This is a genomic window from Variovorax sp. ZS18.2.2 (assembly GCF_024701975.1).
GTDB lineage: Bacteria > Pseudomonadota > Gammaproteobacteria > Burkholderiales > Burkholderiaceae_C > Variovorax.
The window spans coordinates 1,405,782-1,463,452 of sequence record NZ_JANLNM010000001.1 but is presented as its reverse complement, the minus strand read 5'-3'; the positions used below and the strand labels follow the sequence as shown (position 1 = coordinate 1,463,452).

The window sequence follows — 57,671 nt, the reverse complement described above, 5'->3', positions numbered from 1 at the left end:
AGGTGGTGCTGCAGGTCGAGGGGCTGAGTTCGCCCAACGGCGTGCGCAACGCGAGCCTTGTGGTGCGGCGCGGTGAAGTGGTCGGGCTCGCGGGCCTGGTCGGCTGCGGCAAGTCCGAGTTGTTCCGTGCGATCTACGGGCTCGATGCTGTGAGCGAAGGCCGCGTGCTCTTCAAGGGCCAGTTGCGCACCGGCGCGAAGGTGCGCCGGTTGCTCGACGATGGCCTCTTCTATCTGCCACCGGACCGCAAAGGCGAAGGATTGGTGCTGGGCTTCACGTCGCGCGCCAACATCACCCTGCCCCTGGTGCACGGGCCACTGCGCGGTCGCGGCGGATGGCTGCGCCAGCGCCTCGGACGCCGGCTTTCCACGGCCGCCGCCGAGCGCGTGGAGCTCGCGCCGCGCAACCTGGAGCGCCCGGTCGCACTGCTCTCGGGCGGCAACCAGCAGAAGGTGTTGTTCGGAAAAGGCATGACGCGCGACGCCGCGCTCTATGTGTTCGACGAACCCACGGTCGGCGTGGACGTCGGCACCCGCAGCGCGCTCTACCAGGTGATCAAGAAGCTCTGCGAAGGCGGCGCGGCGGTGGTCGTGATCTCGTCCGACCTGCCCGAGGTGCTGCACCTGAGCCACCGTGTCTATGTGATGTGCCGCGGCGAGATCGCCGGCGAACTGCACGGCGACGCGATCAGCGAGACCCGCGTACTCAACCTGTTTTTCGGTTCCAGCGAAAGAAAGCCATGACTCCGTCTTCCACCGTCGCCGCCACCGCGGCGCCCGCGCCCGGCCCCGGCGCCCGCTTGCTCGGCCTGCTGCGCGCGCTGTTCCTGCGGCTGGGCGTGCTGCCCTTCATGCTGGTGATCGCCTTCGTGGTGTTCAGCACGCTGTCGGACCAGTTCCTCACCGTGCAGAACCTGGTGAACCTGCTGCGCCAGTCGGTCTACCTCATCCTGGTGTCGATGGGGCAGATGCTCGCGCTGGTGACCGGTGGCTTCGATCTCTCGGTGGGCACCGTGATGGCCATCACCTCGGTGGTCTCCGCACTCGCGATGCAGTTCTTCGGCGCCGCGCTGCCCGACGCGACCTGGGTGGTCGTGATCGCCGGCTGCGCCTGCGGGCTGCTCGCGGGGTTGACGGTGGGATTGATCAACGGCATCGGCGTGGCCTTCATCGGCGTCTCGCCCTTCATCGTGACGCTGGGCGTGCAATCCATCGGCTTCGGCTTCGCGCTGTTCCTCACGGGCGGCGTGCCGGTGTCGGGCATGCCCGGCGAGTTCAGCGAGCTGTTCGGCTTCGGCACGCTGCTCGGGGTGCCGATACCGATCCTGGTCACGGCCGTGTGCGTGGCCGGCATGGGCGTGCTCATGGGCCGCATGCCGACCGGCACGCACCTGCTCGCGGTGGGCGGCAACGCCAAGGCCGCGGCGCTCTCGGGCATCGACACCCGCCGCGTGCTGCTGATGGCCTACCTGCTGTGCGCGGGCCTTGCGGCCGTGAGCGGCCTGCTGCTGACGGCGCGCGTGGAAACCGGCGAGGCCAACCTGGGCGGCACCGTGGCGCTCGAATCCATCGCCGCCTGCGTGATCGCGGGCGTGAGCCTGCGCGGCGGCATCGGACGGGTGCCCAACGTGGTGATGGGCGCCATCTTCATCGGCCTGGTGCAGAACGGCATGAACCTGGCGAGCGTCGGCTCATACCTGCAGATGGTGGTGCTGGGCGCGCTGCTGATCGTGGCCGTGGTGGCCGACCAGATCCGCCATCGCATGGTGGCGCCGGGCAGCCACTGAGCGCTGGAAGACAAGACACAAAACAAGGAACTCGCATGACTCTCAAGACCAACGCCGCCATCGACGCGCGCCGCATCGCTGCCACGCCGCGCGGCATCGGCATCGGCTTTCCGATCTATGCGGAACGCGCGCTCAATGCCGAGCTGTGGGACGTGGAAGGCCGGCGCTACATCGACTTCGGCTCGGGCATCGCGGTGCTCAACACCGGCCACCGGCATCCGCGCGTGGTCGAGGCGATCCGCGCGCAACTCGACCGTTTCACCCACACCGCCTACCAGGTGGTGCCGTATGAAAGCGTGGTCTCTCTGGCCGAGCGCCTCAACCGGCTGACGCCCGGCACGCATGCCAAGAAAACCGCCTTCTTCACGACGGGTGCCGAAGCGGTGGAGAACGCCATCAAGATCGCCCGCGCCGCAACGCGCCGCCCCGGCGTGATCGCGCTGGGCGGCGGCTTCCACGGCCGCACCTTCATGGGCATGGCGCTCACCGGCAAGGTGGTGCCGTACAAGACCGGCTTCGGCCCCTTCCCCGGCAGCATCTTCCATGTGCCCGCGCCGATCGCGCTGCACGGCGTGTCAGTGGACGATTCGCTGCGCGCCATCGAGCAGCTGTTCAAGGCCGACATCGAGCCCGAGCAGGTGGCCGCGATCATCCTGGAGCCGGTGCAGGGCGAAGGCGGCTTCTACGCCGCGCCGCCCGAGTTCATGCGTGCGCTGCGCAAGATCTGCGACCGCCACGGCATCCTGCTGATCGCCGACGAGATCCAGACCGGCTTCGCGCGCACCGGCAAGTGGTTCGCCATGGAGCACTACGACGTCGTGCCCGACCTCATGACCATGGCCAAGAGCCTGGCGGGCGGCACGCCGCTGTCGGCCGTTTGCGGCCGCGCCGATCTCATGGATGCGCCGGCACCGGGCGGGCTCGGCGGCACCTACGCCGCCAATGCGCTGGCCATTGCATCGGCGCATGCGGTGCTCGACGTGATCGAGGAAGAAAAGCTCTGCGAACGCGCGCAGGTGCTGGGCGACCGGCTCAAGGTGCGCCTCGAGGCACTGCGCGCGAAGGTGCCGCAGATCTGCGACGTGCGCGGCCTCGGCGCCATGGTGGCGGTCGAGTTCGCCGGGGCCGACGGCGCCCCCGACCCCGCCTTCACGAAGCAGGTGCAAACCCGGGCGCGCGACGCGGGTTTGCTGCTGCTGACTTGCGGCGTGCATGCCAATGTGGTCCGCTTCCTCTTCCCGCTGACCATCGAGGATGCGGTGCTCGAGGAAGGCCTGGACATCCTCGCCGCCGCCCTTCAATCCTGAGACACCCCATGCCGTTGAAGCTCAAAGATCCGGCCCTGCTACGCGCCGCGACGACACCGAGTTCGGCCTGGCCGCGTACTTCCATGCGCGCGACATCGGCCGCATCATGCGGGTGGCCGGGGCGCTGGAGTCGGGCATCGTGGGCGTGAACACCGGGCTGGTCTCCACGGCCGAGGCACCCTTCGGCGGCGTGAAGCAATCGGGCCTCAGGCGCGAAGGCTCCAAGTACGGGCTCGACGACTTCCTCGAAGTGAAGTACGTGTGCCTCGCGGGGCTGGACAAGTGATTCGCTAGAACAGCGACGCCATTCCGTTCGGCCGCGCGTCCTCGATGCCGAGCATGCGCAGCTTGGTCAGCGCGCCGCCGCCAGCCGAAAACCCGCCGGGCTTGTTGCCCGCCGCGAGCACGCGGTGGCAGGGCACCACGGGTGCGAAGGGGTTGTGGCCCATGGCCTGCCCCACGGCGCGCGACAGCCCCTTGTCGCCAAGCTCCTCGGCAATCTCGCCGTAGGTGCGCGTCTGCCCCGGCGGAATGCTGCGCGCGATGGCGTAGATGCGCTGGTGAAACTCCGAGACGCCGCGCATGTCGAGCAAGATGTGCGTCAGGTCGTCGTGCACGCCGTGCAGCAGGCCCTGGATGGCAACGATGGCGCGTTGCGCCATGTCGTTCGGCAGAGCTTCGTGCAGGTCTGGAAAGCGGTGCCGCATGCGCGCCCGCGTGGCCGGCTCGCCATCGTCGGCGGGCAGTTGTATGCCGACCAGTCCATGCGGCCCCCAGGCCAGCGCGCACATGCCGATGGTGGTTTCGAACAGTGCGAAGCCGGTGTCGTCTTGTTCCGTCATCCGATCTCCTTCAACGCATGCTGGCGCGATGCCAGCACCGCACCGAGCCACAGCGCGATCGCCGAAGCCACCAGCCCGCGAGCGAGGCCGCCCGGGCCGTCCGATATCCAGCCCGTCACCGTCGGCCCGACGATCTGCCCGAGCGCGAAGACGATGGTGAACAGGCTGATGCCCTGCGCCCAGCGTGCCGGTGGCAGGTTGTGGCGCACCAGTGCGGTGGTCGACGCCACCACCGACAGGAACACCCCACCGAACAGCACGCCCGAGGCGAGCGCCACCGGCGCCGAGGGGCTGAGCACCGGCAGCAGCGTGGCCACGCCGAGCAGCCCGTTCAGCAGCGCCTGCGGCTGGCCGCCGCGGTAGCGGTCGAGCAGCCCGGCCCACAGCCGCGACGAGGCCACGCAGGCGATACCCAGCAAGGCGTAGAACAAGGTGACGAAGCCGGCGCTGGCGCCCTGCTCCCGCAGCAGCGCGATCACGAAGGTCATGTAGCCGATGTAGCCCATGCCGAAGAGCGCGTAGCCCGCGAGGGCCCAGCCGAAGTGGCGCAATGCGACGGGAGCTGCCTCAGTCGCGATCGCGGCCGACGGCGTTGCCGAGACCTGAGGGTCCGGCATTGCGCGCCCCGCCCAGGCCAGCAAACAAGTCGCGGCTGCGCTTGCGAGCGCCAATGCCCACCATGCCCAGGTCCAGCCGTGCGGCACATCGGACGCCGCGCGCAGCACCTGCGGCACGAGCAGCGCCGACAGCAGGATGCCGAAGCCGGTGCCGCCGTAGTAGATGCCCAGCAGCAGCCCACTGCGTGAGGCCCCGGTCCGCGCATCCGCTTCACCGAGCCGCGCGGCCAGCAGCCCGCCCGCCACGAACACCCAGGCACTGGCCACGCCAGCCAGCAGGCGCTGCAGCAGCAAGGCCGGCGCATCGGTCACGAAGCCGCTGCCCGCCATGAACACACTGGCCAGCACCGCGCCGACGATCAGGAGCCGCGTCACCCCGAAGCGCCGCATCAGCGCCGGCGTGACCAGCGCACCGGCGAGGTAGCCGACCGCGTTGGCGGTGTTCATGCCGCCGGCCAGCGCGTAGCTCCAGCCGAGGTCGGCGCGCATCGGCGGCAGCAGCAATGCGTAGGCGAAACGGGTGATGCCGAGCGACACGGCCGCGCCCATCGACAGCGCGAACGCCAGGCGCAGCGTGGGCTGCGCGCGAAGGGAGGGAGAAGTGAAGGTGGTCGACATCGGATCGGGCGGCGCAGCCATTTTGCGGCAGCCCGCGCGATCCTGCCCACGGGCCAGCCGGTTACCGCACCACGAGGTCCGACTTCAGCAGATGGCGCGCCAGCAGCACCGCCACATGCACTGCCTCGCGCTGCGCGCCGTCGCCGATCTGGTGGCGGCAGCTGGTGCCATCGGCCACCACCACCGCATCGGGCTTGGCGCGGATGGCCGGCAGCAGGCTCGCCTCGGCCATCTGCATCGAGACGTCGAAATGGCTTGCCTCGTAGCCGAAGCTGCCGGCCATGCCGCAGCAGGAGCTTTCGATCAGCTCGGGCTCGGCGCCGGGAATGAGCTTGAGCACCTCCATGATCGGGCTCACCGCGCCGAAGGCTTTCTGATGGCAATGGCCGTGCAGGAGGATCGGCGCCGTGGACGGCTTCAGCGCCAGCGCGAAGCGGCCGGCCTTGATTTCGCGTGCGATGAATTCCTCGAACAGCAGCGCCTGCTTCGCCACGGTCAGCGCCTTGTCGCCGAAGCCCATCACCAGCGTCTCGTCGCGCAGCGTGAGCAGGCACGAAGGCTCCAGGCCGACAATGGGAATGCCCGCTTGCGCGAGCGGCAGCAGCGCATCGATCAGCGCCCCGGCGCGCACCTTGGCCTCTTCCACCATGCCGCTCGCTAGGAAAGTCCGGCCGCAGCAATGGTGGCCGCCGCTTTTCTCGACCGTGTGCAGCACATAGCCCGCGGCTTCGAGCACGCGCGCCGCCGCAAAGGCGTTCTCGCTCTCGAAGGTGCCGTTGAAGGTGTCGACGAAAAGCACCGCCGCCTTGCCACCCCGCGCTGCCACCGACAGCACCGAGGCTTGGTCGGCGAACAGGCCGGGCTCATTGCCCTTCGCGCGCCAGAAGGTGTCGCTGCGCCATTCGGGCAACGAGCGCTTCGCCGAAAAGCCCAGCAGCTTTTCGCCAAGCCACGCCGCGCCGGGCACGTTGTTGCGCAGGTTCAGCAGCCACGGCATGCGGCTCGCCCTGTGCGCGTAGTCGGGCATGTAGGCAACCAGCTTGTCTTTCAGCGTGTGGCCGTGGCGCTTCTTGTAGTGATCGAGAAACTCGATCTTCATCTTCGCCACGTCCACGCCCGTCGGGCAATCGCGCTTGCAGCCCTTGCAGCCGACGCACAGGTCCATGGTCTCGTGCATGGCCTCGCTGGTGAACGCATCGGCGCCGAGCTGGCCCGAGAGCGCGAGGCGCAGCGTGTTGGCGCGACCACGCGTGAGATGCTGTTCGTCGCGCGTCACGCGGTAGCTCGGGCACATGGTGCCGGCATCGAACTTGCGGCAGTGGCCGTTGTTGTTGCACATCTCCACGGCCTTGGCGAGGCCGCCGGTGCTGTCGCCGCCGGTGCCGGGCGCGGTGGTCACCTCGGTCACCGGGTCGGCGTTGACGTTCCAGGCCGACCAGTCGAGCACCGGCTTGAGCTCGATGCGGCGGTACGGCTTCGGGGCCGTGGGCGGCGCAAAGCGAAACAGCGAGCCGTCGTCCATGCGCGGCGGGTCGATGATCTTGCCGGGGTTGAACAGGTCGATCGGGTCCAGCTTCTTCTTGATCGCGCGAAAGGCCTCGTTGATGGCCGGGCCGAACTGCCATTCGATCCACTCGCCGCGGCAGAGGCCATCGCCGTGCTCGCCGCTGAACGCGCCCTTGTACTTGCGCACCAGCGCGCTGGCCTCTTCGGCAATGGCGCGCATCTTCGTGGCACCGTCGGCCCGCATGTCGAGGATCGGCCGCACATGCAGCGTGCCGACCGACGCATGCGCGTACCAGGTGCCACGGCTGCCGTGCTTCGCAAACACCTCGGTCAGCGCATCGGTGTATTCGGCCAGGTGTTCGAGCGGCACCGCGCAGTCTTCGATGAAGCTCACCGGCTTGCCGTCGCCCTTGAGGCTCATCATGATGTTGAGGCCCGCCTTGCGCACTTCCCACAGGTTCTTTTGACGCGCGTCATCGGGCATTTCGACCACGCTGCCGGGCAGGCCCAGGTCGCCCATCAGTTCGATGAGTTGCTTCAGCTGCGGCAGCAATGCGGTTTTGTCGGCGCCGGAGAACTCGACCAGCAGGATGGCTGCGGGCTTGCCGATCAGCGCGGTTTCCACCGTCGGCTTGAAAGCGGGGTTCGCCAGGCTCAGCTCGATCATCGTGCGGTCGACCAGCTCCACCGCCGTCGGCCCGAGCTTCACGATGTGTTGCGCCGCATCCATGGCCGCATGGAAGGTCGGGAAATTCACGATGCCCAGCACCTTCGCGCGCGGCAGCGGCGCGAGCTTGAGCTTCAGGCTCTTGGTGTACGCGAGCGTGCCTTCGGAACCGATCAGCAGGTGCGCAAGGTTCACGCTGCCATCGGCGGTGTACGGCTTCTCGCTCTGGTTGTCGAAGATGTCGAGGTTGTAGCCGGCCACGCGGCGCATCACCTTGGGCCAGTGTTCGGCCATCGCATCGTGGTGCTGCCGCGCGAGGCCGCGCACGAACTGCGCGATGCCGGCCGCGCGCACGCCGAGCGTTCCCACCGGTCCGAACTCGACCAGCTCGCCGTTCGACAGCCACGCGCTCGCGCCCAGCACGTTGTGCACCATGTTCCCGTAGGCGATGGAGCGGGAACCACAGGAGTTGTTGCCCGCCATGCCGCCCAGCGTGGCCTGCGCGCTGGTCGAGACATCGACCGGATACCAGAGCCCGAGCGGCTTGAGCTTTGCGTTCAGGTGATCGAGCACGAGGCCGGGCTCGACAGTCGCCGTGCCCTCTTCCACGTTCACGTCGAGCACGCGCCGGAAATGCTTGCTGTTGTCGATGACCAGCGCCGCGCCCGTGGTCTGGCCGCACTGGCTGGTGCCGCCGCCGCGCGCCAACACCGGCACCTTGAGGTCGCGTGCGATATCGATGGCGGTCGCGATGTCTTTGTCGTTCGTCGGCACGAAGGCGCCGACCGGCGTGATCTGGTAAATCGACGCGTCGGTGGCATAGCGCCCGCGCGAGCCGTCGTCGAACAGCACCTCGCCTTGCGTCTCGGCGCGCAGCCGGCGCGAGAGCAGCTCGCAGGTGTCGTTGGGCGGAAGAACGGTTCCGGCTGGCTGCATGTGGCTGGCGGGATCGATGCGCATGATGTGGGCGTCAGTTCGCTTTGTTGATTTGGGGATAGATCTCGCCCGCGCGCAGCAGCTCCAGCACCGTGTCGCGCTTGCGCAGCACATGCGCGATGAGCACCTTGCGCATCGCCTGCGCATCGCGCGCGGCCAGCGCCTGGATCATCTGTTCGTGCTCGTCGACCGCGTGCTTCCACTTGGTCTCGTTCTGGTTGGTGCGAAAGCGCAGCGACTGCACCCGCGCATTGATCGAGCGGTAGGTGCCCGCGAGCACCGGGTTGCCGGCGGCCTCGTTGATGGCCGTGTGGATGCGCGCATTCAGCCGGTAGTAGCCCGAGAGATCGCGCCGCGAAAAGCAGGCCAGCATCTCGTAGTGCAGCGCGCGCACCTCGGCCAGCTCTTCGTCGGTGATGCGCTTGGCGGCCAGCTCGCCCGACATGCCCTCGAGCATCGCCAGCACCTCGAAGGTGTCGAGCACGTCGGCCTCGGTGAGCTTCACCGCCACCGCGCCGCGATTGGGCAACAGGTCGACCAACCCCTCGGCCGCGAGCAGCTTGATGGCTTCGCGCAGCGGGGTGCGCGAGACGCGCAATTGCTGGCAAAGCTCGCGCTCGTTGAGCTTGGCGCCCGGTGCGATGTGCCCTTCGACCAGCATGGTGCGAAGGCGCGCCGCGACCTGGTCGTGCAGCGCGAGCCTGGAGATTTCGATGATTTCAGCAGTCATGGGCTTTCCCTTTGAATGCATTTTGAATGCAAAAAATAGGCACCACAACCCCATCAATTAAGGGTAAACCATCAAACAAAAAAGCATTTTGAATGCAAAACTGAAAGCGAAAGGACAGTCCATGCTGCAACTCGACATCCATCCCACCGGCCGCCATTTCCTCCAGATTCCCGGTCCGAGCCCAGTGCCCGATCGCATCCTGCGGGCCATGAGCCTCCCCACCATCGACCACCGCGGGCCCGAGTTCGGCACGCTGGGCCTGAAGGTGCTCGGCGGCATCAAGCAGATCTTCAAGACGAAGCATCCGGTCGTGATCTACCCCGCTTCGGGCACCGGTGCCTGGGAGGCCGCGCTCGCCAACACGCTGAGCCCGGGCGACCACGTGCTCATGTACGAGACCGGACACTTCGCCTCGCTCTGGCAGAAGATGGCCACGCGCCTCGGCCTCTCGACCGAGTTCCTCGCGCTCGCCGGCACCGACGAGCACCTGCCGAATGCGCCGGGCTGGCGCCGCGGCGTGCAGGCCGAAGTCATCGAGGCGCGCCTTCGCAAGGACACCGAGAAGAAGATCAAGGCCGTGTGCGTGGTCCACAACGAGACCTCCACCGGCGTCACCTCCGACATCGCTTCGGTGCGCAAGGCCATCGATGCGGCCGGCCACCCTGCGCTCTTGATGGTCGACAGCATCTCGGGCCTCGCGAGCGCCGATTTCCGGCATGACGAATGGGGTGTGGACGTCACCATCAGCGGCTCGCAGAAGGGCCTGATGCTGCCGCCTGGCATCAGCTTCAACGCGCTCTCGCCGCGCGCGCTCGAAGTCTCCAAGACCGCGAAGCTTCCGCGCGCCTTCTGGGCCTGGGACGAGATCGTCGAGATGAACAAGGACGGCTACTGGCCCTACACGCCCAACACCAACCTGCTCTACGGCCTGTCGGAATCGCTCGACATGATCCTCGGCGAAGGCCTGGACAACGTGTTCGCACGCCACCAGCGCTGGGGTGCGGGCGTGCGCGCCGCAGTCAATGCGTGGGGCCTGCCGATCCAGTGCGCCGACCCGGCTGTGTACTCGCCCGTGCTCACCGGGGTGATCACGCCCGAAGGCGTCGATGCCGATGCGCTGCGCCGCCTGATCCATCAGCGCTTCGACCTCTCGCTCGGCACCGGCCTTGGCAAGCTCAAGGGCCGCATGTTCCGCATGGGCCATCTGGGCGACAGCAACGACCTGACGCTCGTGGCCATGGTCGCGGGCGTCGAGATGGGCATGAAGCTCACCGGCATCAAACTTGCAGGCAGCGGCGTGCAGGCGGCGATGGACCATTTCGCGAACCACGCGGCAGCGCCCGTCGGCTTGCAGAAAGCCGCGTAGGCCTGCGACACACCGGCCGCAACGCATCGCTCGAACGAGGCGGCGGCCTCCACCTTGCCGGACCTGTCAGCAGGCCGGCACGCATCGGACCCCCAACACCACGGAGACAAAGATGATGCAAAGACGTTCCCTCATTCAAGCCGCGGGCGCCGCGGCCGCCACGCTGGGCGTGCCCCGGCTCTTCGCGCAGGAGTGGCCTTCGGGGCCCGTGCGCATCGTGGTGGGCTTTCCACCGGGCGGCGGCACCGATGCGCTCGCGCGCGTGGTCGCGCAGAAGCTCACGATCATGTGGGGCCAGCAGGTCATCGTCGACAACAAGGGCGGCGTCGCGGGCGTGCTTGCGGCCGACTACGTGGCGCAGCAGCCCAGCGACGGCAGCACGCTGCTGATGGCCCACATCAACAGCCACGCGCTCGCGCCGAGCCTGCAGCCCAAGCTGCGCTACAACGTGGAGCGCGACTTTGTGCCGATCGTGCTCGTGGGCGTTACGCCCAACCTGCTGATCGCGAACCCGGGACAGAAAGCGCTGACGGTGAAAGACATCGTCACCGCCTGCAAGGCCGCCCCCGGCACGGTGAGCTTCGGCTCGGCCGGCGCGGGTTCGGCGCAGCATCTGGCGCTGGAAATGTTCAAGCTGCAAGGCGGCGTCGATGCGCTGCACGTGCCCTATAAGGGCAGCGGCCCGTTGCTGGCCGACCTGATGGGCGGTCAGATCCAGTACAGCTTCGAGACGATGACGGCCGCCACGCCGCACGTGAAGAACGGCCGCGTGATCGCTGTCGCCCAGACGCGCACCAAGCGCGCCAAGGGTCACCCCAATGTGCCGACGATGCAGGAGCAAGGCTTTGCCGGCTTCGAGGCCACCACCTGGTACGGCCTGGTCGGCCCGGGCAAGCTGCCGCCCGCGATTGCGCAGAAGGTGAATCGCGATGTGAACACGGTGCTTGCGATGCCCGATGTGCAGGAGCGCATGGACACCTACGGTGCGGAAGACGGCGGCGGTTCGCAGGACAAGTTCAAGCAGTTCATCAGCACTGAAATTGCCAAGTGGGCGAAGGTGGTGAAGGACGGCAACGTGCACGTGGAAACCTGATGTGCCGTCCTGCAACTGACAGAATCGCAGGATGAACTCATCCATGACCGCCCTCGCGGACGCGCTGATCGCCGCACGCCGCAGCAACCGCACCCTCGATGCCGCCCCCTGGACCGATGCGCTGCAAGACGCCAGCCAGGCCTACGAAGTGCAGGACGCCGTGGCCGCAGCCCTCGACTGGTTCGGTGACGACGGCGTCGTCACCGGCCATTGGAAATCAGGCGGCGGCTCGCGCAGCGTGACGCTCACGCATGCGCCGCTGCCGCCGTCCGGCGTGCGCCAGAGCCCGGCGAATTTCGACGACCTCGTGTTCCACACGCCCGGCATCGAATCCGAAATCGCGTTGCGCCTCGGCCAGGACGTGACACCCGAACAAGCCGCGAAGATCGATCACAACAACGCCGCCTCGCTCATCGACGCGATGGCCGTCTCCATCGAAATCGTCGATTCGCGCTGGCAAGACCTCGCTTCCACGCCCGCCCTGCTGCGCCTGGCCGACTCGCAAGTCCACGGCGCACTCGTGCTCGGTGAATGGCAACCCTACGCCGCCATCGACTGGGCCTCTCAACGCTGCGAAACGCGCATCGGCGACGGCGAAGTCGTCGTGCGCGAAGGCACGCATCCGCTGGCCGATCCGGCGTGGCTGCTGCCGATCTGGCTGCGCCACATCACACGGCACGGCCAGACCGCGCGCGCCGGCACCGTCGTCACAACAGGCTCGTGGGTCGGCGTGCTGCCCTGCCGCCGCGGCGATCAGGTGACGGCCGAGTTCCCCGGCATCGGCGCGGTCCGCTTGCGCGTGTAGCGCCCGTCTCCCACACCCGAACACGCCACCAGGAAGTCGAGCACCGCACGCACCCGCGCGGGCAGCGTGCCGGCTTTGCCGATGTACACCGCGTGGATCGGCTCGGCCTCGCCCGGGTTGAATTCCTCCAGCAGCGGCACCAGCCGCCCGGCATCGATGTCGTGCTGGATGTGATACAGCGACAGCCGCGCCACGCCCGCGCCTGCAATAGCGAGCTGCCGCAGCGTCTCGCCGTCGCCCGCACGCACCGGACCCGCCACGGGAATCGCGATCGTCCGGCCGTCGACGCGCAGCGGCCAGTCGGGCGTATTGCGGCGGTAGGTCCAGCCGAGCCGGTTGTGCGCTTCCAGCTCCTGCGGCGTGCGTGGCGTGCCGTACTTCGCGAGGTAACCAGGCGAGGCCACGATGGCCTGGTCGGTTTCGCCCAGGCGCCGCGCCACCAGATCGGACGCCGGCAACTGGCCCCAGCGGATCGCGATGTCCGCGCGCTCGTCCATCAGGTCGACGATGCGGTCGGTGAGCGCGATGTCGAGCGTGATCTCCGGATGCATCTCGAGCAGGCGTGGCACCAGCGGCACCAATTTGTGATGGCCGAACGAGACGCTGGCATTGATGCTCACCCGCCCGCGCGGCGCCGCACCCGCGGCCGCGCAACGCTCGGCCTCGTCCATGTCGGCCAGCACGCGCGTGCTGCGCTCGTAGAAATGCAGCCCCTCGGGCGTGAGTTGCAGCTTGCGGGTGGAGCGGTGCACAAGCTGGATGCCCAGCCGCAGCTCCAGCCGCGCCACCAGCTTGCTGATGGCCGAGGGCGTCATGTCCAGGAGGCGCGCCGCCGCGGAGAAACCGCCGGACTCGACCACCTGCACGAAGGCCTCCATTTCACCGGAGCGGTTGACGTCGATGCGCGGCATGGGCTTCCTTGTCTGTGACTTCAAATCACAAGTGCATGTACCGGCGGCATTCTAGTCACAGCCCCCGAATGTCCTCACAGTACAGGGCATCATGCCAATCGCCCTACTTGCCCTCACCGCCGGTGCCTTCGGGATCGGCACCACCGAGTTCGTCATCATGGGCCTGCTGATGCAGGTGTCGACGGACCTTCATGTCTCCATCACGATGGCCGGCCTGCTGATCTCGGGCTATGCACTCGGCGTCGCGGTCGGCGCGCCCGTGCTCACCATCGCCACCCGCAAGCTGCCGCGCAAGACCGTGCTGCTCGCGCTGATGGCGATCTTCACGCTCGGCAACCTGGCCTGTGCGCTCGCGCCCAACTACGAAATGCTGATGGCTGCGCGTGTCGTCACCTCGCTCGCGCACGGCACCTTCTTCGGCGTCGGCTCGGTGGTGGCCACCGGGCTCGTCGCGCCCGAGCGCCGCGCCTCGGCCATCGCGATCATGTTCACCGGCCTCACCGCGGCCACGCTGCTCGGCGTGCCGGCGGGCGCATGGCTGGGCCTGCAGTTCGGCTGGCGCTCGGCCTTCTGGGCAGTGACGCTCATCGGCGTGCTGGCGTTCACCGTGCTCGCCGTGTTCGTGCCGCGCGTGAAGGGCGAGACCAAGCCCGCGCCGCTGCGCGAAGAACTGGCCGTGCTGGCCCGCCCGCAGGTATTGCTGGGCCTGGCGATGACGGTGCTCGGCTTTGCCGGCGTGTTCGTGGTGTTCACCTACATCCAGCCGCTGCTGACGCAGATAACCGGGCTGTCGGAATCGGCCGTGTCGCCGATCCTGCTGGTGTTCGGCGGCGGCCTCGCGGTCGGCAACATCCTCGGCGGCAAGCTGGCCGACCGCGCGCCGATGGCCGCCGTGCTCGGCACGCTGGTGGCGCTGGCCGTGGTACTCGGCGCGATGCAGTTCACCATCGGCACGCCGTTCACCGCGGTGGTCTTCGTCGGGTTGCTGGGCGTGGCCTCGTTCGCGACCGTGGCGCCGATGCAGTTGCGGGTGCTGGAGAAGGCCTCGGGCGCGGGGCAGAACCTCGCGTCGAGCCTCAACATCGCGGCCTTCAACCTCGGCAATGCGCTCGGCGCGTGGGTCGGCGGCGTGGTGATCGACCATGGCCCAGGGCTGCGCGCGCTGGGCTGGGTGGCGGCGCTGCTCACGCTCGTGGGGCTGGCCATCGCGCTCTGGAGCCGTTCGCTCGACCGGCGCGAAACCGGCCGCCCCGTGGCCGATTGCGCTTCGGCGCAGGCCTGATTCCTTCGGCTACTTCGAAGCCAACCGGCGCACGAAGAACGCAAGGATCTCGTCGCGCGCCGCGATCGTCGGCTGGCCCGCTTCATCGATGAGGTGGGCCGTCACCACGCTGTGCGGGCTCGCCACCACCTGCTCGAAGAACGAAGGCAACGACTCCTGGTTAGCGGCGCTGTCGGGCAGCACCCGTGCGACGAAGCGGGTGCCGAGTGCTTCGGAATAAGCGGCGAAGCGCTGCGCGGTGCAGAACCTGTCTCCTTCGAAGCGATAGGCCATGACGGTCAGGTCTTCGCGGTCGAGGCGCTGCCTCACCGCCGAGATTTCCTCTGGCGAGATCTCGATGCCCGCCGGGTTGTCCAGCGGCAGGGCCGGCTGCGACAGCACCGGCGCGAGCACCGAAGGCTCCAGCATCATCGTGAGCGCAAAGTTGCCGGTGAAGCACATGCCGATGGCACCGACGCCCGGCCCGCCGCACTCCTTGTGCGCCAGCCGCGCGAGCGAACGCAGCCACTGCGTCACCGGGCTCGACTTGTTGCCCGCGAAGGCGCGGAACTCCGCGCTCACGCAGGCATGCTGGAACACGGCCTTGCCCTCCTCCGCGGCCGCCACTGCGCCGTCGCGGCCGAACAGCGATGGCATGTACACGGTGAACCCCGCATCGCGCACCCAGCGGGCGAAACGCGCGACGTGCGGGCTGATGCCGGGCATCTCGGTCATGACGATCACGGCCGGCCCGGTGCCTGCGACGTAGACCTTCTTCATGGCGTCGTCCAGGGTGATCTCGCGGCGCTCGAAGTCTTCGAGCGGGTCGGTTTCGTTCAGGTTGCGTGTCGTCGGCATCGTGGGTCCTGCAGTCTTCATGTGGATCGGAGCGCCTATTACACGTGTCGGGACGCTAGACTGACAGTGTCCAATTCGACGTTTATCAGGCGTTTCAAGCCATGCACGATTTCACTGTCCTGGTGTTGCCCAGAGCCTTTGCCACCAGTGTTTCCATCACGCTCGACGTGCTCGATGCCGCTGCGGGTTTGGCGCCCGGCCTCCAGATGCCGCGGCCGACCTGGCGCGTCGTGTCGCCGGACGGCGGCATGGTCCCGCTGAGCAGCGGCGTGCAGGTGGCGACCTCGGCGATTCCCACACGCGCCCGCGCCGACACATCGACATGGATCGTTCCCGGCCTCGGCGTCGACCGCCCCGCCGACCTGGCCGAACGGCTGGCCGACGATTGCGCCACCCGCGCCATCGCGGCCGTTCGCCGCCACGCCGCGAGAGGCGGCGCAGTGGCCGCATCGTGTTCCGCCGTATTCCTGCTGCAGGCCGCGGGCGTGCTGCAGGACCGGCGCGCCACCACCACCTGGTGGCTCGCGCCGGAGCTGCGGCGCATCGAACCTCGCTGCAACGTCGATGCGGACCGCATGGTCTGCGCCGACGGGCCGGTCAGCACGGCCGGTGCCGCATTCGCCCAGTCGGACCTCATGCTCCATCTGCTGCGCACGCGCTTCGGCCCGTCGCTGGCCGATGCCGTCGGCAAGGTGCTGCTGATCGACGGCCGCGAGGCGCAGGCGCCCTTCGTCGTGCCCTCGATGATGTCCAACGGCAGCGAGCTGATCCGCCGGCTGACGCAGCGCATCGAATCGTCGCTGCCGCGTCCACCGAGCGTCGCGCACCTGGCCGGCGAGTTCGCGATGTCGCAGCGCACGCTCGCCCGCCATGTGCGCGCCGCCACGGGCCTGGGCCCGCTCGCACTCGTGCAGAGCGTGCGGCTGTCGCGGGCACGCATGCTGATCGAGACGAGCCGGATGACGATCGACCAGGTGGCCGCGCAGGTCGGCTACGAAGACGCCACGGCGCTCCGACGCCTCATGCGCAAGGCGGCGGGAGCCACGCCGAGCAAATTCCGCACGAACCTGCTGTCAGCCTAGCGACAGGGCAGCGGCCGCGCGTCATATCTGCGTCACAGCGGCGTCACGCCCCCTGCATTCAATCCGTGCACCCACAACATTGATGAATGCCATGACGCCTGACCATCCGCCGCGCCCACCCGAAGATGACATCGACCCCCGCGAAGCCGCCAATCGGCGTCGGCGCGACTTTCTCGAGTTCCTCGTCAAGTCCTCTTCCAGCGCGGTCGCCCTGGCGGCCGTAGGTTCGCTGGCCGCTTGCGGCGGCGGTGGCGGCGGAGGCGGCCCGGGCTTCCTGCCTGTGCTTCCGCCCGCGCCGGCTCCCGCGCCTGCACAGGCGTCTACACCCGCCGTCTTCGCATTCGGTGTCGCCAGCGGCGATCCGCTGACCGATCGCGTCATCCTCTGGACCCACGCCAAGGTGCCAGCCAGCGAGGCCGATGTCCCCCTGACCTGGGACGTGGCCACCGACGCAGCCTTCACGCAGATCGTGAGCAAGGGCAGCGTGACCGCGGCCGCTTCGGCATCCTTCACCGCCAAGGTCGATGCCACCGGCCTGGCAGCGGGCAACACCTACTTCTATCGTTTTCGCGACGCGACCGGCGCAACCTCGACCATCGGCTCGACCCGCACGCTGCCGGCCGGCGGCGTGGCTTCGGTGAAGCTCGCCGTGTTCTCCTGCACGCTGTACTCCGAGGGCTACTTCCACGCGTACGACGCGGCGACGAAGACCGATGCCCAGTACGCCCTGCACCTGGGCGACTACATCTACGAATACGGCTCCGACCCGAAGAAGTTCGGCAACAGCAGCATCCCGGGCAACCGTATCGCCAGCCCTGCGAACGACATCGTGACGATGAACGACTACCGGACGCGCCACGCGCTCTACAAGTCCGACCTCAACCTGCAGGCGGCCCACGCCAAGATGCCCTGGATCACGGTGTGGGACGACCATGAGTTCGCCAACAACAGCTACGTGAACGGCGCCGAGAACCACGACCCGGCCACGCAGGGCGATTGGGTCACGCGCAAGAACATCGCGGCCAAGGTCTATCACGAGTGGATGCCGATCCGCACGCCCGACGCCACCAACCCGCTGAAGATCTACCGCCGCTTCGACTTCGGCAGCATCTTCACCCTGCACATGCTGGACACGCGCATCGAAGGGCGCGACCGCCAGTACGACAACTTCGGCGATGCGGACGGCGGCATCGCCCGCTATCTTGCGGGCCTTGCGCCCTCTTCGGGCGGCGTGCGTCCCGACGCATCGCGCCAGATGATGAGCGTCGAACAGCAGAACTGGCTCACCAACGGCATGAACGCATCGACCGCGGCATGGCAGGTGCTGGGCAATCAAACCATCATGGCGCGCATGTGGTTCCCGGCCACGGTGCTGACGGCCTTCAACAGCAACCCGTCCGGCGCGCCCGCGGCCATCACCGCATTCCTCACCGCAAAGGCCACGCTGGCAGCCGCAGGCCCGGGCGCGTTGACACCGACCCAGGCCGACCTGCTCAGCACGACCAAGAACCCGCGGCTGCCCTACAACCTCGATTCGTGGGACGGCTATCCGGCCCAGCGCGAAGCGATCCTGCAGGCCGCGAAGACGCAGGGCAAGCGGCTGGTCACGCTGTCGGGCGATTCGCATGACGGCTGGTTCAACAAACTCACCACGCTCGCCAGCGAGCAGGTCGGCATCGAATTCGCGGGCACCTCGGTCTCGTCCCCGGGCTTCGAATCGGCGGGGCTGGGCACCGCCGGCCCTTCGATCGACGGCAGCGCCCTGGTGCCGCAACTGGGCAATGCCGCGATCGGCGCCGGGCTGGGCCTGATCGACGACGTGAGCTACTGCGACACCTCGCGCCGCGGCTACATGCTCGTGACGATGACGGCTGCACAGGTCAAGGCCGAGTACGTGTTCGTCTCGACCGTGAAGGAACCGACGTACACGGCCTCGGTCGGCAAGACCATCACGGTTGCCGCGACGGGTTCGGGCATGGCGGCGCCGGTGATTGCCTGAGGAGTGAATCGGGCGCCGTCGCGATCAGTGAAGACAGGCCGAAACGCGCACGGCACTCGCTCGTGCGCGTAACGCCAAAACAGCGTTCATGAACCACGTCCTTGCTCACTCAGGCACTCACACTCACCAGAGGACGCGCGCCCCCACGCTGCCCTGCACCGAGGACTTCACGCGCGTGTCGCCGCCCGCGCTCCAGAGCTTGCCGAGTTCGCCGTACAGCGCGAAGCTCGGCGTCAGCGCCAGCGTTGCACCTGCGGCCAGTTCGGCCGATGTACCGCCGGTCGAAGAGCTGATCGCCGCGCGCCCACCCGGCGCCATGAAGCTGGTCACGTCGTTGCCGCCAGAAGCGCGGTACAGGTTGAACCGCGCATAGGGCTGCAGGCGCGCAACGCCGACGCCGACCTCGCCCTTGACGCGCACACCCAGGCGCGCAAGCCATGCGCTGTCGGGGCGCTGCCGCACCACCGTGTTCCCCGCGATGGCCGCGTCGTCCAGGCTCAGGCGCTGATGGATCAACTGGAGTTGCGGTTCGATCTTCCAGTCGCCCCCGGTGCCCGCACCGCCCAACCCAAACGACTGTCCCACTTCGACGGACGCCAACAGGCTGCGGCCCTTGCCGCTGCCGGCCTGCGCCATCGGGCTGACGATGTCGTAGCGATGACGCCCGGCCTGCAACACCGCATCGGCGTAGAAGCCGTTGTCGGCGCTGTAGGTGCCGTAGGCGCCCAGGTACTGGTTGCGCAGATCGTTGCGGCCCACGCGCAGGCTCTGGATGCCACGCGCGAAACCACTCACGCCCATGTCGCCATCGACTTGGCCCACATAGACGCCCGCACGCCAGTTCTGGAGGCTCAGCAGATCGGTGCCGGCCTGGAAGCCGTCGAGCCGGCCGTGGCTCTGGGGACTGACCGTGCCGCTCTGACGGATGTCCAGGTTGGTCGAGATGAGCCGGCCCCACGCGCGACGCTGGCTGCCATTGCCGAGGTTGTTGCTGCCGGTGCCGTCGGTACCCGCCGGACTGCCGCTCGCGGCCTTCACGTCATCGTCACCCGTGCGCTGGTGCATGTTGCCCAGCATCGCCAGGCTGGCTTGGCGCAGTTGGGCGGGCAGCGCGGCGTACAGAGGCACCTCGCTGCGGTAAAAGACCTGCCCTTGCGGCGAGGATGAGCTCAGGTAGCCGCCGCCGCTGATGTTGTTCAAACGGTACTCGTAGGCGCCTCCCACAAGTTGCCCACCAGCGAGCACGAAGGCGTCGCCCTGGACGCTCGCGCCGCCGGTCGTGCCGATCAGTTCGATGCCGTTGCCGGTGGTCGCTGCGCCCAGCCCCACGACGTTGCCGATCTGCACTGTCGTGGTGCCGCTGGCGACCGCGGTGGTGCCGCTCAGCAGGACGCGGTCCGAGACCGTGGGGCTCACGGTGCCAAGCTTGAGCAGGCCGCCATTGCCCGTCCAGGGGCCTGTCACGGTCAGCGTGGTGCCCGGCGCGGCGCCTGCCACGGAGACCGTGCCTGCGAGGTTCATGCCTGCAACGCGCTGGCTGTAGCCCGCGAGGTTCAGCGTCGCACCCGTGTTCACCGTCATGGCGCTGGCGGGGCTGAAGGTGTTGGCAGCCCCCGCCTGCAGCGTGCCGGCCGCAACCGTGGTGGCGCCGCTGTAGGTGTTGGCACCCGTGGTGATGAGGACGCCGCTGCCGTTCTTGGTGAGCAAACCCGTGCCGCTGATGACGCCGCCCAGTGTCTCGGTGAAGGCGCCGGTGTCGATGACGGGGTCCTGCGTGCCGGTGAGCACCACGTTGTTGGCGAGGTTCAATCTGTCGGCGGTGAAGCCCAGCGTGGTGCCATCGTCCATCGACAGGGCACCAGTGCCCAGTGCGTTACTGTGGCCGACGTTCAGTTGACCGGCCTTCAGCGCGGTGCCACCGGCGTAGGTGTTGGCCGCCGTCAGCACGGTCGTACCCGAACCGAGCTGGCTGACTGCACCGCTGCCCGAGATCGTTCCTGCAAAGGTCACTGCATCGGAGCGGTTGAAGGCCAGAACGCCGTCATTGGCCACATGGCCTTGGATGGAGCCGGTCGTGCCGCCGTTGCCCAGCTGCAGGGTGCCCGCTTTGATCGCGGTGTTGCCGGTGTAGGTGTTGGCCGCCGTCAGCACCGTCGTACCCGAACCGAGCTGGCTGACTGCGCCACTGCCCGAGATCGTTCCTGCAAAGGTCGTCGCGCCGGAGCGGTTGAAGGCCAGAACGCCATCATTGGCCACATCGCCCTGGATGGAGCCGGTCGCACCGCCATTGCCCAATTGCAGAGTGCCCGCATTGATCGCGGTGCCGCCGGTGTAGGTATTGGTGCCAGTCAGCACCGTCGTGCCCGAACCGAGTTGGTTGACCGCGCCGCTGCCCGAGATCGTTCCTGCCAGGGTCATCGCATCGGAGCGGTTGAAGGCCAGGACGCCGCCATTGGCCACATTGCCCTGGATGGAGCCGGTCGTGCCCCCGTTGCCCAGTTGCAGGGTGCCTGCCTTGATCGCGGTGTCGCCGGTGTAGGTGTTGGTGCCGGTCAGAACGAGCGTGCCGGCGCCCGCCTTGGTCAGGGTCTTGCCGTTCCAGCTGGTCGCGGCATTGGCCGCCTTGTCGCCCAGGTTTGAGCCGATCACCATGTTGTTGGTGGCGTCGATCAATGTGAAGGTGCCATGGGCCAGGCTGTTGCCCGCCGACCAGCTCAGGCCGTAGGAGGCGAGGTATTTGAGGTTGTCGTCGGACTTGCGGGTCGAGACAGTCAGGTAGTCCACCTCGCCGTGAAAGCCGCCGATGCTGACCGACGCAAAATCGCCGCTGATGCCCGAGCGCGTATCGATCAGCACCCGATTGGCTTGCGTCTTGTCGTCGATGCCGCTGAGGTTGAAATCCACGCCCTTGCCCAACGAGAGATTCCGGGCCGTGAGCGATGGGCCAGTGGGCGTGGTGTCGATGGACAGCGCCGTATTGTCGGCAAAGCTCACGGCGCCGCCAACGTCCAATGTCGCCGGCGTCTGGATTCCCAGGGCGCCACCCGTGACGTTGACATCGCCGCCCAGGGCATTGGCCCCGCCTGTCAGGCTCAGCATGCCCGAACCGGTCTTGGTCAGGCCGCCCGCCCCGGCGATCAGGCCCGAGAACGCGGTGGAGCTGTTGTCGCCGCCGGTGGTCAGCGTGGCCGTTCCGAGCGTGACATTGCCTGCGCCGGAGAGCGAGCCGATGGTCTGGTTGAAGTTGTTGAGGTCCAGCTGTCCGTTGGCGGCCACGACGAAAGCGCTGCGCGGCGAGAAGCCGGTCGTGGAGCCCGCACGCAAGGCACCGGCCATCACGCTGGTGGACCCCGAGTAGGTATTGGCGCCCGACAAGGTCAGCGTGCCCGTGCCCAGCTTGGCCAAGCCGCCGGACGTTGCGCCGTCGGAGATGGCGCCCGACAAAGTCATGCCGTAGGCCTGGGTGTCGATGCTGCCGATGCCGCTGAGGGTGATGGCATTGGCCAGCTTCAGGCCATCGGCTGCCGCCTGCAATGTGGTCGCGTCGGACATCGCAAGCGTGCCGGTGCCCAGAGCCGTTGACGAGCCGACCCCGAGCGTGCCGGCCTGCAACTGCGTGCCTCCCGAGTAGCTGTTGTCGCCAGTAAGCGTCAGCGTGCCTGCACCGGTCTTGATCAGGCTGCCCACATAGTCGGCGTCGGTCTTGCTTTGTAGATAAGTGACGCGAGTCTCAGTGGCTTCGATCTGACCTTGGATCGCCGCGTTGCTCGCGAGAACGGCAATACGCGCAAGATTGGCCAAATCCTGTGCCAGCGCTTGATCGCTGCGCCCGGCGATGAAATTGTCGTAGTCGCTCGGTACGCTGTAGCCGTTCTGCCAGCCGGGGTGCGTCGCTTCATAGGCTGCCAGCAATTGCTTGCCGGCCGGATCGGCGTTGAGGGCGGCGATCTGCGCATCGAACGTCTTCGCGGTGTAAGTGGTGGTGGTATTCCCGTTGATAGCCGCCTGGAGCAGCGTCTTCGCATTCGGTATCTGCGCGACCAAAGCGGGTGGTGGGGCCTGCAGCTCCGGAACCGGCTTCAACTGCGCGACCAGAGCACTCTTGCCCGTCGTCAGCCAGGCCGAGATCTCGGTGCGCTCCTCCGTCTTGCGCTGGATCAGCGCGGCTTCGGAGATGTTGTTGCTCCAGGTGTCTGAGATCCCCGTTGGGAGGCTGGCCTTGAACACGCCCAGGAACTGACCGGGGCCGCTCATGGCCTTGTCGAGGTCTGGCTTGCCCCAGCCAAAAGTGACATTGGGCACATCGGCAGGGCCGTCGCCCAGATGCTTTGCCGTTGTAAAAAGAACATCGCGCGCCGCATCGCCCTCGAGATAGGAGAACCGCTGCATCACCAGGGCAAGCGATGCCGTGACATTGGGCGCTGCGGCAGAGGTTCCGTTGTAGGTGTCCGTATAGTCTGGTTGGGGAGGGTTCTTGGCCACGCTCTCAGGTGTGCGTCGTCCCCCACCCCCACGGTCGTAGTTGGTGAGACCTGTTATCCCGACGGTTGTGGTGGTGATATCCACGGTTGGACCCGCCATGCACCAGTACTTGGTAATGCCGCAGCGGTCGTATTCCGTCTTGTCGTCCTTGGTGACGCCCGTGACGGCAATCCAGTATTTCTCTATCTCCGGACGGAAGTAAGGCAGGCTCGACACCGCACGGGGATTGTTCCTTCTTTCGTTTCCGTTGGCCCAGGACTGGATGGTTCCATATTCCTGGGAAACCTCCGCGGCGGCATCGAGAAAGGTTTTCTTTCCGGCGAATGTGCCGTAGAGCCTGGTGATGCCTTGCAGCGTGCCGTAGTCGCCCGCAGTAGGAGACTCCTGCCCCCAACTGGAATTGACGACGCGCGCCCCATTGCGCGCAAGAACGCCATAGGCTTCCTTGAAATACGCATAGTCGACATCCGGACCAAAAACCGTGCTGTCGGTACCACCGCTGTTTGCGGAGTAGAGATGCGCATCGAAGGCAATGCCATGCATCCGATCCGTGGCCGCATCGCCCGTCGCGTTTCGTTTGGCCACCATCTCGCCGGCTGCCGCAGTACCGTGGCTGTCGTTGATAAAAGGGTCGTAATTGCCGAACACACTGAATGCATCGCCCTTTTTCCAGGTCTTTCCAGATCCGTCGAGTTGCGCACCGTCCGCACCATAAATGCCCGTCACGGTCAATGGCGTGAACTGGCCCTGCAACTGGGGATGATTGGCAAGAGCCCCTGAATCCACCATGCCGATCTTGACGCCCGTGCCAGTGAATCCGCGAGCGTAGGCGTACTCCGCCTTCACACCCCCCAGCGCATGGTCCTGGAGAAACTCCGGGGTTCGCCATGTTTTCGCAGCCGCCTCGAGATCGTTCGTCCTCGATCCATCGGCATTGAAGTATTTACCTTGCGTGCTTTGTCCATATGCGACCGAGCAGATCGACAAGAAAAGAGTGGCAGCAAGAAAAACTTTCGATCGGGCCTGGCTGCGATCAACCGAAAGAGAATTTGGACGCTGATAAATAGTCATTTTTTACTCCCTGAAAAGATGCCGATCAATGAAGGGCATCGTTGAACCCGAGGACGTGACAACAGCCATTCCACGGGAAGGTCACGGGACGATCGTCCTTGGACAGGACGTCCCGTATAGAGGAGGTATGGAAGATCGCCGCTTCCGCCTTCTTGGCGTCCGTGCCGTTGAGACAGGCCACGAGACGACCGGCGCGCGCTACATAGGACAGGATGTCAACTATGTCTTGCGGCGTAGTGGAAACGGGGGGGCAAATTCGGAAGCTTCGCCTTCACGGCAGCCCGACAAATCAAGACACGGCAGCAGAGCGCATTCAGCTTTCCCAGAAAACGCCCTGCCCCGAGAACGAAACCAGATTTCATTTTTTCTCCCTGTTTTACGCAATAAATATTTAGCAACCATCGTGCCAATATCTGGCGAGCGTTCGATCACGACTTCACGTGAAAGGCGGGGCGCAACTGCACTTCTGTTCCGTTGCCCCTGCCCTCCATAACGCGCTTTCCTCGGCCGGATTTTTTCGCTGAAAACAGGCTGGCCGAAGTCAGGTTTTCGAGATCGAAAAATTACATTTCAGACAAAAATCAGCTCTATTGAGAAAAGCACCCGACATCAGGAAAGCGTCATGAAATTCAACTGGCACAGCGATCCCCTCACGCGGGCCACCGTGGTCGACAAGGGCTACAGGAACACGCAGAACGTGCGGCGCTTCATGGTCTCGAAATGCGGCGACGAATTCAAATTCGACCGGGCCTTCATGGCCTGGATTCGCGACGGGGCGCCCAAGCGCATGGGCGACGTGGCGGACGAATGGTTGAGGCGACGCGAGGAGCTGTCGAAATGACGTCAGTCACCCGCCCCGATATTTCTGTTCGCGCCGCCGTCACGGCCGACGCGCACACCCTCGCCGCCTTGTCGATCCAGGTCTGGCTCGCCACCTACACCGAGGGCGTGAGCGACCTGTGCGCGCGCTATGTGCTGTCGGAGTTCACGCCCGAGAAATTCCTCGCGCTGTTGGAAGCGCCCAATGTCTCGCTGCACGTTGCCGAGGTCGACGACCGCCTCGTCGGCTATTCACTGGTGCGCTCCGGCGTGCCGCAACCCTTGGTGCCCGAAGCCGATTCCGAACTCTGCAAGCTGTATGTGCAGGAGCCGTTCACGCGACACGGCGTGGGCTCCGCGTTGCTGCAGGCGGCACGCGCGGGCAACGAAGGGCTGTGGCTCATGGTCAACGTGCAGAACCTGCGCGCATGCCGCTTCTACGAAAAGCACGGCTTCGTGGTTCGCGGCAGCACCGAGTTCGTTCTTGGCGAAGGCAGGCACAGGAACCATGTTCTGGCGATGCCCACATGAGACTGCAGTGTTCGGCTTTGACGAAGGGCTGAACTTTCCGATCAACCGACGGTAGTGCGAACCTCTGCTTTGTTTCCCACACGGCAGATTCGGACACGGACTCTTCGGGCAGCAGCCCAGTGCGGCTCCTGAGGCTGCAGTTCAATTTCACAGGCGCCATTGACTTCATGTGTGATGGAAGCTGAGCCGACAACGACTCCCTGATTGTTCGCAACATCCATTGCGAAGCGCCCATGCGCCGGAAACCGAACGACGAAACCCGATTCCGTTGCGTCGCGACCCAGTCTCTCCACCTTCAAAAGCCGAAGGTGCTGCCCATGAATCTCCGCCCAAATGCGTTCTGCACGAGACCCAGACTTGCTCTCGATGACGATCTGCCCCGACAAATTCATGTCGGTGACCACGTATCGCATTTCTTGCCCATTGGCCCCCGCATAGATCCAGGAACTCCCCTTGCTGATCTGCGAAGGTTCGTGCATCACGTCAAAGGCGCGGGTGCTTGCGCGGACAGCGCCCATCTGGTGCATCTCGGTGTAGAAGCCGTTGAGCCCCACGAATCCCTGCGGCGACCGGATTCGTTCGCCGACTTCGTAGGCCTTCTCATCGATCAGCACTGTTGTGCCCGGCCCCGCGAGACAGCTCTTTCCGCGCCACATGAGAGGCAGGCTGCTGTTGGGCGAGTGCCCGCCAGGATCGGTCAATCCTCCGCGAGCGGCGTCGGGTGGCGAGGCTGCGGCCACACGAAGCTGAATGACTTCGTTCGCGAAAGACAAGAAGCGAACCGTTGTGCACGGCCGTTCAGGCCTGCCCTCTTGATCCACCTCTATTTCTCGGTAGACAGTCTGCCGGCCCTCGAAAGCCTGGGCTTCGATGTGAGCCGTTCTGTCATTGACGTGGTCGATCTGCGTCTGGTCATGGCGCGTCAGAATCGCCCGCACCAGTGTCTGCGCCGACCCCTTTCGATGAATCATCGCTTCCACGGCTTCGTATTCCGGATGACCTTGAAAGTAGGCGATGACGTGAAGCTCGTCGGAAGCAAAGCGCAAGTCGAACGGTTGAACAATGCCCGCCGGAAGGAACAGTCCATGTGCGCTGACGACGCTGACATCGTCAGGGCCCGCATCAGAAGATTCGAATGATGTTTTCATGCGCGGATCTTGGATCGCACAATTGGCTTCGACAAGTGCAATGATTGAAGCGAATACATGCACCATATGAAGCGATCTGACCTGAACCTGCTCTACGCGCTCGACGCATTCTCGAGAACCGGCAGCGTCAAGGCTGCCGCCGAAATGCTGAACCTCAGCGCTCCCGCCATGAGCCATATGCTCGCCCGGCTTCGTGAGGCGACCGGAGATCCATTGCTTGTGAGGGCGGGACGCAAGCTGGTTCCAACGCCGCACGCGCTCGCGATGATCGAAGAAGCAAGCGAAGTGGTTGCCAGAGCGCAGGCGGTTCTGGCGCCTGCCGTTCACGATGAGCGATGGTCGCTGGCCAATCGAGAGTTTGCTGTCGTCGCTCCGGATGAACTCACGATCGCATACGGGGTTCGCTTGCTCAGCGCAATCAGGGCGAAGATGCCCAACGCGACACTCACCTTGTTGCCGGCCACCAGCACGAATTTCGATCGGTTGAGGCTGGGGACGATCGATGTCGAAGTACGCGCGGCGGGAAAACTACCGCCCGAGATGAAGGTAGAGGTTCTTCGCAAACAGCGAACGGTCGTGGTCATGCATCACTCGCACGAACTCGCCCGACAGAAGATGACCTTGACGCGCTACATCAAGGCCAAGCATGTCTGCCAATCAACGAGCGACGAACTGGACCAGTTGGTGGAACGGGCACTGGCCGACGCCCGCGTGTCTCGACGGTCGGTGCTCCGCGTTGCCACGCCTTACGCCGCCTTGGCGGCGGCCTCGCGATCCGACCTGATCGCAACTGCCCCCGATGCCCTTGTTCAATCGGTGGCAAAGGATCTTGGTCTTGTTTCCATGGCCTTCCCGCTCAAGGTCGAGCCACTCCTCGTCGGTCAGGTCTGGCACCCCAGGGCGGACATGGACCCGCAACACAACTGGCTGCGAACGTGCATCAGAGAGGTTCTAGGTACAGACAAGGTAGGCGACCTGTCCGCGGCAAGCTCTCGGGACTCCATCTGACACTTCGCAGGTCAGATTTTTTCCTGGCTCCGCGATCATGCAAGGGCGTGCTCTATCGAACGCTCACGGATCATCCGCGCACTAGCCGTCGAGCGCGCCACCATCCGCCCCGCTGCATCGCTCAGATGCGCCTCCAGGAACGAGATGGTCTTGCCGAGTTGCACGACCCTGCCCTCCCCGTACAGAAGCCCGGGCGAAGCCGCCGCCAGGAACGACACGTTGAGATCGATCGTGGCCGAGAACGCGCCGGCGCCATTCTTCAACCACAACGCAGGCCCCATCGTGTCGTCGAGCATCGCGCCCAGGATGCCGCCCTGCACCGCGCCCGCGGGGTTCAAAAAGTCCTCGGTCGCGACGAAGCTCATGCGGACCCAGCCCTTCGCCGTATCGAACTCGATGATGTGCTGGCCGAACAACCGCGCGGTCGCGGAACTGGGAAAACGTTGCATCAACGGGTCGGGCGTCATCGCGATCCTTCGCTCTGCAAGGCAGGCAGAAAAATCGTAGCCGGCCGCTCCTGACAGCGTGGTGTCAGGAGGTGCTCCCTCGTGCGTCGATGCGCGTTGCCTACATCTCGCTCAGCACACCGAAATCGCTGTCGCCCTGCTGCACCGCATTCACCAACTGCACCCGGTTGCGTGCGGCAAAACGGCGGCGCAGCTGGCGCATGTGGTAGTCCACCGTATGCGCCGACAGGTCGAGCCGGTTCGCGATTTCCTTGTCGCTGCGGCCCTGCAACAGGTGCTGCAGGATGTATTGCTGCGTCGTCGATATCTCGATGCGCGCACCGCCGGTCTCGCTCGCCATGCGCGAGTGGCGCGACAGGTATTCATGCAGGCTCAGGCCCAGCGTGAGCGCCTGCCCGACGACCTCATCGGTGATCCAGCGACGGCCCGGCTCGCTCGACTGCAGGCTGATGACGGTGTACTGGTTCACATGCGTGGGCGAAGCCAGCCGGAACATCAGCCCGCTGCGGATGCCGCTCGCGAGCAGGTCGTCGACAAAGCGCTGCCGCCGGCCCGCCGCGTCTTCGGTCGCGGTGGTCGCCGCCGAAGGAATGGGCATGGCCTCGAGCTGCTCGACGTCCCACACCAGCGGCAGGCTGGACGCCGGCACGCCCTGCTGGCGCAGGTCCATCTCGTAGAGGCGATGCGAGAAATAGCGCTGCACCCACTCGGGGTTCGCGTAGGCGGTGAAGAAGCTCAAGGGCCACCAGCGTCCGCGCAGGAAGGTGATCGTGCCGTAGCCGAGCCAGTCGAAACCCAGCGCGTTGAGCATGCCCTGGATGAGGTAGCGGCGCTCCTCGTGGCTTTGGGCGTCCAGCAGTTCGCCGACGATGCCAGGCACGCCTTCCGCATGCCGGTCCGCCGATGGCGGCAGGTACAGCTGCTCCTCCGAGTAGAGCTGCGGAAACGGGCCGCCGGACGGTAGCTCGGGCAGTTCGGGTGAACCGCTCGAAGGCGCGGCCACGTCGGTGTCGTGATTCCGCGTCTGCGACAGCGATGACGCCGCGGCGCGTTGCAACAAGGTAGCAAGAATCATGGGATGCCTGTTTGAAATGCCGCATGCATTTGTAAATGCCGCGGGCTTGGGGGCCAAAGTACCAAAGGGTGTGGGAGTCGCCTTGTAAATTCTTAGCTTCCGGTACGCATTCGTATCACCAAGTTCGTCGAAGGCGGGCCGAGGCATCGCATGCCTCGTTGCAACTGAATACCTTTGCATGAAAGATGCGCTCTGCGCATCAATCCGCGTGAAATGAATGCTTCACAGAAGCCCGGTGCGCTGGCATGCTGACAAGGGCCTGTTCTCACTATGCAAGGGGTCGCGAAGCTCGCCACAGCCCGCCCCTCAAGGCGCGTGACGCCGTGCGTGCGTCCGCACGCACAAGGAGCGCAACGCCGAGGGGCGGGCTGTGGCGAGCTTCCCTCCGGGTTGCTTCGCCAAGGGGCCGTCTGCGGCGTTGCCCGCGCTTGCAAGGCACAAGCCTTGCTGCGCCCGGGCGCCTTGCAGCCAGCCCCTTGGCGAAGCAACGCGACCCCTTGCATAGTGAGAACAGGCCCTCTCCCTGTCAGTACAACAACAGCATCCGAGGAGTCCCGCCTTCGATGGAAATCCTGGCCGCTTCCCGCTATTGGCGCGACGCCGATCTCACAGGTCTCCAGTTCACCGCCAACCGCCTGCTGCATCGCGAGATCCGGCCGCACCGGCATGTCGGCTTCACGCTCTCTGTGTCCGACACCGAACTGCATGTGCGCGGCGGCAACCGCGTGACGGTCGTGCCGCCGGGCACGCTGCTGCGCATCGCGCCACAGGTCTGGCATTCGGTGCAGGCGCGCAGCGCGCCATGGCGCGAAGACGCGATGTATTGCAGCTCGGCCGTTGCCCGCTGCATCAGCGCGGCGAACGAAGGCACGCCCGTGGCCCGCGCGGAAGACGATGCGGGCATCTCGATCTTTCTCGATCCGTCGGCGGCTTTTGAATTTCTCGAATGCCACCGTCTGCTCCATGAATCCTCGGGCACCGGCAACGAAGAAGACATCGCGGCCGGCCGCGCCCTGCTGCGCCAGCGCCTCGCGCAATGGATTCCCCTGCAGCCTCCGCCTCCGCGCGTGGTCGACAGCGGCGACGAGCGCATGAACCGGCTCTACGAACTCATCGCCTCCGGCTTCCAGCAGCGCATGACGCTCGACAGCCTCGCCGAGGCGGCGGGCCTGCATCCGGTGCACCTGCAGCGGCGCTTCAGGGGCGCGCTCGGGTTCACGCCGCACGAGATGCTCGTGGGCCACCGCATCGAATACGCGCGCGACCTCATCGCGGGCGGCGCGCGGGTCACCTACGCGGCGCATGCGGCCGGCTTCACCGACCAGAGCCATTTGCACAAGACCTTTCTCGGCACCTACGCGGTGCTGCCCGGCGACTACCGCAGGCTCTCCGCATTCGATGCACTGCAGCCGGCCTCGGCCAGGAACGGCATCGTCGGATAGAGCGGTCGGCGGCACGGTCCACAGGCGTTGCATCGCGGGCTATCCCCTTTCCAGCTGCAGCTTCACGTGCGCCGCCACCGCAGAGATCGTGGCGTCGATGCAGCGCTGCAGCGGCGCGAAGCCGTCGTTGGGTTCGCGCGTCGCTTCGTTCATGTAGATCGGGCGGCGGATCTCGATCTGCAGGCTGTGGCGCTCCTGTGCCGGGTTGCCGATTTCCGCGATCAGCGCCACGCCCTTGTAGGGGTCGTTGCGCGCCACCGTGTAGCCGTGCGCACGCACCGTGGCTTCGACCACGTCCAGCAGCGCGGGCTCGCAGGTCGTGCCTTCGCGGTCGCCGAGCACGAAGTCCGCGAGCGGCCGCGTCGAGGCGATGCGCAGCTTTTCGTACGCGTTGCCGGGCATCGAATGCAGGTTGAGGTGCCACAGCGCGCCGAAGTCGGCCACCGCGCGCCGCACAGCCGTCGAGAGCGCCGCGTGGTACGGCTTCCAGAATCTGTCGATGCGCCACTGCACCGCGGCAGGCTGCAAGGGCTGGTCGTACAGCGGCTGGTCGGCCGCGATGCGGCTCCATACCAGGCCGTAGCCGAGGCGCGATTTTTCGCCGGGCTTGAGCGGCGAAGGCCATGGCCCGTCAAGCAGTTCGGGGTCGAGGTCGTCGATGGCCCGGTTGGGGTCGATGTAGGCCCGCGGAAACTGCGCGCTCAGCAAAGTGGCGCCATGCTGCGGCGCGGCCGACCAGAGCGCGGCGACGTGCGTGTCCTCGGCCTGACGCAACTGCGCGAACGGCACGCGAGTGACGAAGTCGGCCGGGTAGCAGGTGCCGCTGTGCGGCGAGTCGCACACCAGCGGCAGCCGGGCCACGCCCGATGGCGGATCGACGACCACGACGACCGGGTCGGTGTCCTGCATGTCGTGCGCGCTCATCACAGTTTGATGTTCGCCGCCTTGGCGATGCGCGCGTACTTGTCCATCATTTCGCGGATCTGCTGCGCGAACTGCGCCGGCGTGTTGGCCATCGGCACGCCCGATATCTCGATCGTGCGCTGCCTGAACACCGGGTCCTGCATGGCCTGGTGCGCGCTGGTCATGAGCTTCTCGATCACCGGCGCCGGCACGCCCGCGGGCGCGACCAGGCCGAACCAGCCGCCTTCGCTCATTGCCTCGAAGCCAAGCTCGCGGTAGGTCGGCACGTCGGGCAACAGCGGCGAGCGCTGCGGCGACAGCACCGCCAGCGCGCGCAGCTTGCCCGACTTGATGTGCGGCAGCGACGACGGCAGGTTGTCGGTCATTGCATCGACCGTGCCCGCCAGTGCATCAGTGGCCGCCTGCCCCGCGCCCTTGTACGGCACGTGCGTGAGCTTGATGCCCGCCAGGTCCATGAACTGCTCGACGTTGACGTGCCCGAGCGAGCCGTTGCCGGGCGAGGCAAAAGTGAGCTTGCCCGGCTCCGACTTGGCCAGCGCGATGAACTCCTGCATGTTCTTCACCGGCAGCTTGGGGCTGACCACGAACACGCTGGGCACCGACATCACGTTGGTGATCGGCTGAAAGTCCTTCACCGGGTCGTAGGGCAGCTTGGTGTAGACAGCCGGGTTCGCGCCGTGCGTGCTCACCGTGGCCATGCCGATGGTGTAGCCGTCGGGCTCGGCCCGCGCCACCGCCGAGATGCCGATGGTGCCGCCCGCCCCTGCGCGGTTGTCCACCACCACCTGCTGCCCGAGGATGACCGACATCTTCTCGGCCAGCAGCCGCGCGATGAGGTCGGTCGAGCCGCCCGGCGGGAACGGCACGATCAGCTTGACGGGCTTGTCGGGGAAGGAAGAAGCAGCGTGTGCATCGACGCTCATCATCGGCAGCCCGAAGGCGACGGCGGTGATGGCCAGCAGAAGGTCTCGGCGGTTGTTCATCGTGAGTAAGTCGAAAGAAATATCGTTGGAGACAACGCACATCGGAGTGCCCTGAAGTGCGGCGATTATGTGAAGCGACCCCTTGTGTTTGGAGTGACAATTGCGCCGCTTGCTATGACCAGTGCGCATAGCGGGCCACCTCCTTCACCCATGCGAATCCGTTCACCGTCGCTGCACGAGCTGCATGCCTTTGCCAGCACCGCGCGTCTGGGCAGCTTCTCGAAAGCGGCCGACGAGTTGTGCGTCACGCAAGGCGCCGTGAGCCGTGCGGTGGCGCGGCTCGAAGAAGAGTTGGGCGTGCGTCTGCTGGACCGCCACGGCCGGCTCAGCACGCTCACCGACGCGGGCCGCGCCTACCTCGACAACGTCGCGCCGGCACTGCAGCAGCTCGAAGCCGCTGCGGATGCCGCTGGCGCGCAGCACGGGCCGCACACGCTGCGCCTGTCGGTGCCGCCGACGCTGGCCACCAAGTGGCTCATTCCGCGGCTGCCCGACTTTCGCAAGCGCCACCCCGAGGTCGCCATTTCGTTCGCGCCCTATCGCCGCGACGATCCGCTGGACATGCCCGACATCGACGGCTGGATCCGCGTGCGCACCGGCGACACGGCATGGCATCCGGCGGGCATCCAGTCCGACTACCTCGTGGGCCGCGAGATCGTGCCGATCTGCCGGCCCGAAGACCTGCGCGGCCCGCATGCCCTGCACACGCCTGAAGACCTGTTGCAGCGGCCGCTGCTCTTTCACGCGAACTACCCCGACAACTGGCGCCTGTGGTTCGACACGCAGGGCCTGCGCGACACCAACCCGCGCCCCGCCGCCGACTTCGACCAGGTCGTGATGCTGGTGCAGGGCGTGATCTCGGGCCTCGGCCTCGCGGTGGTGCAGCGCTGCCTTATCGAAGACGAACTCGCCGCGGGCCGCATCGCGATCCCCATCGATCGCGCCGCGCTCACGCCGCGCGGCTACTACGTCTGCGCGCCGAAGGGGCGGCGCGAGACGCGGGGGATGCGGGTGTTCAGGGATTGGGTGCTGGCGCAGGCAGCTGCGCCAGACCCGTCCGTCACCACAGCAGACTAGGTGCTCGCGCCCGTGCCCCGGCCCGGGCCGTCCTTCCTCTGACCGAGCTTGCTCAGGTCGATGAGCCCTTCAGGCATCTGCCTGCTGCCGGATGCACCACCGGTCGCGCGGAAACGCACGGTCTCATCCGGGATGAAGCGGCCGAACTCGTCCATCCGGCGCCCGGAAATGATGGCTTCCAACGGAATGCTGTGCGTGCCATCGGCTGCGACCTGCGTGCTGTCGCGATCCACCGTGTAGAGGTGCAGCGGTTGCTCGCCCTCGCTCTCGATGGGTTTGGGCAGAGGCTGGATCGCCGCCCACTTGGCCTGTGCCACCGTGCCATGCAGCGCATCGGCCGGCGTGCCGGAGGGCTCGCCCAGCGTCAAACCGCCTGCACGGCTCACCTCATCGGGCGGGGGACCCAGCACGAACTGGACCTTGCCGGCATCGGGCGTGTCCGGTGCGGGGCGTTCCGCGGCGTTTTGCCGCCCGGCGCGGGACAGCGTGAGAGCTTCGAGCTCGTAATCCGTGCGCCAGTTCTCGTTGGAGATGCCATCGGGATCGTGCAACAGAACCGAACCGTCCGTACGGATCAGAAACTGTGAATCCGACGGATAGACGCCAGCGGAATTCAGATCTTCCGTGATGGTTCCGGCACTGCGCGCAGTGCGTTCGTTGAGAAGATCGGCGCCTTCGCCGATGGCAGTCCATGTCTCCGGATCGGAGTCCAGCGCCCTGCTCCCCTGCTCGTGCCGGGGCATGAGGAGCACCAGGCGGTTGCCAACGAGATAGGGCCCATCGACCTCGATCACGTTCTCGGCACCGACATGGTCAGCCAGCTTTCGCAATGCGCTCTTCTCCTCGTGCGCCGTGGCCATTTCGCGATCGATCAATGCGCCGTCCGGCAAGTCCTTGCGCAGGTTCGCGAGATCCACGAGGTCGCGAGACTCCTCTACCTCCGCCTCTGTACGGAAAATCTTGATCACCTTGTCGTCGCCGAATGGGTACACATCGGAGGCGAGACCTCTCCCCAGGAGCTCGGGGCCCATCATGCCGACCACCTCCGCGCCCTTCATCGGCCGGTGTGTGCCGTCAGCATCGACAACCATCAATCGATGCGCCGTCACGGGATCTCCATCGCCATCCCTCATCGTGACGGGTTGCGCGCGATCCCAGTCGATCCTGGGAGCTTGTGCCGCGCCCTCGACGACCCCGGAGGACGGGCGGCTCGCGCCGGCAGGAATCACCAGGCCCGATGCGGTAGTGGTCGTCTGCGGCGTGCCCAGCCACGAAGCCGAATCCGGGTCCTTGTCGACCAGCTTTTGGATATCCGCAGTCCACTTCTCCCGACCGGCCCCGCCGGGCAGGTACAACCCACGGTCGGTCTCGAAGATCAGCACGTAGCGATCAGCACCGCCCGTCACCGGCGAGCCCTGCTCCAGGCCCACGGCGATGGGGCCGCGCTGGTTCATCGACTCCTGGCCGAACAGGCTTCCAAAGTTGGGGTCGACGCCGGGATCCTTCGCGCGCAGTACCAGCGGCCCGCCACCGTGAACGCGCGCATAGAAGGCAAGGATGTCCTCGCCGCGCTGGGCACGTTCCGCCGCCGCCTGTTCGATGGTCAGCATCTTGCTGGCCTTGTTGGTGCCAGGCACCTTCTTGTTGTCGTCGTTGAGGTAGGTGGAGAACTGCCACACCTCGCCCTTGGCGAGAAGCTCCTCCCTGGACACCTTGCCCGCCGGGAAATTGCCGGAGGAATAGTACGAAGGCGCCAGCGTCTTCACGTACGTGTCATCGACCAGTGCCTCGCGGTGCAGCGCGACGATGCCCAGCGGCGAATCGGGCAATGGCGAGCCCTCGGCCGGATAGATGACGAAGGCCATGCGGCTTTCATCGTCGATGTCCTGCAGCCACTTGCGAGTCAGCCCCTCGATGCCTCCGCGCTGGAAATCGGGGCTGACCGCCAATTGCTCCGTCAATGTCGGCAGCACCTCGGCCGCGGTCCGATCGTCGAATGCCCGCAACTGGACGACCTGCTCCTCGATGCCCAGGACGTACGGCTGGATCAGGTCTTCGCCCACGCGTGCGCCCATGGCGCGCACGTCTGCGCCGAACGGAGACGCGACGCGCTCGGCCCGCCCGCCCGGTGCCAGCCAGAAGTTCTTCTGGCCTTCGACGTCTGCGTCGGTGTGCGGCCGTCCTGTGTTGGTATCGATCAGCGGCAGGTCGGGCAAGCCGGTCACGAACTTGCCGTCACCGAGCTGGATCTTCTCGCCCAGCGTGATGGTCCCCTCCATGGCGTGCACGCGCGAATTGCGTGCCCTGCTCAGATCGAGCGCCAATGAATCCGGCCTCACCGCCTGGGGATCGCGCTGCTTGCCCGCATCGCAGAGATAGAGCGTCACATCCTGGTTGTCGTCATAACCCTTGGCGCGCAAGTCGGCCAACAGCCGCTCGACACTCGGCGGATTCGCGCGCTCGGCCATGACGAGGATGGTGTCCGGCGGCACGGCAACCTCGATGTCGCGTGCCGATACCGTGCGCCCATCGACCGTGGTGGCGTTGCCGTCGAGATAGTTCAGGTCGGCGCGGCGATGGACCAGCGGCGGCGTCTGGCCGCCCTCGGGAGCCAGCCAGCGCGACGGGTCCGGGCTCGAGTCGATTCCGTCATTGATTTTCGTGCGATAGAACTCCGTGCCCGCGCCGTCCTCCGCGAAGCGGGATGCCGGTGTCTCGAAGATCGCGACGAAACGCTCCGGACGCCCGTTCGGGAAATCGGCGTCCCTGATCGGGGACCCACGCGTGCGAACCACGGCGATCGGACCTGTGCCTGACATCTTTTCCTGGCTGCCCAGGCTCGGGCCGTTGGGCTTCTCCGGCCCCACCATGACATTCTTTGCCGACAAGGCCTCTGGCGCGCCCGCATGCACATGTGCGTAGAAGGCGTCGATCTGCTCGCCTTTTGCCGCCTGCGCCTGCATGACGTCCGACATGATCTGCTTCTTGGCGGCCATGTTGACCGAGCCCGACGAGAAGCCGGCATCCGCCTTGCCGGTCCGCGATCCCAGCAGGTAGGTGGAGAACAGCCAGACGTCGCCGCGCGCGCGAAGCTCATCGCCGCTCGCCGTGCCCGCGGGCTTGCGGCCGCCGTATATCTCCGCGGGTTCCGTCTTGATGTAGCTGTCGCCGAGCAGCGGCCCCTTGTGGACGCTGATGATGCCCAGCGGCTCGCGTGGCCGCGCCGAGCCGGGCGCCGGATAGACGACGTAGGCGTAGCGGCTCGGTCCCTGCGCGACCGGATGTTCCGGCGTTGCCGGAACATCCTGCATCTCCTGCACCCACTTCTTTGACATGCCTTCGGGCCCGAGGTTGGTGTAGTCGGGGCTCACCGCCAGCGCCGGCCGAAGGTACTGCATCACATCGCGGGCGTGTTCCATGTCGAACTTCACCAGCTCGACCACTTGGTCCTCGATACCCAGGTGCAGCGGGTCGATCGACTTGTCTCCCACCGTTGCCCCCTGGTCGAGCACCTTCTGCGAGAACGGCGCCTGGGCCTCCTGAGTGCGCCCGCCTGGCTCGAGCCAGAAGCGCTGCTGCGCATTGAAATCAGCATCGGCAGTCACCGGGTGCGGCGTTTTCTGCGAGACGTCGGTCAGCGGCAGGTTCGGCCGCTGCACCGCTGGCGCGCCTTCCACCGTGTTCCTCGCGCCGAGCACGATGTCGCCGTCCACCGCATGCACGCGCGCACCGATCTTGTTGCTCAGCTCACGCGCCAGCGATTCCGGCACCGGTGCATTCGCCCGCGCCGGCGTTCCGCCTTCGCAGAGGTAGAGCACCACGTCCTTGCCTTCGGGATAGCCCTTGGCGCGCAGGTCCGCAGCGATGCGCTCGGCACTCGGCGGATTGCCGCGCTCGGCCATTACCAGGATGCTGTCGGGCGGCACGGCCAGCTCGATGTCGCGTACCGACACCGGTTGCCCCTTGACCATGGCTTCGCCTTCGAGGTAATTCAGGTCCGCCGGGCGCATCGGCGCCAGCAGGCTGCGCGACTCCGGCACCTTGTCGAAGGCCTCCTCGATCTTGCTGCGCCACTTCAGCGTGCCCTTGCCCTCGGCCCCATAGAGGCTCGCATCGGTCTCGTAGATGTAGATGTGGCGCGCCGGTTCGCCGTCCGGGAAGTCGGCGCTCTTGAACGGCGAGCTGTCCTCGTAGCCGACGGCAATCGGCCCGCGGCCGACCGTCTGCGACTCCTGGCTGAAGGAGCTCGCCACGTTGAACTTGTGGCCCTTGAGCAAGGTCGTGACGCCGTTCGAATCGGTGACGAACGGCGCGCCGCCGCTCACGCGCGAATAGAACGCCTCCACCGGCGCGCCCTTGGCTTCCTCTTGCCGCATCACGTCCTTCATGAACTGCATGCGCGCGGCCTTGTTGATCACGCCGCCCGGGTAGCGGTCCTTGTTGGCGCCCAGGTAGGTCGAGAACTGCCAGACCTCGCCGCGGGCCTGCAGCGCCTCCTTGCTCGTCTGTCCGGCCGGCTTGCTGCCGCGGTAGAGCTCCGGCGGCAGTGTGTTGCGGTAGCTGTCGCCGATCAGCGCTTCCTTGTGGACCGAGATCAGGCCGATGGGTGCATCGGAGGCTGGCGTCGAACCCGGCGCCGGATAGATCACGCGCGCATACCGCGTGCCGTTGGCGATCTCGCCAAGCCACTTGTTGGTCATTCCCTCTGCGCCGAGCGCGTTGTACTCGGGGCTCACGCCCAACTGCTTGGCCAGCAGCGGGAAGACCTCCTGCGCGTTCTCCGCGGTCATCGGACGCATGTCGACCACGCGGTCCTCGATGCCCAGGTGCAGCGGGTCGATGGCCTTGTTGCCCACCCTCGCGCCCTGGTCGAGCACCTTCTGCGAGAACGGCGCCTGGGCCTCCTGCGTGCGGCCACCCGGCTCGAGCCAGAAGCGCTGCTGCGCGTCGAAGTCCGCATCGGCGGTCACCGGATGCGGCGTCTTCTGCGAAACGTCGGTCAGCGGCAGGTTCGGCCGCTGCACCACCGGGGCGCCGTCGACCGTGGTCTTGGCACCGAGCACGATGTCGCCATCCACCGCATGCACCCGCGCGCCGATCTTGTTGCTCAGCTCACGCGCCAGCGATTCGGGTACCGGCACATTGGCCCGCGCCGGCGTTCCACCTTCGCAGAGGTAGAGCACCACGTCCTTGCCCTCGGGATGGCCGGCCGCGCGCAGATCGGCGGCAATGCGCTCGGCACTGGGCGGATTGCCACGCTCGGCCATCACCAGGATGCTGTCGGGCGGCACCGCCAACTCGATGTCGCGCACCGACACGGGGCGTCCGTTCACCGTCGCCTCGCCTTCGAGGTAGTTCAGGTCCGCTGGGCGCGGGGCGGCCGGGCGTGCCGCGATCGGCGTCGCCTCGTCGGGCTGTCCGGCCAGCAAGGGCCGCGAGCCGGGCTTGGCGCCGGGCTTGAGCCCCGCCAGCAGGTTCACGATGTCCTCGGCCACCGGCTGGCGCAGGAACTTCCCGTCGCCCACGGCAGGCTTCTTGCCGTTCATGTGCTTTTCGCGCAGGGCCGTGATAGCCGCACCGTCCTCGGTGCTGAGGTGCGTCTGAAGCTTGTCGAGGAAGGTATTGAGCTGTTCGGTGCCGCCCTTGGGAACCACCGGTGTCGCGCCGTTCAGGGAGCGATCGAGCAGCTTGGGGAACCACTTGGGAATCTCTACGGTGCGCGTGTCGTCCGGCGACACCCGGAAGTCCTGCGTCTGGCCCTTCTTGACCGACTTGGCGGACGAAGGCGCGTTCAGGCCGAGCTGCGCGCGGAACTCCACGCTGGTGCCGAGCACGCCCACGTCGAACAACGTCGGCAGCGCGGCCACCGCGGTGAGGCGCTTGGAAAGGTCGGCGTTGGGCCGCCCCCTGCCGCCCGTCATGGCATCGAGCAGGTTGCCCGTGCCCACCAGATGGTGCGGCGACGGCGCCGAGCGCTGCAGGCTGGGAGGCAAGGCGCCGTAGACGACCTTCTTGACGCCGTAGACGCCGCGCTGCACGGTGCGTTCGAGCCGGTTGTCGGCAAAGATGACCCAGACGTTGCTGGTCGACTCGTTGGGCACGCGGCGCTGCTTGCCCGTGAGGTCGGTGAAGGCCTCGGTGAGCGGCTTGCCCGGCACCGAGGTGCGGTGATGGTTGCCGCCGCGGTTGGGCACGAAGAACAACGCCTTCTTGGAATCGTCACTCACGTAGCCCTGCTTGATCAGCGCCTTGAAGCCGGCCGTGTCGGGCTCGGCGAGGAAGTTGCGCACGGCAACCGCCGCCGGGTCGCGCACGAAGCCGGGCAACCGGTCGGGCACCACGACCTGCACGCGGTACTTCGCATCGCCGAAGGTCTTCTTGAACTGCTCGAAGAAACGCGTGGGCACCACGTCGCCCGCACCGACCGCGTCGTTCAGCAGCATCTGCGAGCGCCGCTCGACCGAGGGCGTGACCGGCAAGGGGTTGCCCACCAGCTTCTTGACGATCGGCAGCAGCGGCGCGATGCGGAAGTCCTCGATCACGCGGTCGAACATCAGGCTGCTGGGCACCTTCACATGGCCGTCGGGCGAGCTGGAGGCCTTGCCGCCGAAGAAATCCTTCTCGCCCTCGGCCAGCTCGACCTTGTCACCCTTGAGCTTGACGCTGATCTCCATCTCCACCACGCGGCCCGAGCCATCGGCGGCCGGCCCGATGTCCTTGGCCGAGCGAATGTTGACGCCGTAGCCGGGCGTTCCTTTCTCGGTGAAGAGCTCGGTCTTGGCGGTTTTGATCAGGTCCTTTGCGAACACGGTGAAGATGGTGTCGCGCGACATCGGGCTCAGGCCCCACTGCAGCATGCTGGTGCGCCGGTACTCGTCGGGCCGCACGGCCACCGACAGCTCCCGGCCCATCGCGTCGCGGATCGGCACCGTGGAGCGGAAGCGGATGCTGTCCATCGCCCCGGTGGCGATGGCGCGCAGGTTGGAACGGGTGCCGATCCCGGTGCTCACCGACTGCAGGGTGGGCGACGCCAGCGGCGCGTACTCGCCCACGTTCAGGCGGCCGCGCACGGTGACGCCCAGGCGCATGTCGACACGCGCCGAACGCGCGGCTGCACGATCGGCCGCCACCGCGATAGGGTCGGGCCGGGTGCCGGAGCCGTACAGCGCCACCATCTCGGAGCCGCTCAGGTACGACATGCGCTGGTCGTAGCCGTCGTAGGCCGGCCGCGCGAGCGGGTCGCCAGGCAGGCGCTCCTTCACCGGCTTGGTGGCCGTCACCACGATCTCGGGCTGCTGCCCCTCGGTGCCCGGCTGGCGCGCGATCTCGATGTTGTCGAAGCCCGCGGCGCGCATCCGCACGTGGATGGCGGCGTCCTGCGCTTCCTCACGATCCTTTGTCTCCTGCGCCTCGTCGCCCTTGCGCCGCACGCCGCCGTCGTTGTCGCTTTCGCTCGAACTCTTGCCGGTGCCGGAGGTCTTGCCCCGGGTGTTGCCGGCGCCGCTCGCGGCCACACCCTCGGAGGCCGAGGCCACGGCCTTCTGGGTGTCGATCGCCACGCGGAACTCGACGTCCCCGCCCGGCGCCATCGCATCCGACGCGCGGGTCTGCACGTCCAGGCCCGTCGTCAGGTCATCCAGCTTGACGCCGCCCACCTTCAGCGTGGTGGCATCGCTTCCTGCAAGCCCTGGCAAATCGTTCACGGGCGCATCGATCTTCACCGGTGCCATGGCGATCGGCTCCACGTCCGGCGTGCCGCGCGGCACCGTGGGCGGCTGATGGTTGGCGGCATCGTTGGCTGCCTGCGCTTTAGCGCGGGCAGCCATCATCGGGTGCAGCGCGATGTTGTTGAGCGTGCCCGGCAAGGCCTGCAGCGAAGCGGCGATGAACTCGCCCTTGTTCATGCCCCGGCCCTCGTTCAGGTACGAGATGAGTTCGCCGGTGCCGATCGACCCCGCGCCATCGGTCACGAACTGGCCGGAGAAACCGGCGTACGACATCTTCTGCGTGCCTCCGGCTGCATTGGAGGCGGTGTTCGCGGCCGCGCTGGTTGTCGCGTTGCTGGCTGCGCTTGTCGTTGCATCGCTGGCTGCGTTCGTCGTCGCGTTGCTGGCTGCGTTCGTCGTCGCGTTGCTGGCCGCGTTCGTCGTCGCGCTGCTGGCCGCGTTCGTCGTCGCGCTGCTGGCCGCGTTCGTCGTCGCGCTGCTGGCTGCGTTCGTGGTCGCACTGCTGGCTGCGTTCGTGGTCGCACTGCTGGCCGCGTTCGTGGTCGCACTGCTGGCCGCGTTCGTGGTCCCGCTGCTGGCCGCGGCCGGTGCCACCTTCCACAGGGGGATCGCGCCCGAGACACCACCCGTGAGCGGTGCGCTCACCAGCCCTGCCGCCGAGCTGACGAAGGTCGCGCCGATGCGCTTGTTGCCCTCCTCCGTGCCCCACTTTCCATCGAGCCCGACGCGCCCGCTTTCCACTGCAACGCGGCCCACGCCATCGACCGCCTGCGAAGTGATGCCGGCACGCGCACCGACGGCCGCGCGACCGCCGATGTTCAGCACACCCTCGCTCTTGACGAAGGCCTGCTTGGCCAACAGCTTGGTGCTCACCGCGGCGCTGGTCTTGATGCCCGCACCCACGCCGGTGGCAGTGACGATGTTGCTGGCCGCGTCGATGGCCTCGTCCTTCAGCGTGAACTTGACGTCTTCCCAGCTTGCATTGCCCGTCACCGCCTTGGCCTCGAGCGTCCAGAGCGAGGTGTGGCCGTCGGCGTAGATGTCGCGCCCCTGCGCGGCGGCGACGACATCGCCCGTGGTGTCCCAGACTTCGCTCACCAGCATCGCCGCGCCGAAGCCCACCGCCACGTTGCCACCCGAGGCGATGGTGGCGGCAATGCCCGCGGCGGCAGTGACCGTCATGCGCACCGCCTCGTCGACCACGCTCCAGGTGCCGTCGGCGTCCTGCACCTTCTCTGCAAGCTCGGCCGACTTCACGTCGTAGGTGTCCATCAGGCCGTCTTCCTTGCTCGCGTACTCCGAGACGGAAATCTTCCCTGCGGCAAGGTCCTTGCGCAGCTGGTTCGACTTATCGAGCTGGTCCTTCGTGTAGTCCTTGGCATCGTCGGCGGAGTCGCCGAACATCGCGCCCCACGCATCGCGCACGAAGGTGTGCTTCTCGATGCCCTTGTTGATGCCGTCCAGGTCCTTCTGGATCTGCGCGCTGTCCTGGTCGCCCGTGCCGAGCAGCTTGCCCTTGACGTCGTAGCGCATGGTCTGCGCCGACTGCAGCTGCCGCCCCTGCTCGCTGGGAGAGAGCAGTGCATTGATCTGGTCGCTTCGGTATTCGGCCGCGCGCACGCTGCGCTGGTCCTGGTCGGTGCCCAGTGCATCGAGCTTGGCCTTGAGGTCGGGGTTGCGCTTGCCCCAATCCTCGATGTAGGCGTCGACCACCTTGGCCTTGTCCTGCAGCGGCTGCTCGGTCAGGTCCTTGATCTTCACCTTCAGCTTGGCGTCGGACTCGCTGTTGTCGCTCGCGTACTCCTCGTTGGCCTCCTTCATCTTCTCGGGGTCGGCCCGGTCGGCCGCCGACATGCCCTGCAGGTGCTGCGTGTACTTCTTGTCCGCGCCGATCTGCAGCTCCTTGACCTGGCCGTCGATCACGTTCTTCTGCAGCGCATCGAGCGTGGTCTGGTCCTCGTCCTTGCCTGGGCCCTTGAAGTTCTCGGAGAACAGCGTCGGGTTGGCCTTGACCCAGGCGTCCTTCTTCTGCTGCAGGCGGTCGAGGTCGCCCTGCGACAGGTGCGTGCCGGCCTTGGTGCTCGCGCTCAGCGCGTCGTCGTAGCGCAGGTCGCTGGCCACCGCGTCGTCGCTGGTCTTGTTGCGGGCCAGCCAGGCATTGCGTGCGGGGAGCTCCTCCGGCGTGAGGTACTCGTCGCCGTACTTGTCCGCGTCCTTCTGCTGGGAAACGAAGGCCTCCCAGGCCATGTCGTTCTCCTGCTTCAAGTCGGAGAAGATGCGCGTCGAGGGCACCTGGCCCTCGGCCTTCATCTTGTCGGCCGTCTTCTTGTCGACGGTCTGCCACATCCAGACGTCGTTCTTCCATTTCTGGAACTCGGTCTGCAGGTTGGTGTCGGCGTTGGCCTTGGCGGTGTCGTTGATCTGCTTGTCCAGGCCGGTCTTGGCCAGCGTCACGTCCTTGTTGGCCAGGTCCACCAGCCGGTCGACGTTGTCCAGCGCCGCGAGCTTGATGTCCAGCACGGTGGCCGCATCGGCTTTTTCCTGGCTGCCGGGGCGCGCGTACGAATGGTTCTGGTAGGCGATGGCGGCCTGCTTGTCGAGCACCACCTGCTGGTTCTTGGTGAGCGCGGCCGTGTATTGCGCACCGGCGATCGTCACCTCGCCCTTGGCGGCGTTCTGCTTCTCGACCAGCGCCTTGCGATCCGCGCGCAGGTCGGTCGTCGGCTCGCCCATGCGGTTGTAGAGGCGCATGTTCTTGTCGATGTCGGCGATCTGCGTGTCGTAGCTGGCGGCAAATTCGGCCTTGTTTTCCGCCTGCTTCTGCAGGTAAGCCAGCCCGCCGGTCTTTTCCACGGCCACCGGCTGCTTGGTCTTGGGGTCCATGTCGTGGACCGTGTACGTGGACTTCTCGTTGACGACCTGCCGGTTGATGTCGTCGTGCTGCCAGTCGTGCGACTCGATCACCACGCGGTCGGTGATGGGGTCGTACATCGTGCGCGACTCGACGTCGCCGTTGTCGGAGGTGGGCTTGGTCACCTCCACCGTGCCCTCGGGCAGCGCCGCCAGCACCTGCTCTTCGGTCAGGCCCATGCTCTTGGCCACTTCGGCCAGGGGCTTGTTGTCCTCGAAGATCGCCTTGCGCGCGGTCTCGCCCGGGCCGCTCCTCACGTCCGGCTTGCCTTCGAGCACGGTGCGGTGGCCGCTTGCCGTGGTGGCCACGGCCTGCACGGTGCCGTCGCTGGCCACGGTCCGCTCCAGTGTGCTGCCGTCCTTGTTGTAGGTCTTCACGGTGGTGGTCACGTCCGACACCACCAGTTCCTGCCCCGGCTTGAGCGGCTTGCCGTAGTCGACCGTGGGGTTCAGCGTGAACAGCTGCTCGGGTGTGCGGCCCACGGCCTTGGCGAAGTCCAGATAGCCCTCGCGCTCGCCCACGGGGCGCGTGATCTTCGCGCCGGTCAGCGAGGTCGTGGTGTCGACGCGCAGGCCGTTCTTGTCCACCACGCTCTCGGTGCGGGTGCCGGCCTGGGGGTCGATGGTGGTCGTGGTGGTCGTGCCGGCCTTCTCGTCCTTGGTCACGTGGCTGTAGCGTCCCTTGCCGTCCTCGGTCGCCTCGATGGTTTTCTTGCCGCCGGGCGCGGTGGGGTCGGCGATGCTGCCCTTCACCGTGACTGTCTTTTCCTTGACATCGTGCGTGTAGGAGAGCGAAGAGCCGCCCTTGGTCACGGTCGTGACCTGCTTGTCGCCGTCGGGCTTGCCCGACACGATCCCGATGCCCGAGGCGCTGGCCTCCGAGATCACCTTGTCCTGCCCGATGTTCCGGTCCTTGGCGATCTGCTCGACGCTCTTGCCGTCCGCAATGGCCGAGAGCGTCTTGGTCACCTCCGGCGTCACCGCCGTGGGCTTGGGCAGGAACGTGCTGCTGAGCAGCGGGGGCTGCCCCGTGCCGAAGGACGATGCGGTCAACGTCGAGGGAAAGGTCGTCGGTGCCAGCAGCGTGTTGTTGCTCTGCCCCGCGGGCGTCAGGGGGGCGAGCAGCAGGCCGTTGCTGCTCGTTGGAAATTGCGGGCGCGACTGCACCTGCAGCAGCTGCAACAGCGGCGAGTGCAGCGGATCGGTGGAGATCGGCGTCGTCGCCTGCACCGTGGGAAACGGCTGCGTCACGGTCTGGCTCGGCGGCGGACTGCCGTAGAACTCGGTCTGCGCGTCGGCGCCGACAGCGTCGGTGAATTTCGTGTTCGCGGCATTGGCCTCGTTCCGCAGCTTCGTGGCCGTGCCCTGCGCATTCGAGAGGTCGGTGCGCTCCTTGTCGGTGATGACGGCCTGCGGCTTGCTCGCGGGCGGCGTCAGCTCGACGACCTTCGCCTCGGCGTCCCGCGCCTTGCTCTCCTTCTCCTGCGAGTCGAGATAGAGCTTGGAGAGGTCGTCGGTCGTCTTCGCGTCGTTGCGGCTGGTCTGCGCGTCCTGCACCTTCTGGTCGGTTTCCGGGGACGCCTTGGCCTCGGGGCTCTTCTGCTGCTCCTTCTTCTGGTCGACCTGGGCGTTGATCAGGTTGACGTCCTTGTCCTTCAGGTTGGCATCGGCGCTCGCGCTCTTCGCGCGCGCGTCCTCGAGCTTGGCGTCCTGCTGGGCCTTCTTGGCCTTGTTGATGTCGGCAAGGTCCTTGGTCTTCTGGGCCTGCGTCTCCGCGGCCGTGGCCTGGTCCTTGACCTTCTGGGCCTGCTTCTGCGCATCGATGGCGCGCTGGCGCGCTGCGTCGGCCTCGCGTTGCGCCTGGCGCAGTTTTTCCAGCAATGCATCGAGCTGGCGCTGCAGTTCCCGTGCGCGCGCGGCGGCATCCGACTCGGGCGAGCTCGCAGGCTGCTGCGGCTGGTTCACGGGGTTGGGAAGGTTCACCGGCACGCGTACGGTGCCGCCTCCATCTGCAATCATGACCATGGGGTGTTCCTTTCGATCACAGGTTCTTCAAGATTCATCATTCATTGCCCTGCGCCCAGCGCAGCAGCTTGGCCACGGGCGCATACAGCGCGCGCGGGATCGGCTGGTCCTGCGGCACCTCTTCGTAGATGCGCTCGGCCAGGGAGGGCTCGAATTCGGTCGGGATCAGCCCTTCGCTCGCGAAGCGCCGGATCTGCGCGGCGACCTCGCCCTCGCCGCGCGCAATGACGCGCGGCAGGTCGGTTTCGCCCAGGTACTGCAGGGCGATGGCGATGCGCGGCGAATGGATCACCGCCGACGACGCGCGCACCCGGTCGCTCAGGCTCGCGTACACCGCCTCGAAGTAGGCCGAGCGGCGCCGCGAGCGGTTGATGGGGTCGCCCTCCATCTCCTTGTATTCCTGGCGGATCTCCTCGATGGACATCCGCTGCTGCTTCATGAACTCGTGGTGCTCGTGCACGTAGTCGACCGCGGCCATCACCGCGTAGATCACCACCGCCCAGCCGAAGGCGACCAGCACCATGTGGGCGGCGGCCGTCATGATTCCCTCGGGCCGCGCATAGCCCAGCTTGAGCGCGGTGTCGACGAAGCCGCGCACCACCACGAACATCAGCAAGGCCAGCAACGCGGTCTTGGTGCACATCTTCAAGAGGTTGATGAGGCTGCGCGTGGAGAAGATGCGGGTCAGGCCCTCGGCCGGGTTCAGCCGGTTCACGTCGGGCTTCAGCCGCTCCCAGGCCGCCACGCCGCCGACCTGGAACAGCGAGCCGACGATGCCCGCCGCGGCGGTGATCGCCATGATCGGCAGCGTCCCCCACACCAGCGTCTCGCCGGTGTGCAGCAGCAGCTCGGCGAAGCGGTCCTCGGGCGCAGTCAGCAAGGTGGTGCTGGTTGCGTGCAGCCACAGTTCGCGCAGCAGGCTGTAGATGAGGTGGCCGCCCAGCCACAGCGACAGCACGACCACCACGAACACCACCGTGGAAGCCAGGTCGGTGCTGAACACCACCTCGCCGCGCTTGCGTGCATCGCGCAAGCGCTTGGCGGTGGGGGCCTGGTCTTTTTCTGCCATGGCGGGCCCGCTAGAGCGTGGACCTCAGGAAATCGAGCACGCCGTTCTCGGGCCGCAGGAATTCCTGCAGCGACTCGTACACGAAGAACAGGAACAGCAGCATCATCAAATGCGCGAGCAGGCTCTTGAGCGGCTGCGCGAAGACGAACACGTTGAGTTGCGGCGCCACCCGGCCCACCAGGCCCACGCCCAGCTCCACCAGCAGCAGCACCACGATGACCGGCGAGGCCAGCTTCACGATCCACAGGAACAGCGTGTCGCCCTGGCGCACCGCGAACTGCTCCAGCACCAGGCCCAGGTTGGGAAAGAAGGAGCCGACAGGCCAGATGCGGTAGGAGTCGACGATCACGCCCAGCATCGCGAGCAGCCCGCCCGCCGACACGAACAGCGTGATGACCATCCAGCCCAGGAACTCGCTGGTCGCGCCGTTCTCGTGACCGGCCACCGGGTCGAAGAACGAGGCGTTGCTGGACCCCGTCTGAAAGTCGATCAGGTCGCCCACGCTCTGGATGGCCCAGATGAAGATGCCGAAGCCCAGGCCCAGCATCACGCCGATCAGCGCCTCCTTGCCCGCGATGAGCACCCAGGTGGTCATCGAGGCGGCCGGCACCTCGCCTGCGACCGGTGACATGAAGATCGCGAGCATCAGCAGGATGCCGTTGCGCACCGTGCCGGTGATCATGCCGCCCGAGAGAAAAGGCACGACCGCGAAGATCGCGAACAGCCGCGGCAGCGTGAGCACCACGCTCGCGAAGAACTGCTCCATGTTGCCGAGTTCGAAGCTTTCCATGGCTGCTGCGTTCCTAGGCGGGCCGTCGCATGGCCCAGGCCTGTGCGGTGCTCTCTTCGTTGGTGTCTTCCAGACGCTGCTCCTGCAGGTGCAGGTGCTCCGAACGGGCGCGCTGCTGCATCTGCTGGGCTTTTTCCAGCTCGCCATGCGCTGCGCGCAATTGCCGGCGGCTTTCTTCCAGAACCTGCTCGCGTTCGGAGTGCGCCCGCGCGGCCTGTGCGGTGACCTGGCCGGCCTCGGCAATCTGCGCATCGAGCGCGCCGCTCCATGCGCCTGCGCTGCGGAACTCCGCCACGCTGACCTGGCCGCCCGACATTGCGCCGCGTGTCGCTTCCCAGTGCAGCAGCTTGTTCTGCACCTGCTGCTGCTGCGCGGCCTCGGCCTGACGCAACTGCGCCTGGCTTTCTTCGGCGGCGGCACGATCACGCGCGACCACGCCCATCGCGGCGGTTTTCTGGCGCTCGCGCACGTCGGCAAGGAGCTTCCAGTCGACGCTCATTTCGCGCGCTCCGTGCGGGGTGCCTGGCGCAGCAGCGCGGCAATGGACTGCTCGAACGGCTGGCTGGTCTTCGGCGGCTGCGAAAGAAAGTCCAGCATCGCGGGCCGCGCCTGGATCGCCTCGTCGGCCAGCGCATCACTGCCGGGCCGGTACTCGCCGATCTGCACCAGCAGTTCCATCTCCTGGTACTTGGCCAGCAGGCTGCGGAAATGCGCCGCCGCCGCGCCGTGCTCGCGCGTGGTCACCAGCGGCATCACGCGGCTGATGCTCGCCAGCACGTCGATGGCCGGATAGCGGTTGGCCGCCGCGATCTTGCGCGACAGCACGATGTGACCGTCGAGGATCGAGCGCACCTCTTCGGCGATGGGGTCGTTCTCTTCGTCGCCCTCGGTCAGCACCGAATACACGGCAGTGATCGAGCCGGTCTTGCCCTGCCCCGCGCGCTCCAGCAGTTGCGGCAGCATCGAGAAGATCGAGGGTGGATAGCTGCGCCGCGTCGGCGGCTCGCCGCTTGCGAGGCCGATCTCGCGCTGCGCGCGTGCAAAGCGCGTGAGCGAATCGACCAACAGCAGCACCTTCTTGCCCTGGTCGCGAAAGTGTTCGGCGATGGTGGTCGCCACATAGGCCGACTTGATGCGCTCCATCGGCGGCCGGTCGGAGGTGGAGACCACCATCACAGTCTTGGCCAGGCCTTCGGGGCCGAGGTTGTGCTCGATGAATTCCTTCACCTCGCGCCCACGTTCGCCGATGAGCGCGATCACGTTCACCTCGGCGGTCGAGCCGCGCGCGAGCATGCCGAGCAAGGTGCTCTTGCCCACGCCGGGCGGCGCGAACACGCCGATGCGCTGGCCTTCGCCGACGGTGAGCAACGCATCCACCGCGCGGATGCCGGTGGCCATCGGCGCATCGATCATGCGGCGCGCGAGCGGGCTCACCGGCTCGCGGTGCACCGGCAGCCGCGTGTGGGTGGCAAGCGGGCCGAGGTCATCGATGGGCTGGCCCAGCGCATCGAGCACGCGGCCCAGCAAGCCCGCACCCACGGGACAGACATGGCCGCGCCCGGTCGGTACCACCTCGGTCAGCGCCGAGATGCCGGTGATCGGGCCGAGCGGCGTGAGGATGGCGGTGTTGTTGCGAAAGCCCACCACCTCGGCCAGGAGCGGCGGCTCGCCCGGCGTGACCAGCTCGCAGAGCTCACCCACGTGGGCCTGGATGCCGGTGGCGTCGATCAGCATGCCGACGGCCTTGCTCACCCGACCGCGCATGGCCACGGGCATCACGCGACCGAAGACCTGCTCCAGGTCGGCGACGATGCCGAGCGCTGCGTCGGAGGTGATCTGTTGCTGCGGCGCGCTCATCGTTTGGCCTCCGCACCATCGCCGCGCTCGACCGCGCGCCGGAAGGCTTCGAGCTGCGCATCGACGCCCAGCTCCAGCGTGCCCGATGCCGTCTGCACCACGCACGCGCCGATGGCGAGTGCCGGGTCGGCCACGACGCTCACCGTCATGTGCCATTGGGCTTCGTCCCGCAGCCGGGCCAGCACCTCGCGCATCGAGGCCTCCTGCGCAGGCGCCACGCGCACGCTGATGAAGGGTTCGCTGCGGATCAGCGTGTCCACGCGCATCAGCGCGGCTTCGAACAGGGCCTCAGGCCGCGCGTCGGCGATGAACTTGCCCACGGCCTTGACCACGATCTGCGCCATCGCGCTGCGCAGCGAATGCAGCTGCCGCTCGGCTGCCATGCTCTCGGACACCAGCTGGCGCGCGTATTCGGCTCTCGCGCGCTTGAGCCCTTCTTCGTAGCCCTGCTGGCGGCTCGCCTCGGCGTCGTGCAGCGCCTGCTGGGTGATGCGGCGCGCTTCCTGGCGTGCGGTGTCCACCACGGCCGATGCATCGAGCAGCGCCGCGTATTCGTTTTCCTTCAACACCTTGCGCTCGCTCAGGAGCTGCAGGTTGTCGGTGGTGATCAGAAAAGCCAGTCCCATTGCGGCAGTCTTTCGGGAACGATGCACGAGAGCATCAGTTCGTTGAGTTGCAAGGCCTGGCGCGGCTCGAAGACCGGCACGCTCAAGGCGGAGATGCGGCGCGGCAGCTTGTGCTTCAGGCGCTGGAGCACAAGCTCCCCTTCGGATGCGGCCGCGCCCAGCAGCAGGCGGTAGCCGCGGTCGAGCACCACGCGGCCGGTGGCGATGGGCCGCTGCTGCACCACGGCGCTGTCCATGCGAAGTTCGGTGAGCTGGGGCACGCGGTCGAGCACGAAGTCAACCGCGTCACTGTCGAAGCGGCGTGCCTGGCGACGGATCTGCAGGCCCGCGCCGCCGCGCACCTTGAAGAGCGGCAGGTGCGCGCAGAAGCCGAGGTAAGCGGCCAAGCGGCGCAGCGACGCCGCATCGAGCAGCGCGAGGCGCTTCAGGCGCGAATCGAAGTTGTAGTCGGCCGCGGCCTGGGGCTGCACCGAACCCTTCGCCTGCTCCCGCCGCAGCAGCACAGCCAGCACCGCGCGGCCGGCCGGTCCCATGCGCGCCACCGAGCGATGCCGCACCGGCCAGTTCGCCGGCAGCCAGCTCGGATGCAGGTCGGCCTCAGGGTGCAGGTTGAAGCGCATCACCAGGCGCACCAGGTCCATCGGGCCGGGCATGGCCGCGGGGGGGATGGGTGCGGTGGCCGGCGCTTGCATGGGTGCGTTCTGATTGCGTTCGGGTCGGTCAACGCTTCAGGACCTGGCGACGCATCCAGGTGCGCCAGTCCTGGCCTTGTCGGCGCAACAGGGTCGGCAGCGCCATGAGGCAGATGGCAGCCAGCAGCAGCAGGCCCAGCAGCACCATGGCGGTCTGCGTGGAGAAGAGGCCAAGCACCATCGGCTCGCCGACGGGCGCACCCGTGGAGGTGGTGCGCGCGATGCGGCGCGCCTCGAACAGTGACAGCGATACCTGGTCGTGCGTGAGCCCTTCGATGCTGTGCGCCACCATGTCCTTCACCGCCGGCGCCAGGAGGCGCAGGTCGACATCAGGCCGGTGCTTGATGAACACCGCCGCGGACGAGGGCCGGATCTTCTCGCTCAGCGGATCGTTGGCCGGAATGACCACGTGCACCCGCGCGTCCACCACGCCGTCGATGCTGCGCAGCGTCTGCGAGAGCTCCTGCGACATCGCGTAGATGTAGCGCATGCGCTCCTCGGAAGGCGTGGACACCAGGCCCTGCTTCTGGAACACCTCGCCCATGCTCACGTAGCGCTCGGCCGGCAGGCCCTGCACGCGCAGCACGTCGAGCGCCTGGCTCAGGCGGTCTTCCTCGACCTCGACCTGCCAGTTGGCGCCTTCGAGCTTGGTCTTGGTCGCGCCGATGCCTTCGCCCGACAGCGCCGCGACGATCTCGTTGGCCTCCTGTTCCTTGAGGTTGGAATAGAGCGCGACCTTGCAGCCCGCCAGGGCCAGCAACAGCACAAGCGCGGCAAGCCAGCGCAGGCTTGAGGGCAGCTTCATTGCTGGTTCTTCAGCAGGCTGCCGAACAGGCTGGTCGCGGCGCTGGCCAGCCCGGTGGAAATATGCATTCGCGCGAACATCATGTTCGCTTCCATGGCGTGATCGGTCATCACGAACATGGTCTTGATGGGGTCGGCGAAATCGATGGACTCCAGCATGCTCTTGCGCATGTCTTCCATGGAACGCACGTTGCCCGACAACTGCGCGGCGAGCGACTTGGCCGCATCGCCGATCGCGCTCGGCGCGCTCGTGCCGGCCGGTACCTGCGTGCCCTGCATCATGTTGGCGAACATGCGCGTCTCGCCCGGTTCGAAGTGCGAGGGGCGCACCGTCGTCTGCTGCGCCTGGGTGGCGTTGGCAGATGCCGCGGATGCCGAAACTTCGGGTGGCGGCGCACTGAGCGCGGCGGAGGCAATGGGGTCGGTCATGGTTCACTCTCCTCGCAAAGAAAAAAAGGGCCGCGCGAAGCCCGTCGGCTTCGCGCATGCCTCTCAGCGTCAGTTCTGCTTGGCGGACTGGCGGATGTCGTTGCCGGTGGACTTCGCCACTTCGGTGCCGGCGGCGTTGGCGCCGTTGACCGTCTGGGCCGTTGCGGCTGCGCCGGAAATGGTCGCGCCCGCAGCCATGCTGACGCTCATCAGGCGAGCCTGGTCGGCCGCGGCTTGCTGCATTTGCTGGATCGAGGTGTCGACTGCGCTCATGGTGAAACTCCTGTTGAAAGTTGAGGTCTGTTCAATTGCGGATAGAAGCGCTCCGCCCTTCGGCGAAGCCATTCCATGCGGCGCACCACGGTGCTGCTGCGCATGAAATCGGGGAACGCGAAGCGATGAAAAACATCTCCATCACCTCGCGGGTTTCTTGTTGGGGATGCCGCCACTCAGCACCAACCCGTCGGCATCGATGCTCTTCAGTTCTGCGCCCGAGCGCAACACCGAGCCTTCGTAGTAGCGGTTGCCGTTGGCCAGCTGGATGTGACGCAAACCGTTGCTGTCTTCAGTGATGCTCACCATGCGCGCGGGCAGCACGCTCTGCCAGTTTTCCCACTGGGCGCGCACATCGTCGTCCTTGTTCTCGGTCTTGGGTTTCTCGCGGTACTGCACCTTGTCGGAGACCAGCACCGAGGGGTGCAGGTCTTCGCTCAGGCGCCGGATCTTCTGCCGCACGGCGGCGTCTTCCACCGTGCCGGTGAGCACCAGCCGGCCCTGCCCCGCGTAGGTGACGGCCACGCCCGGGTCGTCGACATAGCGGCGCGCCTGCTCGACCATGTCTTCGGCCGAATGCACGTTGACGCTGACCTTGCTGCCGAAGCGCGCCATCGCGTCTTCGAGCGTGCGGCGGCGCTGCTTCGATTCCACATAGCCCTTCACACCGAACTGCCCGCCGGGCGCCGCGATGACCTCGACCTCGGGAAATGGCACGAGCGCCTTTTCCACCTCGGCCAGGTTCACGCTGTTGCCGTTCGGCCCGCCATTGCGATCGCCGCCCAGCGACATCGCGGCAAAGCCGAGCACGGCCAGGATCGCGACCACGCCGCCCACCCACAGGCCCAGCCGCTGCGTGCGCGACCGCGGCTCGCCCACCAGTGCGCTTTCGTCGGGCACCGCGCCGTGCGCCGGCGCAAACATGCGGTCTTCCTGCGCATGCGTGGGATAGGTGCGGTCGAGCTGGAAGTCGATCTGCCCCACGCTCACGATGTCGCCGGCCACCACGCTCTTGCGCGGCTGCTGGATCTCCTCGCCATTGAGGCGTGCCGACGCGGTGCCCAGGCGCTGCATCGACACCACGAGTTCGCCCACGGTGAAGGCCAGGTGCCGCGGCAGCACATCGCCGCCGGGCAGCATCACCTCGCACTCGCCGCCCGAGCCGAGCACGTTGATGCCGGGCTTGAGCACGATGGTGCGGCCCTTCACCGCGCCGCTCAGGAAGCGCAGGCACCAGCCGGCGGCCTGCGCCTGCATGCCTTGCGGCGCGGGGGCTTCTGCGGACGTTTCTGCGGCCGGCTCGTCGTCGAACGGAATGTCGCCATTCATCGGTTCAACCTCCGGGCTCGGGCAACGGCAGCGTCGGCACCGAGGCCGTCGAGCCGGGCGTGACCAGGCGCGGCGTCAACAGGTAGAAGCGCTCCATGTTGTTCTGCTTCTTGTCGGTGTAGCGAAAGAGCCCGCCCACGCCGGGAATGTCTTTCAGAAGCGGCACGCCGGTGATGGCATTGCTCTTCTCCTCCGACGAGTAGCCCGCGATCAAGAGGCTCGCGCCCTCGTCCACCAGCGCCTGCGTGTTGACGGTGCGGCGCCGCACGATCGGGATCCTGTCGACCGACTGCGGGCTCAGGTCGCCGTCGACGATGTCGATGGACATCATCACGCCGCGGCCGGTCTTCTCGTCGATGATCAGCGGCGTCACGCGCACGGCGGTGCCGGCGGTGATGCTGAAGAGGCCCGCGTCCTGGAAGCCGTCCACGCGCACGTAGAACTCGCTCAGGTTCTCCAGCACGGCCTCGGTGTTGTCCAGCGTCATCACCTTGGGGCGCGCCACGAAGTTGGCGTTGCCGTTGCTGGCCAGCGCCGTCACGCGGGCCAAGAGGTAGTTGCGTGCGCTGTTGCCGATGGCCGCGGTGAACATGCCGCCCAGCGGCGTGAGCGGATTGCCCGTGGTGTCGACGCTGCCGATCTGCCCCGCCTCGCTGCCCGTGCCGCCCCAGGTGAGCGGCCCGCGGTCGCCGCGGCCGGTCTGGAAGTCGGCATGGCGGCCGTGCAGGCGCCAGTCCACGCCCAGGCTGGAGAGGTTGTCGGAGCTGATGTCCATGATGGTCACCTCGATCTCGACCAGCCGCGGGCGGGTGTCCATCGATTCGATCAGCTTGGCGTACTGCGCCATCTTGTCGGGCATGTCGCGCACCAGCACCGCGTTCATGCGGGTGTCGGCCTGGAACTGCGGCAGCTCGTTGCCCACGATGCTCGACATGCCGCCCAGCGTGGTGCTGTCTGCCGCCTGTCCCGCGCCCGCGATGTCGATCTTGGGCGCGTTGATGGTCTCGCCGCTGCGCAGCTTGATCTGCCGGTTCGGCCCCACCGACAGCGTGCCGTTGGTGCCGCGCCCGCCCGAGCCGCCGCCCGAGGATTGATTGCCGGTGCTGCGTCCATAAAGACTGCGCAACACGTTGGCCACGCCCGGAATCACCGTCTCCTTGCCGGAGCGGTTGATGCGGAAGTCCGAAGCCCAGGCGTACTTGAGCGGAAAGAGACGGATCTCCGCGCCCTCGGCCATCGCGGTCTTCTGGTCCGCGAGCTTCACGGCCTGGCGCACCATTTCCACGTAGCGGCGCGGGCCGGTCACGTACACGCTGGCGTCGCGCTCGCTGATGCTCAACGGATAGCGCTCGTCGGAGATGCGAAGCCGCACCAGCGTCTCGGCGATGCGCCCGGCGTTCTCGGCCGCAATGGGCAGCACCTCGCTCTTGGCATCGGCCGCAAGGTCGACGAAGAGGAATGCGCCGTCGTAATACCAGGTGAGCCCGTTGACCGAGCAGACGCTGTTCAAGATGTTCTTGGCCGGCCCGTCGAACTTGCCGCTGATCACGCCGTTGACCTTCGGGTCGATCACCGCCGTGATGCCCTGCGACGAGGCCAGCTCGCGCAGAAAGTCGTTCAGCGGTTTCTCGTTGGCAATGATCTGGAAGGGCTTGTTCTGCCAGCGGAACTCCGCCGCCATGCTGTGCTGCACGACCAGCAGCATGAGCATCGCGCAGCCCAGCAGCATGAAGGCCTGCCGGCGAACGAAGAGAAGGCGTGCGGCGACGGTCGTCTTCATCATCATCGCGGTGGTCACGACAGCGTGGTGAGCGAGAGGAACGCGCGCTCGGCGAAACGCATCACGTCGCGCCCCAGCCAGCCGGCCGTGACGATGATCGCCACCATCACCGCGATGAGGCGTATCGACTGGCCGATGCTCTGGTCCTGCACCTGCGTCACCGCCTGCAGCACCGCCACGACGAGCGACGACAGCGTTGCCACCACCACCACCGGCAACGAGATCCACAGCACGAGCATGAGGCCCTCGCGCGTGATGTCCAGGATGTTCTGCGGTGTCATGGCGGATGCTCTCTCCCTCGGAAAACGGGTTGCGGTGCGGGGCGCGGTACAGGTTTTGAATGGCGTTCATCAATCAGTGCGCTTGGGGATTGGTGATCCATCCCACCGGTTGCAGGGCCACGTCGTCGTCGATTTCCTGGTACGACAGCACCGCCAGTTGCGGCGCCACAGGCTCGATCAGGTTCTTGATGTAGCGCCGCACATCGGACGACGCGATGGCCACCACGCGGTTGGCGGTGGAGCCGAGCACGCGGCGCAGCTGCTCGCGGATGTCCTGCGTGACGGCCGGGCTCAGCAGCAGCAGGTTGCCGCGCGGCGAGCGCTCGATGGCGTTCTGCACGCGGTCCAGCAGGCTCGACTCGAACAGGATCGCCTCGAGCTGGCGGTTCGCACCGACATAGCGGCTGGTGATGTAGCGCCCGAGGTGGATGCGCACCAGCTCGGTGAGCGCAATGCCGTCCTGCTCCTTGGCGGCCCACATCGTCAGGCTCTCGAAGATGGCGTGCAGGTTGCGGATCGGAATGCCCTCCTGCAGCAGCCGGCGCAGCACTTCGGCGATGCGCTGCGCCGAAGCCACGCGCAGCACTTCGGCGGCGAGCTCGGGCGCATCGCGCTGCACCGAATGCAGGAGGCGCTGCACTTCCTGCAGGCCGATGAGGTCCTTCACATTGCGGCGCACGGTGTGGTCCACGTGCAGACCCACGACCTCCGCACCGGTCCATGTCGTGAGGCCCGGCTCGGGACCCGGCACCCACACCACGCGCGGGAACGGACCGAAGGGCTCGGCGACTTCGGCGCCCGGCGGCGTGGTGACGGCCTGCGCCGGATCGACGAGCAACCAGTCGGGCTTGAGCGTGCCGCGCGCCACGGCCACGTCGTGCACCAGCACCTGGTATTCGTTGTCGCCCAGGCCATCGACGTAGTTCAACTGCAGGCGCGGAAAGATCGGGCCGAGGTCGGATTCGACCGAGGTCTTGACCAGCGAGAGATGCTGGTCGAGCACATAGCGATCGACCGAGCTGCGCAGGCCCGAGGACAGGCGCACCGCGAGCGGCGCGGCAATCGCGTGGTCGGTGTCGGTCTCCTCGGCGGCCACGCCACCGCCGTGCGAGATCCAGCCCGGCGTGTTGCGCTGCTGGCGCAGCATGCGCATGGCAAGGCCCAGCCCGATCAGGATGGCGGCCAATATGCCGAACACCCACTTCGGAAAGCCCGGAACGATGAGGAAACTGGCCACTGCAAGGCCCGCGATGATGAGCGCGCGCGGATGCGCCATGAGCTGGTCGCCGATCTGCTGCGCGAGCTGCGAGTCGCGGCGGTCGCCGGTGCTCACGCGAGTGATGACGATGCCCGCTGCAATCGACACCAGCAGCGACGGAATCTGCGACACCATGCCGTCGCCCACCGTGAGGATCGCGTAGCGCTGCAGCGCGCCGCCTAGCGTCATGTCGTGCATCAGCGTGCCGATGGCGATGCCTGCGAGGATGTTGACCAGCGCGATCACGATGCTGGCGATGGCGTCGCCCTTCACGAACTTCATCGCGCCGTCCATCGCGCCGTGCAGCTGGCACTCCTGCTCCAGCAGACGGCGCTGCTTCTGCGCCTTGGCGGAGGACAGCACGCCGGCGCGCACGTCGGCGTCGATGCTCATCTGCTTGCCCGGCATGG

General features: G+C 66.8%; 40 protein-coding genes and 1 pseudogene (2 of these 41 cut by a window edge). 15 read left to right on the top strand and 26 right to left on the bottom strand.

Annotated elements, in window-relative coordinates; genetic code table 11:
• The 4 genes and pseudogenes from NU688_RS06885 to NU688_RS06870 form a co-directional block, all read left to right on the top strand.
• On the top strand, positions 1-743 hold the 3' end of the coding sequence (locus tag NU688_RS06885; protein ID WP_257859784.1) for a sugar ABC transporter ATP-binding protein. The gene continues 763 nt to the left of window position 1, outside the view; the window shows 743 of its 1,506 coding nt (coding positions 764-1,506); its start codon lies off the left edge, out of view; its stop codon occupies positions 741-743.
• Complete coding sequence (locus NU688_RS06880) at positions 740-1,786, top strand: ABC transporter permease (protein WP_257859783.1); 1,047 nt, start codon at positions 740-742, stop codon at positions 1,784-1,786. The genes NU688_RS06885 and NU688_RS06880 overlap by 4 nt, the downstream gene beginning before the upstream one ends.
• A 35-nt stretch (positions 1,787-1,821) precedes the next feature.
• Positions 1,822-3,093 (top strand): 4-aminobutyrate--2-oxoglutarate transaminase, encoded by a 1,272-nt coding sequence (gene gabT / locus NU688_RS06875; protein ID WP_257859782.1) that lies wholly within the window; start codon positions 1,822-1,824, stop codon positions 3,091-3,093.
• A 49-nt stretch (positions 3,094-3,142) separates the two neighbouring features.
• Positions 3,143-3,379: pseudogene (locus NU688_RS06870) on the top strand (aldehyde dehydrogenase family protein); the annotation flags it as partial.
• A 4-nt stretch (positions 3,380-3,383) separates the two neighbouring features.
• On the opposite strand, the gene NU688_RS06865 reads toward NU688_RS06870, so the two are convergent.
• The 4 genes from NU688_RS06865 to NU688_RS06850 are packed head-to-tail and all read right to left on the bottom strand — an operon-like array spanning position 3,384 to position 9,009.
• Positions 3,384-3,935, bottom strand: coding sequence for a methylated-DNA--[protein]-cysteine S-methyltransferase (locus NU688_RS06865; protein WP_257859781.1), 552 nt, complete (start codon positions 3,933-3,935; stop codon positions 3,384-3,386).
• The gene (locus tag NU688_RS06860) at positions 3,932-5,191 is read right to left on the bottom strand and encodes a YbfB/YjiJ family MFS transporter (protein ID WP_257859780.1); all 1,260 of its coding nucleotides are present in this window, start codon (positions 5,189-5,191) and stop codon (positions 3,932-3,934) included. The genes NU688_RS06865 and NU688_RS06860 overlap by 4 nt, the downstream gene beginning before the upstream one ends.
• A gap of 40 nt (positions 5,192-5,231) precedes the next feature.
• Positions 5,232-8,303, bottom strand: a complete 3,072-nt coding sequence (locus NU688_RS06855) for an FAD-binding and (Fe-S)-binding domain-containing protein (RefSeq protein ID WP_257859779.1) — start codon at positions 8,301-8,303, stop codon at positions 5,232-5,234.
• 10 nt (positions 8,304-8,313) lie between these two features.
• A complete protein-coding gene (locus NU688_RS06850) occupies positions 8,314-9,009 on the bottom strand; it encodes a GntR family transcriptional regulator (protein ID WP_257859778.1) in 696 nt (231 codons plus the stop codon).
• A gap of 121 nt (positions 9,010-9,130) precedes the next feature.
• Between NU688_RS06850 and NU688_RS06845 the strand changes: the two genes are divergently transcribed.
• The 3 genes from NU688_RS06845 (at position 9,131) to NU688_RS06835 (ending at position 12,273) form a co-directional block, all read left to right on the top strand.
• Entirely contained in the window at positions 9,131-10,375 is a 1,245-nt protein-coding gene (locus NU688_RS06845) for an alanine--glyoxylate aminotransferase family protein (protein ID WP_257859777.1), read from the top strand.
• A gap of 115 nt (positions 10,376-10,490) precedes the next feature.
• Entirely contained in the window at positions 10,491-11,468 is a 978-nt protein-coding gene (locus NU688_RS06840; RefSeq protein ID WP_257859776.1) for a tripartite tricarboxylate transporter substrate binding protein, read from the top strand.
• A 31-nt stretch (positions 11,469-11,499) separates the two neighbouring features.
• Positions 11,500-12,273, top strand: a complete 774-nt coding sequence (locus NU688_RS06835) for a 2-keto-4-pentenoate hydratase (protein ID WP_257859775.1) — start codon at positions 11,500-11,502, stop codon at positions 12,271-12,273.
• Here NU688_RS06835 and NU688_RS06830 read toward each other — a convergent pair.
• Positions 12,222-13,184, bottom strand: coding sequence for a LysR substrate-binding domain-containing protein (locus NU688_RS06830; RefSeq protein WP_257859774.1), 963 nt, complete (start codon positions 13,182-13,184; stop codon positions 12,222-12,224). The genes NU688_RS06835 and NU688_RS06830 overlap by 52 nt on opposite strands.
• Before the next feature lie 91 nt (positions 13,185-13,275).
• Here NU688_RS06830 and NU688_RS06825 point away from each other — a divergent pair, with 91 nt between their 5' ends.
• The gene (locus tag NU688_RS06825; protein ID WP_257859773.1) at positions 13,276-14,466 is read left to right on the top strand and encodes an MFS transporter; all 1,191 of its coding nucleotides are present in this window, start codon (positions 13,276-13,278) and stop codon (positions 14,464-14,466) included.
• 9 nt (positions 14,467-14,475) lie between these two features.
• Here the strand turns inward: NU688_RS06825 and NU688_RS06820 are convergent, their stop codons facing one another.
• Entirely contained in the window at positions 14,476-15,303 is an 828-nt protein-coding gene (locus NU688_RS06820; RefSeq protein ID WP_257859772.1) for a dienelactone hydrolase family protein, read from the bottom strand.
• 101 nt (positions 15,304-15,404) lie between these two features.
• Between NU688_RS06820 and NU688_RS06815 the strand changes: the two genes are divergently transcribed.
• Both NU688_RS06815 and NU688_RS06810 read left to right on the top strand, forming a co-directional pair.
• Positions 15,405-16,385, top strand: a complete 981-nt coding sequence (locus NU688_RS06815; protein WP_257859771.1) for a GlxA family transcriptional regulator — start codon at positions 15,405-15,407, stop codon at positions 16,383-16,385.
• A 91-nt stretch (positions 16,386-16,476) separates the two neighbouring features.
• A complete protein-coding gene (locus NU688_RS06810) occupies positions 16,477-18,384 on the top strand; it encodes an alkaline phosphatase (RefSeq protein ID WP_257859770.1) in 1,908 nt (635 codons plus the stop codon).
• 123 nt (positions 18,385-18,507) lie between these two features.
• Here the strand turns inward: NU688_RS06810 and NU688_RS06805 are convergent, their stop codons facing one another.
• On the bottom strand, positions 18,508-23,937 hold the full coding sequence (locus NU688_RS06805; protein WP_257859769.1) for an autotransporter-associated beta strand repeat-containing protein: 5,430 nt from the start codon (positions 23,935-23,937) through the stop codon (positions 18,508-18,510).
• Between the two features lie 622 nt (positions 23,938-24,559).
• Between NU688_RS06805 and NU688_RS06800 the strand changes: the two genes are divergently transcribed.
• Positions 24,560-24,778 carry a DUF6434 domain-containing protein gene (locus NU688_RS06800; RefSeq protein WP_257859768.1) on the top strand — a complete coding sequence of 73 codons (219 nt, stop codon included), beginning with the start codon at positions 24,560-24,562 and terminating at the stop codon, positions 24,776-24,778.
• Entirely contained in the window at positions 24,775-25,287 is a 513-nt protein-coding gene (locus NU688_RS06795; protein WP_257859767.1) for a GNAT family N-acetyltransferase, read from the top strand. The genes NU688_RS06800 and NU688_RS06795 overlap by 4 nt, the downstream gene beginning before the upstream one ends.
• Before the next feature lie 41 nt (positions 25,288-25,328).
• Here NU688_RS06795 and NU688_RS06790 read toward each other — a convergent pair whose 3' ends face one another.
• Positions 25,329-26,435 carry a hypothetical protein gene (locus NU688_RS06790; RefSeq protein WP_257859766.1) on the bottom strand — a complete coding sequence of 369 codons (1,107 nt, stop codon included), beginning with the start codon at positions 26,433-26,435 and terminating at the stop codon, positions 25,329-25,331.
• A gap of 66 nt (positions 26,436-26,501) precedes the next feature.
• Here NU688_RS06790 and NU688_RS06785 point away from each other — a divergent pair, with 66 nt between their 5' ends.
• Positions 26,502-27,443 carry a LysR family transcriptional regulator gene (locus tag NU688_RS06785; protein ID WP_257859765.1) on the top strand — a complete coding sequence of 314 codons (942 nt, stop codon included), beginning with the start codon at positions 26,502-26,504 and terminating at the stop codon, positions 27,441-27,443.
• Positions 27,444-27,478: 35 nt separating this feature from the next.
• On the opposite strand, the gene NU688_RS06780 is transcribed toward NU688_RS06785, so the two are convergent.
• Positions 27,479-27,910: a PaaI family thioesterase gene (locus NU688_RS06780; RefSeq protein ID WP_257859764.1), complete on the bottom strand. Its 432-nt coding sequence runs from the start codon at positions 27,908-27,910 to the stop codon at positions 27,479-27,481.
• 100 nt (positions 27,911-28,010) lie between these two features.
• Positions 28,011-28,985 (bottom strand): LuxR family transcriptional regulator, encoded by a 975-nt coding sequence (locus NU688_RS06775; RefSeq protein ID WP_257859763.1) that lies wholly within the window; start codon positions 28,983-28,985, stop codon positions 28,011-28,013.
• Between the two features lie 563 nt (positions 28,986-29,548).
• Here NU688_RS06775 and NU688_RS06770 point away from each other — a divergent pair.
• Positions 29,549-30,427: an AraC family transcriptional regulator gene (locus NU688_RS06770; protein ID WP_257859762.1), complete on the top strand. Its 879-nt coding sequence runs from the start codon at positions 29,549-29,551 to the stop codon at positions 30,425-30,427.
• Positions 30,428-30,466: 39 nt separating this feature from the next.
• On the opposite strand, the gene NU688_RS06765 is transcribed toward NU688_RS06770, so the two are convergent.
• Both NU688_RS06765 and NU688_RS06760 read right to left on the bottom strand, forming a co-directional pair.
• A complete protein-coding gene (locus NU688_RS06765; RefSeq protein ID WP_257859761.1) occupies positions 30,467-31,351 on the bottom strand; it encodes an N-formylglutamate amidohydrolase in 885 nt (294 codons plus the stop codon).
• On the bottom strand, positions 31,351-32,334 hold the full coding sequence (locus NU688_RS06760; RefSeq protein ID WP_257859760.1) for a tripartite tricarboxylate transporter substrate binding protein: 984 nt from the start codon (positions 32,332-32,334) through the stop codon (positions 31,351-31,353). Before NU688_RS06760 ends, NU688_RS06765 begins: the two co-directional genes overlap by 1 nt.
• 150 nt (positions 32,335-32,484) lie before the next feature.
• On the opposite strand from NU688_RS06760, the gene NU688_RS06755 reads away from it, so the two are divergent.
• Positions 32,485-33,411: a LysR substrate-binding domain-containing protein gene (locus NU688_RS06755; RefSeq protein ID WP_257859759.1), complete on the top strand. Its 927-nt coding sequence runs from the start codon at positions 32,485-32,487 to the stop codon at positions 33,409-33,411.
• On the opposite strand, the gene NU688_RS06750 is transcribed toward NU688_RS06755, so the two are convergent.
• From NU688_RS06750 to sctV, 14 genes are all read right to left on the bottom strand, one after another.
• Complete coding sequence (locus NU688_RS06750; RefSeq protein WP_257859758.1) at positions 33,408-46,073, bottom strand: hypothetical protein; 12,666 nt, start codon at positions 46,071-46,073, stop codon at positions 33,408-33,410. The two genes, NU688_RS06755 and NU688_RS06750, sit on opposite strands and share 4 nt — an antisense overlap.
• Positions 46,074-46,110: 37 nt before the next feature.
• The gene (locus NU688_RS06745) at positions 46,111-47,142 is read right to left on the bottom strand and encodes an EscU/YscU/HrcU family type III secretion system export apparatus switch protein (RefSeq protein WP_257859757.1); all 1,032 of its coding nucleotides are present in this window, start codon (positions 47,140-47,142) and stop codon (positions 46,111-46,113) included.
• Between the two features lie 10 nt (positions 47,143-47,152).
• Positions 47,153-47,932 carry a type III secretion system export apparatus subunit SctT gene (sctT, locus tag NU688_RS06740; RefSeq protein ID WP_257859756.1) on the bottom strand — a complete coding sequence of 260 codons (780 nt, stop codon included), beginning with the start codon at positions 47,930-47,932 and terminating at the stop codon, positions 47,153-47,155.
• A gap of 13 nt (positions 47,933-47,945) precedes the next feature.
• Positions 47,946-48,431, bottom strand: a complete 486-nt coding sequence (locus tag NU688_RS06735) for a serine kinase (protein ID WP_257859755.1) — start codon at positions 48,429-48,431, stop codon at positions 47,946-47,948.
• Positions 48,428-49,789 carry a FliI/YscN family ATPase gene (locus NU688_RS06730; protein WP_308340283.1) on the bottom strand — a complete coding sequence of 454 codons (1,362 nt, stop codon included), beginning with the start codon at positions 49,787-49,789 and terminating at the stop codon, positions 48,428-48,430. Before NU688_RS06730 ends, NU688_RS06735 begins: the two co-directional genes overlap by 4 nt.
• Positions 49,786-50,415 (bottom strand): type III secretion system stator protein SctL, encoded by a 630-nt coding sequence (gene sctL, locus NU688_RS06725; protein WP_257859754.1) that lies wholly within the window; start codon positions 50,413-50,415, stop codon positions 49,786-49,788. Before sctL ends, NU688_RS06730 begins: the two co-directional genes overlap by 4 nt.
• Positions 50,397-51,107 (bottom strand): SctK family type III secretion system sorting platform protein, encoded by a 711-nt coding sequence (locus tag NU688_RS06720; protein ID WP_257859753.1) that lies wholly within the window; start codon positions 51,105-51,107, stop codon positions 50,397-50,399. Before NU688_RS06720 ends, sctL begins: the two co-directional genes overlap by 19 nt.
• A gap of 28 nt (positions 51,108-51,135) precedes the next feature.
• Positions 51,136-51,912 (bottom strand): type III secretion system inner membrane ring lipoprotein SctJ, encoded by a 777-nt coding sequence (gene sctJ / locus NU688_RS06715; RefSeq protein ID WP_206179163.1) that lies wholly within the window; start codon positions 51,910-51,912, stop codon positions 51,136-51,138.
• The gene (locus NU688_RS06710) at positions 51,909-52,340 is read right to left on the bottom strand and encodes a hypothetical protein (RefSeq protein ID WP_257859752.1); all 432 of its coding nucleotides are present in this window, start codon (positions 52,338-52,340) and stop codon (positions 51,909-51,911) included. Before NU688_RS06710 ends, sctJ begins: the two co-directional genes overlap by 4 nt.
• A gap of 69 nt (positions 52,341-52,409) precedes the next feature.
• Positions 52,410-52,613, bottom strand: coding sequence for a hypothetical protein (locus NU688_RS06705; protein WP_007834711.1), 204 nt, complete (start codon positions 52,611-52,613; stop codon positions 52,410-52,412).
• A 141-nt stretch (positions 52,614-52,754) separates the two neighbouring features.
• On the bottom strand, positions 52,755-53,942 hold the full coding sequence (locus NU688_RS06700; RefSeq protein ID WP_257859751.1) for an FHA domain-containing protein: 1,188 nt from the start codon (positions 53,940-53,942) through the stop codon (positions 52,755-52,757).
• A 4-nt stretch (positions 53,943-53,946) separates the two neighbouring features.
• Positions 53,947-55,740 carry a type III secretion system outer membrane ring subunit SctC gene (sctC, locus tag NU688_RS06695; RefSeq protein ID WP_257859750.1) on the bottom strand — a complete coding sequence of 598 codons (1,794 nt, stop codon included), beginning with the start codon at positions 55,738-55,740 and terminating at the stop codon, positions 53,947-53,949.
• A complete protein-coding gene (gene sctS / locus NU688_RS06690; RefSeq protein WP_257859749.1) occupies positions 55,737-56,003 on the bottom strand; it encodes a type III secretion system export apparatus subunit SctS in 267 nt (88 codons plus the stop codon). The genes sctC and sctS overlap by 4 nt, the downstream gene beginning before the upstream one ends.
• Positions 56,004-56,076: 73 nt before the next feature.
• On the bottom strand, positions 56,077-57,671 hold the 3' portion of the coding sequence (sctV, locus tag NU688_RS06685; RefSeq protein WP_257859748.1) for a type III secretion system export apparatus subunit SctV. The gene runs 394 nt beyond the window's last position; only the last 1,595 of its 1,989 coding nucleotides appear in the window; the start codon falls outside the window, past its right edge; the stop codon is at positions 56,077-56,079.

Coding starts and splice junctions, on each gene's coding strand:
- NU688_RS06880 (WP_257859783.1), top strand. CDS start 740: ATGACTCCGTCTTCCACCGTCGCCGCCACCGCGGCGCCCGCGCCCGGC.
- gabT (WP_257859782.1), top strand. CDS start 1,822: ATGACTCTCAAGACCAACGCCGCCATCGACGCGCGCCGCATCGCTGCC.
- NU688_RS06865 (WP_257859781.1), bottom strand. CDS start 3,935: ATGACGGAACAAGACGACACCGGCTTCGCACTGTTCGAAACCACCATC.
- NU688_RS06860 (WP_257859780.1), bottom strand. CDS start 5,191: ATGGCTGCGCCGCCCGATCCGATGTCGACCACCTTCACTTCTCCCTCC.
- NU688_RS06855 (WP_257859779.1), bottom strand. CDS start 8,303: ATGCGCATCGATCCCGCCAGCCACATGCAGCCAGCCGGAACCGTTCTT.
- NU688_RS06850 (WP_257859778.1), bottom strand. CDS start 9,009: ATGACTGCTGAAATCATCGAAATCTCCAGGCTCGCGCTGCACGACCAG.
- NU688_RS06845 (WP_257859777.1), top strand. CDS start 9,131: ATGCTGCAACTCGACATCCATCCCACCGGCCGCCATTTCCTCCAGATT.
- NU688_RS06840 (WP_257859776.1), top strand. CDS start 10,491: ATGCAAAGACGTTCCCTCATTCAAGCCGCGGGCGCCGCGGCCGCCACG.
- NU688_RS06835 (WP_257859775.1), top strand. CDS start 11,500: ATGAACTCATCCATGACCGCCCTCGCGGACGCGCTGATCGCCGCACGC.
- NU688_RS06830 (WP_257859774.1), bottom strand. CDS start 13,184: ATGCCGCGCATCGACGTCAACCGCTCCGGTGAAATGGAGGCCTTCGTG.
- NU688_RS06825 (WP_257859773.1), top strand. CDS start 13,276: ATGCCAATCGCCCTACTTGCCCTCACCGCCGGTGCCTTCGGGATCGGC.
- NU688_RS06820 (WP_257859772.1), bottom strand. CDS start 15,303: ATGCCGACGACACGCAACCTGAACGAAACCGACCCGCTCGAAGACTTC.
- NU688_RS06815 (WP_257859771.1), top strand. CDS start 15,405: ATGCACGATTTCACTGTCCTGGTGTTGCCCAGAGCCTTTGCCACCAGT.
- NU688_RS06810 (WP_257859770.1), top strand. CDS start 16,477: ATGACGCCTGACCATCCGCCGCGCCCACCCGAAGATGACATCGACCCC.
- NU688_RS06805 (WP_257859769.1), bottom strand. CDS start 23,937: ATGACTATTTATCAGCGTCCAAATTCTCTTTCGGTTGATCGCAGCCAG.
- NU688_RS06800 (WP_257859768.1), top strand. CDS start 24,560: ATGAAATTCAACTGGCACAGCGATCCCCTCACGCGGGCCACCGTGGTC.
- NU688_RS06795 (WP_257859767.1), top strand. CDS start 24,775: ATGACGTCAGTCACCCGCCCCGATATTTCTGTTCGCGCCGCCGTCACG.
- NU688_RS06790 (WP_257859766.1), bottom strand. CDS start 26,435: ATGAAAACATCATTCGAATCTTCTGATGCGGGCCCTGACGATGTCAGC.
- NU688_RS06785 (WP_257859765.1), top strand. CDS start 26,502: ATGAAGCGATCTGACCTGAACCTGCTCTACGCGCTCGACGCATTCTCG.
- NU688_RS06780 (WP_257859764.1), bottom strand. CDS start 27,910: ATGACGCCCGACCCGTTGATGCAACGTTTTCCCAGTTCCGCGACCGCG.
- NU688_RS06775 (WP_257859763.1), bottom strand. CDS start 28,985: ATGATTCTTGCTACCTTGTTGCAACGCGCCGCGGCGTCATCGCTGTCG.
- NU688_RS06770 (WP_257859762.1), top strand. CDS start 29,549: ATGGAAATCCTGGCCGCTTCCCGCTATTGGCGCGACGCCGATCTCACA.
- NU688_RS06765 (WP_257859761.1), bottom strand. CDS start 31,351: ATGAGCGCGCACGACATGCAGGACACCGACCCGGTCGTCGTGGTCGTC.
- NU688_RS06760 (WP_257859760.1), bottom strand. CDS start 32,334: ATGAACAACCGCCGAGACCTTCTGCTGGCCATCACCGCCGTCGCCTTC.
- NU688_RS06755 (WP_257859759.1), top strand. CDS start 32,485: ATGCGAATCCGTTCACCGTCGCTGCACGAGCTGCATGCCTTTGCCAGC.
- NU688_RS06750 (WP_257859758.1), bottom strand. CDS start 46,073: ATGGTCATGATTGCAGATGGAGGCGGCACCGTACGCGTGCCGGTGAAC.
- NU688_RS06745 (WP_257859757.1), bottom strand. CDS start 47,142: ATGGCAGAAAAAGACCAGGCCCCCACCGCCAAGCGCTTGCGCGATGCA.
- sctT (WP_257859756.1), bottom strand. CDS start 47,932: ATGGAAAGCTTCGAACTCGGCAACATGGAGCAGTTCTTCGCGAGCGTG.
- NU688_RS06735 (WP_257859755.1), bottom strand. CDS start 48,431: ATGAGCGTCGACTGGAAGCTCCTTGCCGACGTGCGCGAGCGCCAGAAA.
- NU688_RS06730 (WP_308340283.1), bottom strand. CDS start 49,789: ATGAGCGCGCCGCAGCAACAGATCACCTCCGACGCAGCGCTCGGCATC.
- sctL (WP_257859754.1), bottom strand. CDS start 50,415: ATGGGACTGGCTTTTCTGATCACCACCGACAACCTGCAGCTCCTGAGC.
- NU688_RS06720 (WP_257859753.1), bottom strand. CDS start 51,107: ATGCAAGCGCCGGCCACCGCACCCATCCCCCCCGCGGCCATGCCCGGC.
- sctJ (WP_206179163.1), bottom strand. CDS start 51,912: ATGAAGCTGCCCTCAAGCCTGCGCTGGCTTGCCGCGCTTGTGCTGTTG.
- NU688_RS06710 (WP_257859752.1), bottom strand. CDS start 52,340: ATGACCGACCCCATTGCCTCCGCCGCGCTCAGTGCGCCGCCACCCGAA.
- NU688_RS06705 (WP_007834711.1), bottom strand. CDS start 52,613: ATGAGCGCAGTCGACACCTCGATCCAGCAAATGCAGCAAGCCGCGGCC.
- NU688_RS06700 (WP_257859751.1), bottom strand. CDS start 53,942: ATGAATGGCGACATTCCGTTCGACGACGAGCCGGCCGCAGAAACGTCC.
- sctS (WP_257859749.1), bottom strand. CDS start 56,003: ATGACACCGCAGAACATCCTGGACATCACGCGCGAGGGCCTCATGCTC.